The organism is Buchnera aphidicola (Thelaxes suberi), assembly GCF_964059005.1.
Classification (GTDB): Bacteria; Pseudomonadota; Gammaproteobacteria; order Enterobacterales; family Enterobacteriaceae; genus Buchnera_I; species Buchnera_I aphidicola_C.
Window position 1 is genome coordinate 446,226 of record NZ_OZ060389.1, and the last position, 57,671, is coordinate 503,896.

Sequence of the window (57,671 nt, forward strand, 5' to 3'; positions counted from 1 at the left end):
AAAAATGAAAAAAATAAAAATAAATAAATAAATAAAAAAATAAAAAAATAAGTTATTTATTAATCAATATTTTTATATTATAAAATTTTATAAAAATTATTAAAAATATATATAAGAATTATATATTAATAATTTTCTATTATAAATATATATATAAATATATTAATATATATTTTTTTGAAAAACGTTTTATCATAAAATGTTTATAACAATTATTCATTTACATATATATAACAATCACATAAAAAAATATATTTTACTATTAAAGAAAAATAATGAAATTGCTAAACATATTAAAATACCCCCATGTTGGATTAACATCCATAGCAAAACCAGTAGAAAAAATTAATTATGAAATAAAATTATTAATTAATAAAATGTTTTTAACTATGATTGCAAATAAAGGGATTGGATTGGCGGCAACTCAAGTAGGTATTTTATTACAAATAATAGTTATGATTGATTTAGAAAAAAAAAATAAAAAAATTGCTTTAATTAATCCTAGTATAATTAAAAAAACTAATGAAATTGTAATAACAAAGGAAGGTTGTTTATCAATTCCTCAACATTATGCTTATATAAAAAGATCAAAAAAAATCCTTGTAAAAGGATTAAACGAATCAGGAAATGAAATCCAAATACAAGCAGAAAATACACTTTCTGTATGTATACAACACGAAATCGATCATTTAAACGGATTATTATTTTTAGATCGATTATCTCCATTAAAAAAAAATATTTTGGAAAAGAAAATACACAAATTACAGAAAATTATAAATGAAAAAAAAAGAAATAGATAATTTAAAAAACCTAAAAATTATTTTTTCAGGTAATGGTGATTTTGCAGAAACACATTTAAAATATTTAATTGATTATCAATATAATATAGTTGCAATTATTACACAAAAAAAAATACAATCAAAAAGAGGCAAGAAAAAAAAAGAATCTTCCATTAGTATATTAGCTAAAAAAAACAAAATCATCTTATTAGAATTAAATCATTTTAATGATCCTGAACAATTAAAAACTATAGAAACATTAAAAGCTAACATCATGGTAGTCGTTTCATATGGAGTAATATTTCCAGACTCTTTTTTAAATATGTTTCATTTAGGATGTATAAATGTTCATGCTTCAATATTACCTAGGTGGAGAGGTCCATCTCCAATTCAATCTGCTATTTTAGCAGGAGATGAAACAACAGGAGTAACAACAATATACATGAAAAAAAAAGTTGATGCAGGACCAATCATTAATACATTATCATGCCCTATTGAACAAAAAGATAATTATGATACATTATACAAAAAATTATCGCTATTAGGAGCACAATGTTTACTTCAAACTATAAAAAAAATAATTCAAAACAAAGTATACATTACTGAACAAAATCCAAAAAAAATCACGTATTCTCAAAAAATTTTGAAACAAAACGGAAAAATTAATTGGTCTTATGAAGCTCAATACATTGAACGCATGATACGCGCTTTTTATAATTGGCCAATTCCTTTTTTTATATATAAAAACCGTATTATTAAAATACGATTAGCAAAAGTTGAACTAAATTTATCAAATAAAAAACCTAAAATAGGAGAAATAATTGAAATCACAAAAAATGGAATTAAAGTCCAAACCATAAAAAATATTTTAAATATACAATTAATTCAATTTTCTGGAAAAAAAACTATTACAATTTTAGATTTTTTAAATGCAAATAAACATTTTTTTGTAGAAGGAGAGATTCTGCATTAATTGTTAAATATAATATATTATTAAACTTTTTATAAACTATAAAAATGAAAGATTGTGAAATATTATTATTTCATAATCTATCATTTTTATAGTTTTAAAAAAAATAATTTTATTTAAAAAATATATTTAATATTAAAATAACTATTAAAAAATTAATTAAATTTATACAAATAAAATATTTAATTTTTTTTTGTAATATGCTTATTTTCATTACATCTGTCAACTAATTGAATGTATGCTAGCATAGCATTATCTCCTTTTCTAAACCCACATTTTAAAATACGCGTATAACCACCTAAACGTTGCAAGAAAAAAGGACCAATCTCTTTAAACAATTTATAAACTATATCTTTATTACGTATTTTAGAAAAAACAATACGTCTATTTGATACCGTATCTTGTTTAGATCGTGTAATAAGTGGCTCGATAATACCACGCAATTCTTTTGCTTTAGATACAGTTGTTTTAATCATCTCATATCGAACTAAAGAACAAACCATATTCCGAAACATTAACTTGACATGATCGCTTTTTTTATTAAATTTACGCCCGGACTTTCGATGACGCATATATGCAATTCCTTATTTATTAAAAAATAAAACTCTTATTTATATACTTTTTTATTTTTCATTATCTTTTTGATAATTTGGAGGCCAATTATCTAACCTCATTCCTAATGATAAATTTCTAGAAGCTAATACATCTTTAATTTCAGTTAAAGATTTTTTCCCTAAATTAGGAGTTTTTAATAATTCTACTTCTGTTTTTTGAACTAAATCACCAATATATTGAATAGTTTCAGCTTTTAAACAATTCGCTGAACGCACAGTTAATTCTAAATCATCCACAGGTCTTAATAAAATTGGCTCAAATTCAGGTTTTTCCTCTTTTATTTCAGGAATATGCACATTACGCAAATCAACAAATGATTCTAATTGCTCTGATAAAATTGTTGCAGCCATTCTAATAGCTTCTTCTGGATCAATCGTTCCATTTGTTTCCATTTCTAAAATTAACTTATCTAAATCTGTTCGTTGTTCTACTCTTGCAGCTTCAACTTGATATGATATACGATTTATAGGGCTATAACATGCATCTAATAATAACCTTCCAACTGATCTATTAGAAAATTCTAATTTTTGAGTTCGCGAAGAAGCTGCAACATACCCCCTTCCTCTCTCTATTTTAATTCGCATATCTATTTTAGCAGTATGACATGTTAAGTTGCAAATAACATGTTCCGGTTGTATAATTTCAACATCTGGATTATGTACAATATCTGCAGCAGTAACTATACCAATACCAGATTTACACAAAGTTACTATAGATTCGTTTTTATCATGCATTTTTATGGATAAACTTTTTAAGTTTAATAATATTTCAATAATATCTTCTCTCACACCTTCTTTAGAACTATATTCGTGCAACACTCCTTCAATTTCTACTTCAGTAACCGCGCATCCTGGAATTGAAGATAACAAAATACGCCTCAATGCATTACCTAGAGTATATCCAAAACCTCTTTCTAAAGGCTCTAATGTAACTTTAGCATGAAAAGGTGTAATTTGATTAATATCTACCAACCTCGGTTTTAAAAGATTGAAAAAAAAATTACTCATTAATATCTCTCTAAAAAACGTTTTATTTGGAGTACAACTCGACGATTAAATGTTCATTTATTTCTGAAGAAAAATCGGAACGTTCAGGCACTCTTTTTAAAGTTCCTTGCATTTTAACTTTATCTACATTTAACCATTCAACTTTTTCTCTTTGCTCTGATAACTCTAAAGCAGCTTTAATACGATGCTGATGCTTGCAATTATCAACTACATTTATATAATCTTGTATATTAACTTTATATGACGCTATATTTACAATTTTTTCATTTACTAAAATAGATTTATGACTAATTAACTGACGAGCTTCTAATCGTGTACTACCAAACCCCATTCTATATACAATGTTATCTAAACGACATTCAAGTAATAATAATAAATTTTCTCCAGTATTTCCTTTTATTCGAGCAGCTTTTTTATAATAATTATGAAATTGTCTTTCTAATATTCCATATAACCTACGTACTTTTTGCTTTTCACGTAATTGTATTCCATAGTCAGATAAACGAACTTTTCGTGAACCATGTTGTCCTGGTAATTTTTCAAATTTACATTTTGTATCGATGGACCTGAATCCTGATTTTAAAAATAAATCTGTTCCTTCTCTACGGCAAAGCTTTAACTTAGGGCCTAAATATTTCGCCATGTTATAGATTCTCTAATAGAATTAATTGTTATAAAATATATTTTTATACTCTTCTTTTTTTTGATGGTCTACATCCGTTATGAGGTATAGGCGTGACATCTGTAATACTAGTAATGCGAAACCCAGCAGTGTTTAAAGCTCTAATAGTAGATTCTCTTCCCGGACCTGGACCTTTTACCATTACTTCTAAATTTTTGATACCATAATCTTTCACATTCATAGCACATCGTTCAGCAGCAACTTGAGCTGCAAACGGAGTAGATTTTCTAGAACCTCGAAATCCTGAACCTCCAGAAGTAGCCCAACCTAATACATTCCCCTGCCGATCAGTAATTGTAACAATAGTATTATTAAAAGAAGCATGTATATGAACTATACCATCTAAAATTTGTTTTTTGATACGTTTTTTAGTACGAATTAATGGTTTTATCATAAAATTATATTAACCTTTTATGTTTTATTTTGTTAAAATTACTTTTTCATGACTTTTCTTGGACCTTTACAAGTGCGAGCATTAGTTTTTGTTCTTTGTCCTCGTACTGGTAGATTTTTTCTATGTCTTACACCTCTATAACAACCTAAATCCATTAATCGTTTTATACTTAATGTTTTTTGTCTTCTTAAATCCCCCTCTACTACTATTTTACTAATAATATTACGCAATTTTTCTAACTGTACTTCTGTTAATTCTTTAATTTTAATATTTTCAGAAATCCCTGATTCTAAACAAATTTGTTTGGATCTAGATTTCCCGATACCATACACAGCAGAAAGCGCGATGTTAGCATGCTTGTTATCAGAAATGTTAATTCCTGCAATACGAGCCATAATATTTTCCTATAAAGACATATATTTCATTAATAATTAATAAAGAAATAAAAAAAATTTATTTGTTTTAAATACTAAAATTTATCCTTGCTTCTGTTTATGCTTAGGTTCATGAGTGCAAATTACTCTTACAACATTTTTTCGTTTAACAATTTTACAATTCCTGCATAATTTTTTAATGGAAGCTTTTACTTTCATTATACACACCATTTTTATTACAATTAGTTAAAATTTAAATGAGATTTTTTCATAATCGAAGAATACTGTGTCGATAAAATTAAAGATTGAATTTGGGCAATAAATTCTATTATTACAACTACAACTATTAATAAGGATGTTCCGCCAAAATAAAATGGTACATCAAATACAGCTCTTAATATTTCAGGTAATAAACAAATAAAAGTAATATAAGCTGAACCAATTACAGTTAATCTTTTAGCAATTTTATTAATGTAACTAGCAGTTTTTTCTCCTGGACGAATACCAGGAATAAAAGAACCTGTTTTTTTTAAATTCTCTGCAGTCTCACGAGGATTAAAAATAATATCTGTATAAAAAAAACAAAAGAATATTATTGCCATAGCATATACAAACATATACAAACCATGATTAGGAGAAAAATATTTAGTAATTATAGTTAACCAATTCCAATGCTGAATTTTACTTAACCATACTATTAAAGTAGAAGGAAAAATAACAAAACTAGAAGCAAAAATAGCAGGCATAACTCCTGAAATATTAATTTTTAAAGGTAAAAATGTTTCTTGTGGTGTATAGATATGACGACCCTGCTGTCTTCTAATATATTGTATTGTAATATTACGCTGACTTTTTTCTATAAAAACAACAAAATAAATAACAAAAAAAATTAGCAAAAAAATAAATAACAGAGATAAACCATGCAATTCACCAAGTCTTAATTTATTAAGAGTATTTTCTAAAGATGTCGGAAAACTAGAAATAATACCTGTAAAAATAATTAAAGAAATACCATTTCCTATACCTCTATCAGTTATTAATTCTCCTAACCACATTAAAAACATAGTTCCTGCTGTTAAACTTAATACAGCAGTACAATAAAAATAAATATCTAAATTCATAATTAACACTCTAATCTCTGGAATATTAGGTAATCCAATTGATAAACCAATAGATTGTAATAATGCTAGTGCTAAAGTAATATATCGAATATATCGATTAATTTTATTTTTACCTATTAATCCTGATTTTTTCATTTCCGCAAAATAATTATTTATTAATGTCAATAATTGCACTATAATAGAAGCAGAAATATATGGCATAACCCCTAAAGCAAAGATAGAAGCTCTGCTTAATGCTCCACCAGAAAACATATTAAATACTTCTATTATAGCGCCTTTTTGTTTTCCTAATAAATCAGACAAAAGTGTAGTATCAATTCCTGGTATAGGAATAAATGAACCAATTCTAAAAACTAATAAAGCACAAATCACAAAAAAAATTCTATGTATTAATTGATTAAAATTTTTTTTATTACTATTACAATGTAAACGCGAATACTTATTCATAATTTAATAATTATTTCCTTACTTAATAGTACCACCCGCTTCTGTTATATCAGTAAAAGCACCTTTTGTTACTTTAATATTTTCTACCGTTATAGGAATATTAATTGTTCCAAAACGAATAATTTTTGCTGAAATTACATTTTTTTTTATTAAATTATTTTTTTTTAAAGTATCTAAATTAATTATTCCTGTAGATAATTTATTTAAATCAGATAATCGTACTTCTGCAACATATTTTTTTTTCATAGAGGTAAATCCAAACTTTGGTAATCGTCGATATAAAGGCATTTGACCTCCTTCAAACCCTCTTTTAATTACGCTTCCCGATCTAGATTTTTGTCCTTTATGACCTCTACCGGATGTTTTTCCCCAACCGCTACCAATACCTCTTCCTATTCTTTTACGCTTTTTTTTTGAACCTAGTTTAGGTGAAATAGTATTTAAATGCATATTAATTAGATGATCTCCTCTACTTTTACCATGTAAGAAATTTTGTTAATCATTCCTATAATAGATTGATTTTTTTCTCGTATTACATGATGACCTATATAACGTAAACCTAATCCATGTAATGTTCTTCTATGTTTAATAACTCTTCCAATAGCACTTTTTTTTTGTATTATCTTTAATAATTTCATTTTTTATTCCAATATTTCAAAAATTTTTTTATTTCTTTTAGAAGCAATCATTTGAGGAGACTTCATCTTTTCTAAACCATATATAGTTGCTCTCACTACATTAATAGGATTAGTCGATCCATAAGTTTTTGTTAGAACATTATGGATACCTGCTACTTCTAGAACAGATCGCATTGCACCCCCTGCAATAATTCCAGTTCCTTCTGATGCCGGCTTCATAAAAATACTCGAACTAATGTAAGAACTTTTAATAGTATGAAATAATGTTTTATTTTTTAAAGGCACTTGGATCATATTTTTGCGAGCTTTTTCCATAGCTTTTTGTATAGCAGCTGGTACTTCTCTAGCTTTACCATAACCATAACCAACTTTACCTTTTCCATTTCCTACAACAGTTAGAGCAGTAAAAGAAAATACCCTCCCTCCTTTTACTGTTTTAGAAACACGATTAACTGTAATAAGTTTTTCTTGTAATTCATTAGTATTTGTTAATGATTTATCAAAATTAGCCATTAGTTTTTTACTACCCTTAAATTTTAAAATAATAATCCAGCATTACGCGCTGAATCTGCTAAAGATTTTATCCTACCATGGTATTTAAATCCAGATCTATCAAATGCAATTTTTTTAATTCCTTTTGCAATAGCTCTTTTAGCTAATATATTACCAATATATGCGGCAGCTATTTTATTGCCTGTATATTTTAAACTAATCGCAATTCTTTTTTCTAAAGTAGAAGCGGTAACTATTACCATATCAGAATTTGATGAAATAATTTGCGCATAAATATGTCTAGATGTACGATGCACTACAAGTCTTAAAATTTTTAATTGCTTAAATTTATTTCTAGACTTAGAAGCTCGCCGAATACGCATAGCATATTTCTTATTTTTAATTATCCTCATTTTACTTCTTTTTTGCCTCTTTAATTCGAATAATTTCATTTTCGTACCGAATACCTTTACCTTTATATAACTCAGGTATTCTAAATTTTCTTAAATTAGCAGCTACTTGACCAATTAAACATTTATCAATACCTTTTACTATAATTTCTGTTTGAATAGGTATTTCAATTATAATATCATTAGGAACTAAATATTTTATTATATGAGAATAACCTAAAGATAAATGAATCTCACGATTTAATAATATCGCTTTATATCCTACTCCAAATAATATTAATTTTTTTTGATATCCATTAGTTACTCCTTCTATCATAGAAAAAAGTAAAGAACGAGTTGTACCAGCTTGAGACCAAGCAATATTATCAGCATTTTTTTGGATACAAAATTTTAAATATCTATTAGAATCAAAAATAACCTTTACAGATTTATGTATATCATAGTTTAATGTTCCCTTATTCCCAATAATAGTAATACGCTGTTTATTTAAGACTACGTCAACATTTAAAGGGACTTTAATAGGAAGTTTAGCAATACGTGACATTTTTTTCTCCAAATACTACGAAACATAACAAATAATCTCGCCCCCAATTCCCATTTTTCTTGCTTTACGGTCCGTCATTATACCTTTAGAAGTAGATATTATAACAATACCTAATCCTTCCATAATTTTAGGAATATTATTTTTTTTTTCATAAATTCTTAAACCCGGCTTGCTTACTCTTTTAATTAAATCAACTACAGGTTTACCATTAAAATATTTTAAAAATATTTTTAATAATTTTATATTACCATTCTGGATTTCAAAATTATTAATATATCCTTCTTCTTTTAGTACTTCAGATATAGATAATTTTAATTTTGAACAAGGCATAGATACTGCAATTTTATTTGCATTCTGTGCATTTCTAATTCTTGTTAACATATCAGAGATTGGATCTTGCATACTCATTATTTTCTTTCCTTTACATCATTATAAACATATTACCAACTGGATTTTTTTAAACCAGGAACTTCTCCTCTCATAGCAGCTTCTCTAAGCTTAATTCTGCTTAAACCAAATTTTCTTAAAAAAGCATGAGGTCGCCCTGTTTGTATACAACGATTTCTTTGTCTTGAAGGAGAAGAATCACGTGGAAACTTCTGTAATTTCAACATAGCATTCCATCGTTCTTCTTCGGAAGAATGTTGACTAATAATAATAGATTTCAATACTATCCTTTTTTTTAAAAATTTTCGAGCTAATTTTTTTCTTTTTACTTCTCTAGCTATCATGGATTGTTTGGCCATATACCTTTCCTATTTATAATCTTTTAAAAGGAAAATTAAAAAACTTTAACAACGCATATGCTTCAGCATTAGAAAGCGCTGTAGTAGTTATTGTAATATTTAAACCGCGAATACGATCAATTTTATCATAATTAATTTCTGGAAAAATAATTTGTTCTTTAATTCCAATATTATAATTCCCTCTTCCATCAAAAGATTTGTTAGAAAAACCTCTAAAATCACGAATACGTGGAATAGCAATAAAAATCAATTTTTTAAAAAAATCCCACTTTCTTTGCCCTCTTAAAGTTACTTTACATCCTAACGGATAACCTTTTCTAATTTTAAAAGCAGCAATAGATTTTTTCGCACGAGTAATGATAGGTTTTTGTCCCGATATTAATTGCAGATCAGAAATTGCATATTCTAAAATTTTTTTTTCAGAAAATGCGTTACCAATCCCCATATTTAAAGTAATTTTACTAATTTTAGGAACTTGCATAATAGAAGTATATTTAAAATCTTTAATTAGTTTAGATACAATGATTTCGTTATAATATTTATGTATATTGTCCATTTCATATAATTTCCTAATTATTTAATAATTGCATTATTGGATTTAAAAAACCGAACTTTTTTACCATTAATGAATTTAAAACCAACCCGATCTGCTTTATTAATTGTATCATTGAATAATGCAATATTAGAAATATCTATAGGTGATTCTATTTGTATTATTCCTCCAGTTTGATTTTTTTCAGGTACAGATTTTTTATGTTTATAAACAATATTAATACCTTCAATAACTACTTTATTATTATTTAATACAGATAAAACTTTTCCTATCTTACCTTTATCTTTCCCAGTTAATACTACTACTTTATCATTTTTACGTATTTTAGAAGCCATTTTTTCTCCTAAAGCACTTCTGGTGCTAACGAAATAATTTTCATGAATTTTTCATTTCTTAATTCTCTGGTAATAGGACCAAAAATACGAGTACCAACCGGTTGTTCTGTAGAATTATTCAATAAAACGCAAGAATTACTATCAAAACGAATAACAGAACCATCTGATCGTCTAATACCTTTTTTTGTTCGAACAATTACTGCTTTTAATACTTCTCCTTTTTTTACTTTACCTCTCGGTATAGCTTCTTTAATTGCTACTTTAATAACATCTCCAATCTTTGCATATCTACGACGTGAGCCACCTAATACTTTAATACACATTGCAATTTTAGCCCCTGAATTATCAGCAACGCTTAACAAAGTTTGTTCTTGAATCATAAGTTGATTCCTAATAATCAATGTATTTATATATTTAGATTAAGAAAAATATATTCAACAATTAAGGAAACAATATCCTTAATATAATATCTAAATATTATTTTTTTTAATAATTCTTACTAATTTCCACGATTTTGTTTTCGAAATTGGACGACATTCTTTTATTTCAATTAAATCACCATTATCACATTGATTATATTCATCATGAATGTGCAATTTAGTTGTTTTTTTTATAAATTTTTTGTATATTGGATGTTTTATAATCCTTTCAACAAATACTACCGCTGATTTTTGCATTTTATTACTGGATACTATTCCTTTTAATGTTTTTATTTTATTCATTATGATGTTGTTTCCTATATTCTGCAATAACCGTGTATACTCGAGCAATATTTTTTCTGACTATTTTTAATAAATGAGTTTTTTTTAATTTTCCAGACGAATGTTGCAATTTTAAATTAAATTGTTCTCGTAAATAACTGGATAACTTTGTATTTAATTCAATAATATTTTTTTTGTTTGATTGGACGATATTCATTTTAATACATCTCTTTATGCACAAAAATAGTTTTTATAGGCAATTTAGCAGAAGCTAGTTTAAAAGCTTCTCTTGCAAGAAGTTCAGATATTCCATCAATTTCATATAATACTTTCCCTGGTTGTATTAACGCAACCCAATATTCTACATTCCCTTTTCCTTTACCCATACGCACCTCTAAAGGTTTTTGAGTAATAGGTTTATCAGGAAAAATTCTAATCCAAATTTTTCCTTGACGTTTGATATATCTTGTAATTGTTCTTCGAGCAGACTCAATTTGACGAGCTGTTAAACGACCTCGCGTAACGGCTTTTAAACCAAAAGAACCAAAAACTACAGAACTATTAGTAATTATGCCTCTATTTCTCCCTTTATGCATTTTTCTAAATTTAGTACGTTTTGGCTGCAACATAACTATGTTATTCCTTTTTTACTTGTATTTTTTTTTAGTATATTTACTTTTTGAAGAAGGTTTATTTTTATCAAGATTATAAATCTCTTGCATACCTCCTAATATTTCACCTTTAAAAATCCAGACTTTAACACCTAAAATTCCATACGTAGTCTTAGCTTCAGAAGAACTATACTCTATATCTGCTCGTAGCGTGTGTAAAGGTATTCTTCCTTCTTTATACCATTCTCTACGAGCAATTTCAGCTCCCCCTAATCGCCCACTTACTTCAACTTTAATGCCTTGTGCTCCCTGCCTCATTGCGCTTTGAACCGCTCTTTTCATTGCTCTACGAAACATTACACGTCTTTCTAACTGTGATGTAATATTATCTGCCACTAATTGTGCATCTAATTCTGGCTTTTTTATTTCAAAAATATTAACTTGAGTAGGTAAGTTAGTTATTTGACTTATTTTTAATCGTAATTTTTCAACGTCTTCGCCTTTTTTTCCAATTACAATACCAGGCCTCGCTGTATAAATTGTAACTTTAATACTTTTAGATGGACGTTCTATATGAATTTTAGATATAGAAGCTTTTATCAATTTTTTTTTTAAAAATTGACGTACTTGATAATCACTATGCAAATTATTTGCAAAATCTTGGCTATTAGAAAACCAAATTGAATTCCATGCTTTTATTATACCTAATCGCATTCCATTAGGATGTACTTTTTGACCCATTATACATATACCTTCTATTTTTTAGTATTTGCTTTGGTTAAATTAGATAATATTAATGTAACATGACTTGTTCTTTTTAAAATACGGTCAGCCTTTCCTTTAGCTCGAGGCATCATTCTTTTTATAGAAGGACCTTCATCAACAAAAATTGCAGAAATAAATAAATTATCTACATCCATTCCATAATTATGGTCTGCATTTGCAATTGCAGAATTAAGTACTTTTTTAACTATTAATGATGCTTTTTTTTTAGTAAAATTCAAAATATTTAATGCTACAACAACTGTTTTACCTCTGATTAAATCACAAACTAACCGAACTTTCTGTGCTGAAGAACGAATTTGTTTGCATCGCGATAATACTTTCATATTAATACCTTCTTTACATTCTATTTAAATATTTATAAAACAATCAATTTAGCGTTTTTTTATTTTTTTATCCGCAGTATGACCTCTATATGTTCTTGTTAAAGAAAATTCCCCTAATTTATGACCAACCATTTCTTCAGTAATAAAAACAGGAATATGTTGACGACCATTATGTACCGAAATTGTTAATCCAATCATATTAGGAAATATAGTAGATCTTCGAGACCAAGTACGAATTGGTTTCTTATCTTTTTTTTGAATAGATTTTTCTATTTTTTTAAACAATTTATGATCAATAAAAGGTCCTTTTTTAAGAGAACGAGCCATGTAATATACTCCTATTTAAAATTATTTTTTACGTCTACGAATAATAAACTGATTAGTTCTTTTATTGTTTCTAGTTTTTTTACCTTTTGTTTGAACGCCCCAAGGAGTTACAGGGTGTTTACCAAAATTTCTTCCTTCTCCACCACCATGTGGATGATCGACAGGATTCATAGCAGTACCTCGTACTGTTGGTCTTATTCCTCTCCATCGGGAAGATCCAGCTTTACCATATACTTGTAACATATGTTCTGTATTACCTACTTCACCTATAGTTGCTCGGCATGAAGCTAAAATTCTTCTCATTTCTCCTGAACGCAATCTTAAAGAAACATATTTATGTTCTCTTGCTATTAATTGCGCATAGCTTCCAGCAGAACGAGCTAATTGCCCACCCTTACCTGGTTTCATTTCTATGTTGTGAATAACTGATCCGATAGGAATTTTTTTCATTGGTAACGTATTACCAATTTTTATCTCAGAATTTTCTCCTGATATAACTGTATCTCCTACTTTTATATTTTTTGGAGCTAAAATATAATTTTTTAACCCATCTTTATATACAATTAAAGCGATATTTGCAGAGCGGTTAGGATCATATTCTACCCGATATATTTTAGCAGGAATATTATCTTTATTTCTTTTAAAATCAATTATACGATATGCTTGTTTGTGGCCTTGACCAATATGACGTGTAGTAATTCTACCTCTATTGTTTCTCCCTCCAGTTCGTTTTTTTTTTAATGTTAGAGCTTTAATTGGATTTCCTTTATATAAATCTTTATTATAAATTTTAACTAAATGTCTCCTACCCGGAGATGTTGGTTTGCATTTAATAATCGACATGATATATTTATCCTTTTACTACTGGCTATTTATCACTTATAAAATCTAATTTTTGACCTGGATGAAGAGTAATAAACGCTTTTTTCCATTTTTTAAGCGTATAATTTTTACCTTTATGTTTCTTATTTTTACCTTTTACTATCAGCGTGTTAACCTTTTTTACCTGTACTAATAATATTTTTTCTACAGCTTCTTTAACTTCTAGTTTGTTAGCATCTCGCAACACTTTCAGTATAACTGTGTTTGTTTTTTCTAAAAATATAGAGGATTTTTCTGAAATTTTTGGAGAACATAAAATTTTTAGTATTCTTGATTCTGGAATCATAATAAAGTTTCCTCTATTTTTTTAATAGCATTAACTGTCATAATAACAGTATTAAAAGCTATCAAACTCACTGGATTTATTCGGAAAACTTCTTTGACATCACATTTATATAAATTTCTAGATGCTAAATTTAAATTATTATCAATCTTATCTGTAATAATTAATACTTCCTGAAGTTGCATATCTTTTAATTTTTTAACTAATAATTTTGTTTTTGGTTTATCTAATGAAAAATTATTAAAAATTAATAACCTTTTTTGGCGAATTAATTCAGAAAAAATACTTTTCATAGATTCTTGATACATTTTTTTATTAACTTTACAAGTATAATTCTTAGGTTTTGCTGCAAAAGTTACACCTCCTGAACGCCAAATAGGACTTCTAATTGACCCTGCTCTTGCCCTTCCTGTTCCTTTTTGTCTCCAAGGTTTTTTACCCGATCCAGAAACTTCAGCTCTACTTTTATTTGATCGACTACCTGTTCTAGATCCATTAGAATATGCAACAACCACTTGATGAACTAAAGATTCATTAAAATTACGCCGAAAGACAGTATCAGATACTGTTATTTTATCATTTGTATCCTTTAAAAATAACTCTATCATATTTAAATTACTCCTATCACAACTTGATGGCTGGTTTAATAACGAGATTACTATTAATCGATCCAGGCACTCCACCTTTAACTAAAAGTATTTTTTCATCCACATCTATATGTATAATTTTAATATTTTGTATAGTCACTCGATGGTTACCTAAATGACCAGCCATTTTTTTTCCTTTAAAAACTCTACCAGGTGTTTGATTTTGACCAATAGAACCAGGAGCTCGATGAGATAGAGAATTACCGTGTGTAGCATCTTGTGTTCTAAAATTCCATCTTTTTACTGTTCCTGCAAATCCTTTACCTTTAGCAATACCTGTAATATCTACTTTTTTAACATTATTAAAAACATTAATTTTTATTTTTTTTCCTACATTATAATCTTGAACATTGATTATACGAAATTCCCATAAACCAATCCCTGGATGAACTCCAGCTTTCTTAAAATGACCAAAATCCGGTTTATTAACTTTATGTATTTTTTTTACGCCAGTTGTTATTTGAATCGCATATCTATTGTTTGTAATATCGTGCTTAATTTGTGTAACATAATGATCATTAATTTTAATTACACTTACTGGAATAGATATGCCTTCTTCATTGAAAATACGAGTCATACCTACTTTTTTTCCAACTAAACCTATCATAATATTTAACCTTTATTATTACTAACATAGAAAAAATTATCCTAAACTAATTTGCACATCTACTCCTGCAGCTAAATCCAACCTCATCAATGCGTCAACAGTTTTTTCAGTAGGTTCTACTATATCAATTAATCTTTTATGTGTACGAATTTCATATTGATCACGAGCATCTTTGTTCACATGAGGAGAAATTAAAATAGTAAAACGTTCTTTACGAGTAGGAAGAGGTATCGGCCCTCTTACTTGAGCGCCTGTTCTCTTAGCCGTTTCTACTATTTCAGTAGTAGATAAATCTATTAATCTATGATCAAAAGCTTTAAGTCGTATACGTATTCTTTGATTTTGCATAAACTAAGTACTCCAAATTATTTATACAAATAAAAATTACAAAAAAATGTATAATAATATACAAATATTTTGTAAAATAATTTATTATAAAACTCTTAAATTAAGAGCATTGTTATTCATAATAATAAAATTTAATAATACATTTTTTACTTTACCTTATTTTTAATACATAACAACATTTATATAAAATCAAGAAAAGAGAATTATTGTACCCTTTCCTTGATATTAATAGTTAATAAAAATTTATTTTATTATAGTTTTTATTAAAAATAAACATGAAATATTTTTTAATCAATAATTTTAGAAACAACTCCCGCACCAACAGTCCTACCACCCTCTCTTATTGCAAACCGTAATCCTTCCTCCATGGCAATAGGATTAATTAAAGTAACAACCATTTCAATATTATCTCCAGGCATTACCATTTCAACAGTTTCTGGAAATTCAATAGAACCGGTAACATCAGTAGTTCGAAAATAAAATTGAGGGCGATAACCTTTAAAAAACGGAGTATGACGTCCTCCTTCTTCTTTCGACAAAACATATACTTTAGATTCAAACTTAGTATGCGGATGAATACTTCCTGGTTTTGATAAAACCTGACCTCTTTCTATTTCGTCTCGTTTAGTTCCACGTAATAATACACCTACATTTTCTCCAGCTCTACCTTCGTCTAATAATTTCCTAAACATTTCAACTCCAGTACAAGTTGTTTTTACTGTAGGTTTAATACCAACAATCTCTACTTCTTCACCTACTTTTATAATACCTCTTTCAACACGACCAGTAACTACCGTTCCTCTTCCAGAAATAGAAAATACATCTTCTATTGGTAATAGAAATGGACGATTAATAGCTCTTTTAGGTTCGGGAATATAAGCATCCAAAAAATTTGCTAAATCAATAATTTTTTCTTCCCAATGAGGATCACCTTCTAAAGCTTTTAACGCAGAACCTCGAACAATCGGGGTATCTTCACCAGGAAAATCATATTGTGTTAATAAATCTCTTACTTCCATTTCAACTAATTCTAATAATTCTTCATCATCAACCATATCGCATTTATTTAAAAAAACAACAATATATGGAACGCCTACTTGTCTACCTAATAATATATGTTCACGTGTTTGAGGCATTGGTCCATCTGTAGCAGCAACAACTAAAATAGCACCATCCATTTGAGCCGCTCCGGTAATCATATTTTTTATATAATCAGCATGTCCTGGACAATCAACATGAGCATAATGACGTTTATCTGTATCATATTCGACATGAGATGTATTAATAGTAATCCCACGAGCTTTTTCTTCAGGTGCGTTATCTATTTGATCAAAGGCACGAGCAGATCCACCATATTTTTTTGATAAAACAGTAGTAATTGCCGCTGTTAAAGTAGTCTTGCCATGGTCAACATGCCCAATTGTACCAACATTAATATGCGGTTTAGATCGTTTAAAAATTTCTTTTGACACAATAATACTCCTTTATTTATTACTTTAAAATCACTTAATACTATTTATATATGTAATTAAAATTAATGCTATTTATTTTATTTTTCTATAATTGATGCAGATATATTTTCTGGAGCGTCTTGATATTTTAAAAATTCCATAGAATAAGAAGCCCTCCCTTGTGTTTGAGATCGTAAATCAGTAGAATACCCAAACATTTCAGATAAAGGAACTTTAGCTTTAATAAGTCGAATGTTAATAGATTCTTGCATTCCTTCAATAATACCTCTACGTCGACTTAAATCACCAATAACTTCTCCCATATATTCTTCAGGAGTTTCTACCTCTACTTGCATAATCGGTTCAAGTAAAACCGGATTAGCTTGCTTAAATGCAGATTTAAACGCAGATGAAGCTGCTAATTTAAATGCAATTTCAGAAGAATCTACATCGTGATAAGATCCAAAATGTAATCTTACACCTATATTTACAACAGGATAACCAGCTAAAGGTCCTGACTTTAATTGTTCTTGAATACCTTTGTCAATTGCAGAAATATATTCTCCTGGAATCACACCCCCTTTTATTTCATTAACAAAAGTATAAGATTGATTATCTTCGTTATTTAACGGAAATAAATCAATAACAACATGTCCATACTGACCACGACCACCAGATTGCTTGATATATTTTCCTTCAATATCATTGATTCTCTTTCTAATAGTTTCACGATATGCAACTTGAGGAGTTCCAATATTAGCATCTATGTTGAATTCTCTTTTCATCCGATCAACAATAATTTCTAAATGTAATTCACCCATTCCAGAAATAATTGTTTGATTTGACTCTTGATCTATATGTACCTTAAATGAAGGATCTTCTTTGGCTAATCGAGCTAATGAGACTCCCATTTTTTCCTGATCAGATTTTGTTTTAGGCTCTACAGAAATTGCTATAACAGGGTCTGGAAATTCCATTTTTTCTAAAATAATAGGATTTTGTAAATCACATAATGTATCCCCTGTAGTTACATCTTTTAATCCAATAGCTGCAGCAATATCTCCTGCTCTTACTTCTTTTACTTCTTCACGTTTATTTGCATGCATTTGTACAATTCGACCTAGCCGTTCTTTTTGTAATTTTACTGAATTTAATATTATATCTCCTGAGCGAACAATACCAGAATAAACCCTAAAAAAAGTTAAATTACCAACAAATGGATCATTAGCAATTTTAAACGCTAAAGCTGAAAAAGGTTCAGAATCATTTGCAGTTCGTATTTGTTTTTTTTTAATCTGATTATTTTCTTGCGCTCCATATATAGGAGGAACATCATTAGGAGCTGGTAAATATTCAATAATTGCATCTAATAAAGCTTGAACTCCTTTATTTTTAAAAGCTGATCCGCATGTAACTAAAAGTATCTCGTTATTTAATACTTTTTTTCTTAATGAAGTTATTATTTCTTCATGAGAAATAAATTCCTCTAATAAATATTTTTCCATCAAATTTTCATCAGAATCAGCAATACATTCTAAAATTTTATTTCTCCATAATTGAGCGGTATCTTTTAAATCATCAGGAATAATTTCATAACTAAATGTTAAACCTTGATCATCATTCCATCGTATTGCTTTCATTTTAATTAAATCAACAATACCTTGAAAACTTTCTTCTTTACCTATTGGAATCTGTATTGGTATTGCTGATACATTTAAACACTGTTCAATTTGACTAACTACTTTAAAAAAATCAGCTCCCATTCGATCCATTTTATTAATAAAAGCAATTCTTGGAATATGATATTTTTGTGCCTGTCTCCACACTGTTTCAGATTGCGGTTGTACTCCTCCCACTGCACAATATACCATTACTACACCATCTAAAACTCGTAATGATCGTTCTACCTCTATTGTAAAATCGACATGACCTGGAGTATCAATAATATTTATCCTATGAGGAAGATATTGCTTTGCCATCCCAGACCAAAAAGTAGTCGTCGCAGCAGAAGTAATCGTAATACCTCGTTCCTGTTCCTGTTCCATCCAATCCATTGTAGCTGCACCATCGTGCACTTCCCCAATTTTATGATTAATTCCAGTATAAAACAAAATACGCTCTGTAGTAGTGGTTTTTCCAGCATCAATATGAGCGCTAATACCAATATTTCTATATTGCATAATAGGCGTTGAACGAACCATATTTTTCTCTATTTTTTTATCGATTTATAGTAAATAACTTTTTTATTTTTCATATATTAAATTGATAAAATTAATTTTTTAATAACTAAAATCACCATCGATAATGCGCAAATGCTTTATTAGCTTCGGCCATTTTATGGATTTCTTCTCTCTTTTTTACAGCTAATCCTTTATTTTCTGATGCATCTTGTAATTCATAATACAACCGCAAAGACATAGAATTATCATTTCTTTTTCTTGCAGCATCAATAATCCATCGCATTGCTAATGTATTTCTTCGAACTAGTCGTACTTCTACTGGAACTTGATATGTTGAACCTCCTACTCTTCTAGATTTTACTTCTACTGTAGGACGAACATTTTCTAAAGCAGATTCAAATACTTCTAATGCTGGTTTGTTTAATTTTTTTGATAAAGAATCTAAAGCTGAATACACGATATCTTCAGCTACAGTTTTTTTTCCGTCTATCATTAATATATTTATAAACTTAGACAACAATTCTGATACAAACTTTGGATCAGGAACGATTTTTCTTGATCCAATTGCTCGACGTCTAGACATATTACTTCCCTATAGAATTATCTTTTTACAACTATATTTATATACATTGTTAATAATATTTAAGATTTAACTTTCTTTACTCCATACTTAGAACGAGATTTTTTTCTATCTTTTACTCCTGCACAATCTAAAGAACCTCGCACTACATGATATCTAACACCTGGTAAATCTTTCACGCGGCCCCCTCTTATTAAAATTACAGAATGCTCTTGTAGATTATGACCCTCTCCTCCAATATATGCTGTTACTTCAAAACCATTTGTTAGACGTACTCGACATACTTTTCTAAGAGCAGAATTGGGTTTTTTAGGAGTTGTTGTATAAACTCGAGTACATACCCCTCGTTTTTGTGGTGATTTACTTAAAGCTGGAACATTATTTTTTAATATTTTTTTCTTTCTTGGTTTTCTTACTAATTGATTTACTGTAGACATAAAATTATTCCAACAAATTTTATATATTGCAAAAATATATGGGTTTAGTTTTTATTAAAATTATATTTTTTTATATATTTACCATTTAATTTGATTTTTATGTTTTACTGTTAAATATACAAATTTTGAATAATTAATAATACGAAAAACAGGATTAACCTTAGATAATAACCCTCTAGCTAATAAATCCTCTTTAAGTACAAATAAAGAACACGGAGCAGATTGAAATTCATGACAAAATACATTATTAGCTAAACTAATAAAAACTCCATTTTGTAATGCAATAAAATCATCTAATGGTTCTAACATCTGATTTATTAATAAAACATTGGTTTCAAAAGGTGATTGCATTAACATATGTAACATTGAATTTACTACTTTTTTAAAATTTTAAAATAAAATTACACTTTTTAATTTTTTCTGAAATTTTACTAATATTAAAAATATTTACAGGAACTATAAAATCATTGTTAGAAAACAATCCTCTTTTTTGTAATGACTCAATAGAAATATAAAAATTAATTAATTTATACATTTTAAATATTTTAAAAGAAAGAGATGAATTATGACAATTAATATAATTAGGATTTTGATGATTTAATATTTGAAATATTCCATCTTCAAGAAAAAATAAACTTATTTTTTTTTCTAAAGAAGCTAGAACTAATGCAATATTTAAACCTTCATAACCTATATTATTTTCATATGGAGCTGAAGAAAAAATAATAGCAAAAGATTTATACTGCTTAAATGAAGATGTATTCATTATTTTTATATTTTTAAATAAAAAAGAAATTAAAATTGTATTATTCTATCACATTTATAAGTCAATAATAACCATTCAGTATAACCAATTAAATTACAAGAAGGATACATATTCATATAATTTAAATACTTTGTACTTTTTACCTCATTTTTTGATACAATACCTCGTTCTATACTTGTTTTTGAGCATACATAAATAGGAAAATTATAATTTATAGACAATTTATTCCATTCTAAACCTAAATTAATTTGATCGTATGACGTTGTAATCATATTATTAGCATGTAATACAGCATCAAAATAAAAAAATACATTATTTAATTTATGACCTAATTTTAGTAAAGAACAAGCAAATAAAAATGCACTATTAGAATTTTCTTTATTTAAAAAAAAATCACTAACCATGATTACAAACTGCATATATTTAACCCAAAATTAAATAATTATTTTCTTAAAGTCAATCTAATTATATTTTATATATTATAATTATATCACATAGTATGTTTTATACTAAAATACTTTAATAATACATATTATTTATCTAAAAAATTAATTTCAAATTAAATATATTCTATAAATAGAGATTTATTTTTATCTCATTTTTGTATTAAAAATATATTATTTTTCTTTTAATAAAATATTTTTTATGCTATTAACAATACGATAATTCTTTTAATGATTGATCAAAACGTTCTAACCCCATGGAAATATCTTTATAACTAATATTTAAAGGAGGAGCAATTCGAAGCACATTTTTACCTGCATGTAATAAAATTAAACCGTTTTTTTGAGTTGTCTCTATGACATCTTTTATACTAAAATTACAATCTTGATTTAACTCTATTCCTAATAATAAACCTTTTCCGCGTATCGTTTTCAAAAAATTATATTTTGAATTAATTTTTTTTATTTTTTTTATAAAAAATAAACTTTTTCTTCTAATAGATTTTAGAAAACTATCTTGATTTACTATATCTAATACTGCATTGGCAATCGAACAAGCTAAAGGATTACCTCCATAAGTTGTTCCATGCAATCCTGGATGTAATGAAACAGCAATTTCTTTTGTAGTTAATACTGCACTTATAGGAAATCCTCCTCCTAATGATTTTGCTAAAGTCATAATATCCGGACAGACATTATATTGTTCATATGCAAATAAAGTTCCAGTTCTGCCAATTCCTGTTTGTACTTCATCAAAAATTAATAAAACATTATGAATATTACATAATTCGCGTAATTTTCTAATAAAAAATAGCTCTGCTGGTATAATACCACCCTCTCCTTGTATTAATTCGACAATTACTGCACAAGTTTTTGAATTAATTACATGTTCAATTTCAATAATATTATTAAATGCAATGTGATTAATTCCTCCAAATATAATGTTAGAATTAAATACAGAAGAATATCTTGATTGACCTCCTACTGATACTGTAAATAATGTCCTTCCGTGAAAAGAGTTATAAAAAGAAACGATATTATTTTTTTTTTTATTATATTTAATTGCAGCATAATATAAAGCAATTTTTAAAGCAGCTTCATTAGCTTCAGCTCCAGAATTAGCAAAAAAAACATAATCAGCAAAACTAGATTGTACTAATTTTTTTGCTAAATCTAAAGATGGTATATTTGTAAAAATATTACTAATATGCCACAAATATTTACTTTGTTTTTTTAAAACTCTGTTTAATAAATAGTGAGAGTGACCTAATGGCAAAACAGCGATACCTCCAGAAAAATCAACATACTGTTTTCCATTTTGATCCCATAAATAACAACCCTTACCTTTTATTGGAATAATAGATCGAGGTTGATAAAATGGAATCATATATTTATAAAACATTGATAAGTCTTTTTTTAAATCAGACATACACCTTTACTCTCCGCAAAGTTATGTTAAGAAAAGTAGTTTTTATTTTTTGATATACATAAAAAAAATAAAAAAAATTATATTCATATTTTAATATGTTGATAGTAAAAATATTTTTATTATAAAACTTTTATATTATGTAAATAATTTTTAACTATTTATTGAATAATTAATTTTGTATTTTTATATATATTTTATACAAAATATATATAATACAATTAAATAATTATGTATTTCATATTAAAAAATAATTTTTGTTATAATTATTAGGAATAACAATTCAATGATTAAAAACGATGTTATAAAAATTACGTTAATTGGTTTTTTATCATATTTTTTAACTGGTTCTTTAATAGTAGTTACTGGAACTATAATAGGAGATATTGCACAATATTTTAAAAAATCTATACCCCAAATGAGCTTTACTTTTACATATTTAAATATTGGGATACTTATTTCTATGTTAATAGAAATTTTTTTGATAAATAAAATATCTATTAAAAAACAATTAATTTTTGGTTTTATTTTAACAATATTAGCAATATGTGGCTTAATTAGCTCCCATCAAATCATAACATTTGCAATAAGTATATTCATATTTGGAATTATTAGTGGAATGACAATGTCAATTGGAACCTATTTAATTACTAATTTATATACAGGATCTGAAAGAGGTAGAAAACTACTTTTAACCGATTCTTGTTTTAGTTTGGCAGGTATTATTATTCCAATTTATGCATCAAAAGCTATATCTAATCACCTACATTGGTATATGATTTATATTTTTATAAGTATTATTTATTGTATTATTATGCTACTAACAATTAATACTGATTTTAATAAAATTTTTGTAACTAAACATCATCCAATAAAAAATTTAAATATTACAAATTATCCAAGTATTTGGTTAAATATAAGTATTTTATCTTGTACTGTTTTTTTATATATTTTAGGTCAATTATCTTTTATATCTTGGGTTCCTGAATATTTAATACATAAATTTAATTTATCAATTATACAATCAGGAAAAATAATTAGTATATTTTGGATGTTTTATATGATTGGAATGTGGTTTTTTAGTTTTATACTAAAATTTTTTGAATTACAAAAAATTTTAGTAATTTTAAGCGGTTTATCTACATTATTTATGTATCTTTTTATTCAAACAAATACCATTTTTTTATTATATCTGTATATATCATTTCTAGGATTTGTATCTAGCGCAATATATTCTATTTCTATAACAATAGCTTCGTTACAAACAAAATATCCTTCTTCAAAATTAATTAACTTAATTTTAATAGCAGGAACACTTGGATCACTATTTACTTTTATAATAACAAAACCATTAATTATAACATATGGAATTAAAACAGCTTTAATTGCTAGTAATATTTTGTATTGTTTAGTTTTTTTATGTAATATTTTTCTCAACATTATAAATAATTGTTCGAAAACAAAAACAATTGTTAAATAAAAAATTAATGCATCCATATATAAAATTATTAAAAATAAAAATAATAATTGATTAATTCAATTTTAAATAAAAATATATTTCTTGTAAGGTGGAAATAGCAATCTTTTTTGCTTTATTAGCCCCAGTACGAGCAATATTAAATAATAAATGTTCGTTTTTTCGCCATTTTAAATAATTTTTTTGCAATAAATTTAACTTATTAAAAATAGATAAGATAACAAAAGACTTGAATTCTTGATATGTTTTTCCAGAAAAACAAGATACTAATGATGATATAGAACTATTATTTATAGCAGAAACTATTTCTAATAAATTAGAAATACCAGGTTTTTTTTCAAAATTATAATATATTTTAGGAGGATAATCTGAATCTGTTATTGCTTTATTAATTTTTCTAGAAATATCTTCCAATGAATCAAATAAAAAAATTGTACTATCTTCTTTTTTATCTGATTTAGACATCTTTACTAAAGGATCTGATAATGACATAATTTTAGATCCTAATGTTGATATATATGCTTGAGGAACAACTAAAATTTCTTTTTTAAAAATAAAATTTATTCTTTTTGCTATATTTCTTGTTAACTCTAAATGTTGTGTTTGATCAACACCCATAGGAACTAAATCTGTTTTATATAATAAAATATCAGATGCCATTAATATAGGATAATTTAACAAACCTGTATTAATATTATTACGATTAGAACATGTTTTAGATTTTTGTTTAAATTGATTCATACGAAGTAATTCTCCATAATAAGTATGACAATTTAATATCCAATAAAATTGACAATGTTCAAGAACATCTGATTGCAAAAAAATAATACTTTTTTTTGGATCAATACCAATAGCTAAATATAAAGCTAAAGTATCTAAAATATTTTCTAATAAATTAACTGATTTATTTTGTAATCCAGTTATAGCATGTAAATCAGCAATGCAATAAATACATTGATTAGCTATTTGCATTTTTTCCCAATGTTGCATCGTTCCAATATAATTAGCTAAAGTTAACCGACCAGACGGTTGTATAGCACTAAAAACAATTTTTTTTTTTTTAATGTCATTTTATTCTCAATTAAAATTTATTTATTCATAAAAAAATTTTTATTAATACATGTAAATATAAAATAAACAGAAAAAATTTATATTTATTTGTAATATAACTGATTCAACTGATTTTTAAAAATATTAATTGTCTTATCGTAATCATTACTATTAAAAATAGCTGATCCTATTACAAAAATATTAGCTCCAGCAAGTGCAACATCTGTTATATTAGTTAATTTTATACCTCCATCTACTTGCAATAATATCTTTTTATTTTCTTTACACAAACGCTTATGCGTAGCTCTAATCTTCTTCAAAGAAGAAGTAATAAAATTTTGACCGCCCAAACCTGGATTTACTGTCATTAATAAAACTAAATCAATTTGATGCATAACACAATCTAAATAACATAGAGGAGTTGAAGGATTTAATGCTATTCCAGACTTACATCCATTTTGTTTTATTAAAGTAATAAATTTATCTAAATGTACCGTAGATTCAACATGAATCGTTATATAATCAGCGCCAGCACGAATGAAATTTAATATTAATTCTTCATCAGGAATAGTCATTAAATGTACATCAATCGGAGCTGTAACTCCATATTTACGTAAAGATGATAACACTAAAGGACCTATAGTTAAATTAGGTACATAATGATTATCCATGACGTCAAAATGAATCATATCTGCTCCATATTTTAATACTTTTTTAACTTCTTTACCTAATTGCGCAAAATCTGCAGACAAAATTGATGGAGCAATTAAAAATTTATTCATATATTTACCATTAATCAAATAAATAAAAACTAATTAAAAATTTTTAATTACTATAATAAATAAAAAATTTAAAAAAAAATTTAAAAAATATAAATATAAATAATTAAAATTTTATTTAATATAAATAAAAAAATGAAATAAGATTAAAAACATATTTCAATAAAATTAACTAGCATTACTAATAGCTCGTAAAATAATTTTATTTTCTATATCACTATATATTTCAACATGTCCTATTTTTTTAGGTAAAATTAAACGAATTTTACCATTGTTTATTGATTTTTTATCTTTTATCATATAAGGAATATATTCATCAGGGTTCATATTTTTAGGAGCTATTGTAGGTAATCCTATTTTTTTTAATAAATAAATAATTCTTTGAACATCTACTGTATTTATTATATTTAATATTTCTGCAGTACGAGCTGCCATTACTATGCCAATAGAAATCGCTTCTCCATGCAAATATTTCCCATAACCTATATAAGATTCAATTGCATGCCCAAAAGTATGCCCTAAATTTAATATCGTTCTTAAATAAGATTCTCGTTCATCTTTAATTACTACATTAACCTTAAATTCACAACATTTTTTTATACAATAAAGAATATCTTCTTTCTTTAAATTTAATAATTCGTAATATTTTTTTTCTAACCAATTAAAAAATAATTCATCAAATATAATTCCATATTTAACTACTTCAGCCATTCCAGAAACTAATTGTTTTCTAGATAGAGTATTAAGAAAATTTGTATCAATAATAACAGCATCTGGGTGCCAAAATACACCTAACATATTTTTTCCTAAAGTATGATTAACACCCGTTTTTCCTCCTATAGAAGCATCTACTTGAGCAAGTAATGTAGTTGGTATCTGAATATAACTAACACCTCTTTGATATATTGAAGCCACAAAACCAGTTATATCTCCTATTACTCCACCTCCAAATGCAATTAATATAATGTCTCTATTACAATTTTTTTTTAATAAAAAAGTAATACACTTTTCTATTGTTTCAATATTTTTATATTCTTCACCATCTGGTATAACAAATTCATAAAATTGGATTGATAATACCTTGAAAGCATCGATAATATATTGTTTCCATAAAGTAGAAATTGTATGATTTGTTACTAACACTATTGCGCTTTTATTAATACAAACAGACCGTAAAATATTACTTTTTTGTAGTATAGAATTGCCTATAAAAATAGGATACTGATGAGTTTTTAATTTTAAATTTAATTCATACATAATATTTATTATTTCCTTTTAAATAATTAAAAAATATAAAAATATACAAATATCTAATTAAGTTTATTAACCATTGTAATAATTTTATGAGTAATATGTTTAGGACTTAATAAATCTGTACTTAAAATTATTTCTGCTATTTCTTTATAAAGAAAATTACGTTGTTTGGATAATTTTTGTAAAATACATTTAACCGGATAATTAGTGTTTAATAATGGTCTATTTTTATCTTTTTGTGTACGTATAATTTGATTATCAATATTTACAGTTAAATACACTACTATACCTCTAGAAGAAATTATTTTACGGTTATATGGTGATAATATTGCACCACCCCCTGTTGCTAAAACAATTTTATTTTTTTTGGTTAATTCATTAATTACTTTTTCTTCTCTTTTACGAAATTGTAGTTCTCCTTCAATATCAAAAACCCAATTTATATCAGCGCCTGTTTTTTTTTCAATTTCTTTATCAGAATCATAAAAAACCATATCTAATTGATTAGATAAATAGCGACCTATGGTACTTTTTCCAGCACCCATAGGACCTATTAAAAAAATATTTTTTTTTTTCATTTTTTTTGATGAATTAATTTTAATTTAAAATATTAATGATTAAGTAACAAGTACAATACTTTACCAAAATTTTATTACAAAACAAAATGTATGTATAACAAAAAATTTTTAAATTAATAAATTTATTCGTTTACATATCTTATAAAAAAATGATATTGTTATTAATAATAAAATTTTTTATTAACTAATTTTGTTTTTATATAAAAAAGTTAAGGTGAGGTGTCTGAGAGGATTAAAGAGCACGCCTGGAAAGCGTGTATACGTAAATAAAAACGTATCAAGGGTTCGAATCCCTTTCTCACCATCATAATTAATGTTATTAATTAAAATAATTTTTTGTTAAATATTATAAACGTAAAGCAATTTGAATAATTTTTTCAAAAGAAGAAATTCTTTCTAATGTATTTAACTTTTCTCCGGTTTTAAGATGATCAGAAACAATACACATTGATAGAGCTTGAATATTATGTTCAGAAGCTAAAAAATATATTCCAGCTGTCTCCATATCTATACCTAAAATATTATGACGCTTCATGATATCTATAACTTTATTATCATTAGCATAAAACAAATCAGTAGTAAAAAAAGCTCCAATTCTTATAGAAAAATTAAATTTTTTAGCTATTCTATATGATTGTTTTAATAAACTAAAATCTGCAACAGCAGAAAAATCAAAATTATTAAATCTAATACGATTCATATAAGAATCAGTACATGCGGACATTCCAATTAAAATATCTTTAATATTAATATTTTTTAATACAGTGCCACATGTGCCTAATCTAATAATTTTTTTTACATGATAATGAGATATTAGTTCTTGTACATAGATTGAAACAGAAGGCATGCCCATACCATGACTTAAAATAGAAACACGTTCTTTTTTAAAGAAACCAGTATATCCAAACATGTTACGAACAGTATTTATTTTTTTTGCGTTAGTTAAATAATTTTTTGCTATAAATTTTATTCGTATAGGATCACCACATACAATAACCTTTTCAGATATCTCTTTTTTTTTTGCATTAATATGAAGCGAAACCATAAAAATTATCTCTTTAAGTATATTAATAAAATTACTGATTTTCATCATTATAAAAAAGTTAAAACAAATAATAATTTAAAACATTGAATGACCATAATACATACTACTTAATTCAAAATAACGCGCTATTGTTTGACTAATATCTGCAAATGTTTTTCTATATCCTAAAAATTGTACAGGTAAATTTTTTTTATAAATTAATATAGGAACATGTTCTCTAGTGTGATCAGTACCTTTCCAAGATGGGTCGCATCCATGATCTGCTGTTATTATTAACAAATCATTATCTTGTATAATACTTAGTATTTGTAATAAATAACGATCAAATAACTCTAAACCTATTGCATAACCCTGAATATCACGTCGATGTCCCCATAAAGAATCAAAATCAACAAAATTCGTTATTATCATAGAATTATTTTTAGCATATTTGATACACCGTATTGTTGTTTCAGCTAAATTTTTTAATCCATATGCTTTAATTTCATGAGTAATACCTGAACCACCATAAATATCAGATATTTTACCTATTCCAGTAATTGTTCCTTTTTTTTCATTGACTAGTTTGTTCATAACAGTTGTACCATTAGGTACAATAGAAAAATCTTTTCTATTATTTGTTCTAGTAAAATTAGATTTACTTTGTCCAGAAAAAGGACGCGCTATTACTCTAGATATTTTATATTTATCTTTATCTAATAATTTTCTAATTATATCACATAAAGAATACAATTTTTCTAAACTAAATACATCTTCATGACAAGCAACTTGAAAAACAGAATCAATCGAAGTATAAAAAATAGGATAACCAGAATTAATATGTTGTAACCCTAATTCAACCAGTATATCTGTCCCTGAAGCATGACAATTTCCTAAATACCCTTTAATATTACTTAATTGCATTATTTTATCTAATAAATCTTGAGGAAAACTATTTTTTTTATGAACGAAATAATCCCAATTAAATAAAATAGGTATTCCTGCTATTTCCCAATGCCCAGAACTAGTATCCTTTCCTGAAGATATTTCTTTTGCATATCCATAACTACCTAATAAAGATGATCCATTATCTTCTAATCCCGCAGGAAAAGCATTATGTAATTTAAAATACGCATGACCTAAACCTAAAGACATTAAATTGGGAATACGTAAGCTATTTTTTCTATATCCTTGTTTTTTTTGTTTATAACAAAAATTAGCAATACTACCAAATGTATTAGAACCAATATCACCAAAATAAATAGCATCTTCTGTTGATCCAATCCCAAAAGAGTCTAATACCAAAATAAACGCACGATTCATATGCTTTTCACTAAATTAATTTAGAATAAAAAATGAAATAAATAAATCATTAAAAAAACTAATTTCAATACAATTATAAACATAATTAATTTTATTAAACATCATATTTAATAACTTTGATATTCCTTTATTTTTGAAAAAAAAATATCTTTATTTTTCGAAATAATCACTTTTAAATTAATCATATTAGGTGCAAAATAAACTAAAGATTTTTCACGATCTAAACCTATAAGATGTTTATTATGTAAAATAAACGTATTTAATGAATTAATATTTTTCGATGATATCCATCGAGTTGTAAAAATATTTACTTCTTTGTAAAATAATTCTAATTTATATTCCAATTTTAATCTTTCTAGTACAACATCAAACTGTAAAGGACCTATCGCTCCAATAATCAAATTATTATTAACTAATGGAGTAAATACTTGAATAGCTCCTTCTTCTGATATTTGAAATAATCCTTTTAATAACCTTTTTTGATGCATAGGATTTATTAAATGTACACTTTTAAAAATTTCAGAAGAAAAACTAGGAATACCTACAAAATTTAAATTTTCTCCTGCAGTAAAAGTATCACCAATTTTCACAGTTCCATGGTTATAAATTCCAATAATGTCTCCCGGATAAGCTACATCTAATAAAATACGATTATTAGCTAAAAAAGATACTGCATTCGTAACTATTATTTTTTTTTGTGTTCTCACTTGAAAAATTTTAATTCCTTTAAAATATTTCCCTGAAACAATCCTTAAAAATGCAATTCTATCTCTATGCTTTAAATTCATATTAGCTTGTATTTTGAAAACAAAACCTGAAAATTTATTTTCATCAGGATAAACTTTTCTAACATTAGATAAACGAGATTGGGGAAAAGGAGCGTATTTTACTAAAAAATCCAGAATAAAATTTATTCCAAAATTATCTAAAGCTGAACCAAATAAAATTGGAGTTATATTACAAGTTAAAAAGTCTGATCTTTTAAAAGTAATAAAATTATTTTTAATAACATTAACAAAATTTTTTATTTTTAAATACGTCATATTGGAAAAATTATTTTTGGAACTAAAATCTTTTATATTCAAATTATTAAACAAATCATTGTTACATATATCTTTTTTTTTACTATTATTTGAGTATAAAAGTATTTTTTTATCTATAACATTATATAACCCTAATAAATTATTATTATATTCAATCGGATAATTTATAGGACTGCTTAACATATTTAATTCTAATTCAATTTCATTTAATAAAATATTTAAATCCTTATAATTACGATCTATTTTGTTAATAAAAGTAATAATAGGAATTTTTTGTATTTTTGCTACCTGTATTAACTTTCGCGTACGTTCTTCTATTCCCTTTGCAGCATCAATTACCATTAAACAACAATCAACAGCAGTTAAAATTCTATACGTATCTTCTGAAAAATCAGCATGTCCAGGAGTATCTAATAAATTAATTAATCTATCTCGATACAAAAACCTTATTACAGAAGTTGTAACAGATATACCTCTTTTTTTTTCTATTTCCATCCAATCTGACTGAGTATATGCTGTATTTTTTTTAGGTTTAATCTTTCCAAAAGATCTAATTGTTTTACTTAAATATAACATTTTTTCAGTAATAGTAGTTTTTCCTGCATCAGGATGTGAAATAATCGCAAAAGTACATCTCCTTTTTATTTCTTCTGATAAAATATTCTGATCATTATATAGTGCATTATTCATTATATTATTCTTAATTAAATTGTATTTTTTATGGAAAATAAAATATATATTATATATACTATATATTTTCTATAATGCATATCTCATTAACATATATTTAATAATTAAGCATAAGAATGCGAACCATATCGATGTTTTGTAATATCTTTTACTCCTTTAATTTGTGGAAATAATGTAAGTATTTTTTTTTCAATTCCTTCTTTTAACGTCATAGATATCATTGAACAACCATTACAACCACCACTGAACGCAACTAAGATATAATAATCATCCGTAACTTCTACTAAATCTATTTTTCCATTATGCATTGATAGTTCTGGATTAATATAAGAATTAAGGTATTCACAAATTCTTTTTTCTAAATCAGAAAATCTTTTTGGTTTTATTTTTTTCTTTGCAAAAGGAGCGTTTAATATTAATTTATACTCTAAAATAGAATTTTTTGAGACATCAATCGTTGCATCTTGCAAATATGGTTGATCAGTTTTTTTTAAAACACAAATAAAATCTTTATAATTTAAAATTATATCTTTTTCTTTATCTATTTCTTCTAATAAACAATATGCAATACCACATTCTGCATACATAGTTCCTGGATACATTATAAAAATACGAAAATTTGTATCTTTTGTTTTATTTATTAATAATTTGCTAAAATATTTTTTTGCTTCACTAGATATCTTTATCATAATTCGTTTATATAAAAGTTATTAAATTTATTATCATAATTGAGGTTTCTATTAAAATAATTAAAAATTTACGAAATAAATAAGTAATTGTTTTTATTTAAATAAATGTTATTCTAAATAATAATAAAAAAATTAAATATAAAAAAATGTTTTTTTTATCAATCATGAAATGATGTTAACAAACTAATATTATTGTAGCATTATTCATATACTAATTATAATAAAAAATTATGTATGCAAAAATTATATGTAAAAAAAATTGGAACTGGTAGAGTTAATTTAATATTAATACACGGATGGGGTTATAATTCTAATATATGGTTTAAAATTAATCAGATTTTAAATAAAAATTTTTTAATACACTTAGTAGATTTGCCTGGATATGGAAATAATAATAATATTCAATCAGCAAATATATATGATACTATTGATATACTATATTATAATTTACCAACAAATGCTATTTGGGTAGGATGGTCTATTGGTGGATTAATTATTTCGAAATTAGCTATAATTTATCCTAATTGTATTGCTGGAATAATTAATATAACATCTTCTCCGTGTTTTATTAAAAAACCACAATGGCCTGGAATAACTATAAAAAAATTAAATGATTTATATCAAAACATGCAAAAAAATTATTTTAATTCAATAAATAATTTTTTAAAATTACAAATTAAAGACAATTTATATTTAAAAAAATATGAAAAAAAAACGTTAAACAAAATAATTTATAAACATTTTCCTCCTTCGTATATAACTATAAAAAATAATATGAAAATTATACAAGAAACTGATATTCGGGAAGATATTAATAAAATTAAAATTCCGATAATGTATATTTTTGGTGATATCGATCCTATTATTCCAAATAATATCAAGAACATATTAATAACAAAATTTAATAAAAAATCTTTTATTATTAAAAATTGTGGACATATGCCATTTCTATCTCATTACCATATACTATGTAAATATATATTATTTTTTAAAAAAAATATATTTTTATTTAAATAAATAAAAATATAAATTTGTAAAACCCTATTTCGGGCTTTACAAAAATTTTTATTAATTCAATAAACCTTATTAAAAAGGAATCTCTTCATCAAAATCAATATCATCAATATGATTATTTTTTTCATGAGATTGATTAGAAAAGCGATCATTTTTATTTTGCAAAATATTATTTTTTATAGATTTGTTCGATTTTTGATATGAAGTAGAAATATTCTTTTTATTTATTCCGGCGTGAGAAACATTAGATCCACTAATATTACGACTGCCTAACATTTGCATTGTACCACCTATGTTTACTACTATTTCAGTAGTATAACGATCTATTCCATTTTGATCTTGCCATTTTCTAGTTTGTAATGAACCTTCTATATATACTTGAGCACCTTTTTTTAAATACTCTCCAGCTACTTCAGCTAATTTTCCAAATAAAACTATTTTATGCCATTCTGTTTTTTCCTTCATTTCTCCTGTATTTTTGTCTTTCCATATATCAGATGTTGCTAAACTAATATTCGTTACAGCACTTCCATTTGGCATATATCGTACCTCAGGATCCTGACCTAAATGACCTATTAAAATAGCTTTATTCACACCTCTGCTAGCCATAATTTTTTCCTTAACGTCAAACATTTTTAAAATATTTTTTAAAATACATATTATATAAAAATACAATTTTTTATTTGTAAAAATAATTAATATTCTATAAAAATATTTTTATATGAAAAAAAATATATATTAAAATATAATCTTAAATTAAATCTAACGTTCTATAAAAAAATATTTTTATAATACAATAATATTATTCACTGAGTACTTTTTTCTAATTTTAATAATATTAGAATATCTTAATTATATAAATAAGAAACGTTATCTGAAAGATGATATGATAAATATATCATTATATATATAAAACATATAAATAATTCTATTTCATAACTGTTACTAAACAAATAATGAAAAAACTAAACTATCGATTTTGTGTGGCTCCAATGCTACATTATACAGATGAATCCTGTCGTTTTTTTTATAGACTATTAACAAAAAAAACAATTTTATTTACTGAAATGATTGTATCTAAAAAATTATTATATTCTAAAAAAACGATATTAAGATTAGAAGAAAAAAATTATAATACTGTTGTACAAATAGCAGGAAATAATAGAAAAGAACTTTCACTATCTAGCAAAATACTGACATCAATAGGGTATGAAAATATTAATTTAAATCTAGGATGTCCTTCTATATCAGCTCAAAAAGGTTTATTTGGAGCATGTTTAATGAATTATATACCAATAGTAATCGATGCAATTAATGCTATTGAAGACACTATTCAAAAACCTATTAGTATTAAAATCCGAATTGGAACTAATCATTATCATAATTATAATTTTTTGCATAATTTTATATCTAATATATTAAATAAAACCAACTGTAAAACATTTTTTATACATGCAAGAAAAGCAGTTCTAAATAATTTATCTCCTAAAAAAAATCTAAAAATTCCCCCTATACAGTATGAATATGTCTATCAAATAAAAAAAGATTTTCCTACTTCAACTGTAATAATTAATGGAGAAATAAATTCAATAGAAGAATCAATTTATCATTTAAAAAAAACAGATGGCGTTATGATTGGAAGAAAAATTTACCAAAACCCACTTTTATTATCAGAAATTGATCAAAAAATATTTGGATTTAAAAGAAAAAAATATAGCCTGCAATCAATAATAAATCAATATGTGATAAACCAAACAAAAAAAAACATTTCTGTAACAAAAATTTTACGCCCAATATTAGGAATTTTTTATAATTCAGCAAAATCTAATTTATGGAAAAAATTATTAAATAAATGTATTAATGAAAAAAAAATTCATTTAGATATGTTAAATTCTGTATTTTTATAATATAAAAATATTAATGCGAGATTTATTTTATATGTCTCAATATGTATTAAAAAATTTTTATGTTATACAAATAGAACAAAAAAATATCTTTATATAATTAATTTATAGAATTAATAAATATTTATTAATAATCCCATAATTTATTTTTAAAAAATATATATTGACATATAAATAAGAAATCTATTCTTTTAAATATATTTTCTTAATTTTTAATTTTATATTTCAATTTTGGAATATCATAAAAAAAATGAAAAATAAAACAATATTGAATAAAATATACGATAACCAAATTCATAAATTAAAATTACCTCCTCATTCTATAGAAGCTGAACAATCTGTATTAGGAGGATTAATGTTAGATAATGAACAATGGGGTATTGTTTCAGAACGCATAGTTTCAGATGATTTTTTTAATAAATCTCATCAAATAATATTTCAAGAAATGCAATACTTAATAGATTTAGGACATCCTATTGATTTAATTACATTAGCAGAATCTTTAGAACAAAAAGGAAAATTAGAAACTATCGGTAGGTTTTCTTATTTAGCTGAATTATCTAAAAATACGCCTAGTACTGAAAACATATCTGCTTATGCTGATATAGTAAAAGAACGCGCAATAGTTAGAGAAATGATTTTAGTTGCAAATAAAATTGCTGATGCCGGATACGATCCTAAAGGAAGAAATAGCGAAGAATTATTAGATTATGCAGAATCAAGCGTTTTTAAAATAGCTGAAAAAAGATTTAATCTTAATTCTGGTCCTAAAAATATTTCACAAATTTTAGAAAATACTATAGCTAAAGTTGAAAAACTTTTTAATTCTCCTATAAACGAAGTGACAGGAATTAATACAGGATACCAAGATTTAAATAGAAAAACATCTGGATTACAACCATCTGAATTTATTATAATTGCTGCTCGACCTTCAATGGGAAAAACTACTTTTGCTATGAATTTATGCGAAAATATTGCAATGACTTACGAAAAACCTGTTTTAATATTTAGCTTAGAAATGCCAGGAGAACAAATTATGATACGAATGCTAGCTTCTTTATCTAGAGTAAATCAATCTAATATTCGTACTGGCAAACTACAAGATGAAGATTGGTCCCGTATTTCAAGTACAATAAATATTTTATTAAAAAAGAAGAATGTTTATATTGATGATTCATCTGCGTTAACACCAAGCGAAGTAAGATCAAGAGCAAGACGTATTTATCGTGAACATAATGGTTTGAGTTTAATAATGATTGATTATTTACAACTAATGCGAGTTCCTTCTTTTTCTGAAAATAGAACTTTAGAAATAGCAGAGATATCACGTACGTTAAAATCGTTAGCAAAAGAACTACAAGTACCTGTAATTGCTCTTTCTCAACTTAATCGTTCTTTAGAACAAAGATCAGATAAAAGGCCTTTAAATTCTGATTTAAGAGAATCTGGATCTTTAGAACAAGACGCAGATTTAATAATGTTTATTTATCGCGATGAAGTGTATAATGAAGAAACAGATCTTAAAGGAATTGCTGAAATTATTATCGGTAAACAAAGAAATGGCCCAGTAGGAACAATTAAACTTACTTTTAATGGACATTGGTCACGATTTGATAATTACGCAGAACCAAACTATTAATAAATTTTAAATAAATATATTAATTTTAAACTAAAATAATTAATTTCATACAAAATATACATAGTAAAGTAATAAAAATATTTATTTGCTATTAAATAATTCTGATTATATTAAATATTTTATATTTTATTAAAAACATATAAAATATATAAAATATTATATATATATCTAACACGCAGCAATCAAATCAAAAAATTTTTTAAATATTAATCAATAATAAAAAAAATTCATATTAATATAAATATATACATAAAAATAAAATGAATATAAAAATCGGTATAATAATGGATCCAATAGAATCAATTAATATAAAAAAAGATTCTACTTTTACAATGTTATTAGAAGCACAACGAAGAGATTATAAAATTTATTATATAAACATAAAAAATTTATACTGGGAAGAAGGAGAAGCTTATGGTCAGTCAAAAATTATAAAAATACAAAATGAACAACATTTATCATGGTTTTCTTATCATGAAAAAAAAACAATAAAATTATCTATATTAGATGTTATCTTAATGAGAAAAGATCCTCCAGTAGATCTAGAATTTATATACGCTACATATATTCTTGAATTTGCAGAAAAAAAAGGGGTATTAGTCATTAATAAACCTAAAAGTTTACGTCATTATAATGAAAAAATTTTTACATGTAATTTTAATACAATAATACCTGAAACATTAATTACAAAAAAAATAAAAAATATTTATAATTTTATAAGTCAACATAATGATATAATTATTAAACCATTAAATGAAATGGGTGGTTCATCAGTCTTTAAAATTAGTAAGTATGATGTAAATACTAATGTAATATTAGAAAATATGACAAAAAAAGAAACAAAATATTGTATGATTCAAAAATTTATACCAGATATCAAATATGGAGATAAAAGAATTTTAGTGATTAATGGAAACCCTATTCCTTTATGTTTAGCTAGAATTCCACAAAAAGGACAAATAAGAGGAAATTTAGCAATAGGAGGGGTGGGGAAAGTTCAAAAATTAACTGATCATGATTTAAATATAATTAAAAAATTATCTCCTATTTTAAAAGAAAAAGGATTGTTTTTTGTTGGAATAGATATTATTGGTAAATATTTAACTGAAATTAATATTACTAGCCCTACGTGCATACAAGAAATTCAAAAAGAATATAATAAATCTATCAATGAAATATTTTTTGATTTTATTGAGTCAAAATTAAACAAATAATTATGTTTGATGAAATTAAAGTTAATCAATTTATTATCATATGTAATTAAATTCCTTTTTATTTTTCAATATCAAATTAAAAAATAATATTTCGAAAAAATTATGTTTTTAATTGATATAAATAAAAATATAATAAAACTATTTTACGATCTTAATCGTATATATTTTCATCATATTTGTAAAAACTATATAAATAATTATAATAATAAAATAAATAGTAATTTTATTATCAAAATGTTTTTATTAGTTAAATTTATATTTTTATTAATTAAAAATAATTAACATTAATAATTTTTATTATTATAAATAATAAAAAATTAGAAAAAATTATAATTTTATATAAAATTATTTATCTAAAATAACTATTTTTTTAATATAAAAATTTTATTAAAATATTAACTATAATTTATTTTATTGCATTAAATTAATCAAAATATTATAAAAAATATTTTTTATAACAAAAACAAAATCGTTAAATCACTCGTTAATTAAAACTATAATTAATAATATTTTTGTTATTTATTACTATAAAAAATAAAAAATAAAATAAAAACATCAAATATATAAGAAATTAATGTCAATAGTACACATGCACAAATATTCTTAAAAAATTATAAATATGCAAATAATAATGGCTTTTGACTTTGGTACAAAAAAAATTGGCATCGCAGTAGGACAAACAATAACAAGAACAGCAAGTTATTTAAAATCAATTCCAGCTAAACAAGGATTTCCTGAATGGAAATTAATTCACAAGGTAATTATTGAATGGCAACCTAGTAGCATTATCGTTGGATTACCTTTAAATTATAACGGAGATGTACAACATATCACTAAAAAAACAAAAAAATTTGCTATAATAATGCAAAAAAAATTTAATATTCCAACTTTTTTACATGATGAAAGACTGACTACTAAATCTGCTAAATCCTATTTGTTTCATATAGGAGGTTTTAAAAATTTAAAAAAAAAAAAAATAGATGGATTATCTGCAGTATTAATTTTAGAAAGTTGGTTTTCACAGTAATTAATTAACATCATTACATAACAAAAAAAGATAAAAAATTAATATATGAACAATATCTATTTTAATTTAAATCAATTACAAAAAACAATCATGTATTATGCTTTAAAATATAAAAAAAAATATACAGATATTAAAGTTATTGCAATTAGTAAAAAACGTAGTATAAATGAAATTATTCAAGCGTATTCTTTTGGTCAACGCGCATTTGGAGAAAATTATGTACAAGAAGCAATAAAAAAAATAAATAATATACAGTTAAAAATTGAATGGCATTTTGTTGGAAAAATACAAAGCAATAAAGTATCTATAATTGCAAAAAATTTTGCATGGTGTCATTCGATTACTAGTAAAAAACATGCTGAATTATTAAACAAATATCGACCTGAAATATTACCTCCTTTAAACGTATTAATACAAATTAATATAAATTGTGAAAAGAATAAAAATGGAATTTATCTATATAAATTAATGAATTTAGTAAATTTTATATATCAATTAAAAAAAATTAAATTAAGAGGTATTATGATATTTCCTAATCAACAAAAAGATATACAACAAAAAATAATCCTGTACAAAAAAATGTATATAATACTTATGAAACTAAAAAATAAATACAAATATACTGATACTCTCTCATTAGGAACATCTTATGATATCGAAGAAGCAATTGCATCAGGAAGTAATATGTTACGCATCGGACAAAAAATTTTTAATAAAAAAATTAATAATCATTAATTATAACAAATAAATCATTTGTGTATCTAATAATGCATTTCTATATGTTTTGACTTTATAAATTTGAAATTTATATTTAACATTAATTAAAATAGAATGGATAATAATATCTTATGCATTCCGTCAGTTTATATATTCATATTCCCTGGTGTATGAAAAAATGTCCTTATTGTGACTTTAATTCTTATACTGAAAAAAATAAAATTAATGAAAAAAAATATATTTTTTTATTAATGAATGACTTAGAACAAGATTTAAATTTAATTAATAATAAAGTAATAATTCAAAATATATTTATTGGAGGAGGAACTCCTAGTTTATTTCATATTAATTCTATCGATTTATTATTGAAAGAAATACATAAAAGAATAGAAATAGCTAATAATGCAGAAATAACCATAGAATCTAATCCTACAAGTATGGAAAATAAAAAAATACTACAATATAATAAAATAGGCATAAACCGTATTTCTTTAGGAATTCAAACTTTTAATAATACACTTTTAGAAAAAATAGGACGTAATTATACTATTAATAATATAGAAAAAATTTTAACATCAATTAATTTTTTTAAAAAAAAAATTAATTTTAATATCGATTTAATGTATAATCTTCCAGATCAATCTTATAAAGAAGCCATGAATGACATAAAAAAAGCTATTTCTTTTAATCCAACACACATTTCTTGGTATGAATTAACTATAGAACCAAAAACTGTTTTTTTTTATAAAAAATTAAATCTTCCTAATGAATATATATCCGAAAAAATATTTTTATCTGGAAAAAAATTATTAGAAAAAAATAATTATATACAATATGAAGTATCATCCTATTCAAAAATAGGATATGAATGTCAACATAACTTAAATTATTGGAATTTTGGAGATTATTTAGGAATAGGATGTGGAGCACATGGAAAGATTACACAAGAAAATAAAAAAGTTATCAGAACAATAAAATTTAATAATATAAAAGATTATGAACAAAAAATGTTTTTAAAAAAAAAATATATTGTACAAAAAAAAGAATTAGCATTAGAATTTTTTATGAATCAATGCAGGATAAAAAAAAATATATTAAAAGAAGATTTATATAATAAAACAGGAATAACACCACAAAATATACAAAAAAAAATAAATAAATGTATTACTAATAATTTAATTATAGAAGATAGTAATAGTTGGAAATTAACTAAAAAAGGTTATTTATTTATAAATTCAATATTAGAAAATTTTTTATGAAAAATAGCTTTTAATTAAATTTTTTTTACATAATTATAATATATATATTAAATATATATATACTATAAAAATATATTATTGATATAATATATATTATGAAAAATATAAATTAGTAGTATGTATAAAAACATTTTTATAAGCTATATATATTATATATTTACAATTAATAAAATATTTTAATATACAAAAAATAATTTATATACAATAAAATATAAAATAATTATTATTTTTTATTTACATATTTAATGATACTATATACAAAAATTTAAAAAAAAAAGATAAAATGTGTTAATAAAAAATAAGTCAAAAACCCCATTAAAATAAATTATTAAAAATATAGTTTTTTATTTTATTGTTGCAATATTATTACCAAAAGTAATATTAAAAAAAATTTTATGCTTAACAAATTTAATTCCTCGTGTTATATAAATATTTACTAAATTAATGATTTTATATTATTCAAATAACCTAATTTTATAGCATAATGAAAAAAATATTTTTAATGTATTAAAATTAGTAGTTTTATATTAAATCAATTTTAATTTTTAAATAAAAATATCTATAAAAAATAAATACATTATTAACGATGATTATACAAACTCCTATTGCTCAGTTAGTTATAAACTGGTTTCATTTTCATGGAAGAAAAAATTTACCTTGGAAAAAAAAAAATAATAACATTTATCATATTTGGATTTCTGAAATCATGTTACAACAAACACAAGTTAATACAGTCATTCCATTTTATAAAAAATTTATTATTCGATTCCCATCTATACAAACAATACAGCAAACTTCTTTAGATGAAGTTTTATATTATTGGAGTGGATTAGGATACTATCGTCGAGCAGTGAGTATTTATAATACTGCTCAAATAATATATTATAAATATAACAATTTATTTCCTGAAACAATAGAAAAACTAATAAAATTACCAGGTATAGGAAAAACTACTGCTGGAGCGATATTATCTTTTTCTAAAAATTTTTGTTTTGCAATACTAGATATAAATATTAAAAGAATACTAGTAAGATATTACTATTTAATAAATGCTAACACAAGCAAAAAATTTGAAAACTTTTTATGGAAAATAATTAATTCAATTCTTCCTTTACACCAAGCTAGTTATTTTAATCAAGGAATAATGGATTTAGGAGCAACAATATGCACACCTATTAAACCAAAATGTAATATTTGTCCATTAAAAAATCATTGTTTATATTGTAAAAAAGATATATATAAACAAGATTCATATCTCTTACTAAAAAAAAAAAAAATACGCATAATACAAAAAAAATTTTGGTGTTGTATCATACAATATCAGAACTATATTTTAATAGAAAAACAAATAAATACAACAATATGGAAAAATTTATTTTGTTTTCCTTTATTTAAAAAATACAATGATTTAAATAAATGGATATCAAATAATAATATTATAGTTAATAAAAAAATTCAATTCATTAATACAATACAGTGTAAATATACTCATTTTAATGTAAAAATTTTACCAATTATATATATATCAAATAATATTTGTAAAACAAAAAAAAATTTTATATGGTTTAATTATAAATATCCTATAAAATTAGGATTTCCAGTTTTTATATCAAAAATAATAAAAATAATACAATTAAAGGAAAAAAATAATGAATAATAGAATAATTTTTTGTAAATACTTTAAAAAAAAAAAAGAAGGGTTAGACTATGTTACTTATCCTGGAAAAATAGGATTACGTATATATAATGAAATATCTATGCAAGCTTGGAAACAATGGATAAAAAAACAAACTATTTTGATCAATGAAAAAAAATTAAATCTACAAAATATCGAAGATCGAAAAAAAATAGAAAAAAAAATGATAAATTATTTTTTTTATGATAAATAAAATAAAGATTAGTAAAAATTTTTTATTTTCTTTTTTAAATAAATAATAATTGCATTATAAATATTCTTTTTATTTAAAAAATATGCATTTGATTGCATTATATTGTTTAAATTATTTTTATATTGTCTAATATATGAAAAATTAAAGTGATTTTTACAATAATTTAACCATTTTCTTTTTTCATTCTCTGATAAAAAAGAAAAAAAATTACGAGCTTTCATGCGAAAAAATAATTGTTTTACTCTTTCTTCTTGAAATTGAAATGTGTTTTTACAAAAATAATAAGGTTTAATGCAATGAATTAATTGCATAATTTTTTTATCGTTCTCTTTAAAAAAATCACTATATAATAGTAAATCTACATTTTTTTCTAAATATAATTTTCTTTTAAAAAAACATATTTTACTTAATTCTTTAAATACATAAGTATATTTATTTAATTTATTAAAATATTTAATGTAACTATCTATATTAACATTTAAATTATACATATCCTTTTTATGCAATACATTAATTGGAGCAAGGATAGGACATTTATTAATATAAATAAAAATTAAACCTTTTAGGAATAAATTTTTTACAATTATTTGATTATTTTTTTTTTGATGATAAAATTCCTGTAAAAAATCATTAATATCATATTTTAAATCAAAACCAATAATAATATTAGAATTAAAATGATATTGTCTCATTAATCTTATAATACTATAATTTTCACGGTTACTTCCAAAAATACTAGAAAAATAAAAAATTGGTAGATTACTGTATTTATGAAAAAAATCTATTATATTATGTTTTAATCTAAGTTTAAAAAAAAAATTAAATAATTTTGGTTGTACAGTTTTAATTAATTTTGCTACAGACATTGTAGCATAAACATCAGATAAAGCATCATGAACTACATCATGCTTAATATTATTTTCTTTTGCGATATCTTGTAATTTAAAACTAATTAATCCCGTTTTTTTTTTAGGCCATATAATACCTTTAGGTCTTAAAATATAACACGCTCTTAAAAGATTAATTAAATCCCATCTAGAATTATTGTGTTTATAACTCCATTCATATGGATCTAATAAATTTCTATAAAAAATATTTCTAGTTAATTCATCATCAAAATTAATATTGTTAAATCCAATAACACAAGTATTTTTTTTCATAAATTTCTGATTTATGATCTTTGCAAAATAAAATTCTTTTATTCCTTTTTGATCTGCTATTTGAGGGGTAATATTCGTAATAAATATGGATTCAGGGTTGGGTAAATAATCTAACGGAAGTGAACAATAAACAATAGTGGGTTTTGATAGTATCTTAAAATTATAATCAGTTCTAATACATGCAAATTGTGATGGTTTATCTAAACTAATATTTGTTCCAAAAGTTTCATAATCATAAAACAAAAAATTTTTATTTTGCATAAGGATGTTTTTATAATTTCAATAAATTTCATGTGTAAATTTATTTTATTCTCCCCCGACTGGACTCGAACCAGTGACATACGGATTAACAGTCCGTTGTTCTACCAACTGAACTACAGAGGAAATGTAAAATAATTATACTATTTTAAATTTCAAATGTCAAAAATTTTCAAAAAATATATGATTAAATATATATAAAAATACGTTTGTAATAAAATTAAAATAATTGGTAGATTATCTAGAAAAATTGTTTTATAATTAAATTAGTTATTAAACTATAACATAGGCCCCTTAGCTCAGTGGTTAGAGCAAGCGACTCATAATCGCTAGGTCGCTGGTTCAAATCCAGCAGGGGCCAATATAAATTTTATTAAAACTTTTGTTATATATATGTATTGATTAAAATAAAATATTTTTTTAATCATTACCTGTATGCCCAAAACCCGAAAAACCTCTTTTTGTGTTTTTTTCAAAATCTGATACAAAATTAAAATTAGGCCTAATTATAGGAATAAATAATAATTGTGCTATTCGCATTCCAGGATAGATTAAAAAATCCTTTTTTTTATCTCTATTCCATATAGACAATAATAATTCACCTTGATAATCTGAATCAATAATACCAACTGAATTACCTAATACAACGCCATATTTATGACCTAAACCCGATCTCGGAAATATCATCCCAGTGATTAACATATCATTAATATGTATTGCTATTCCAGAAGAAAGTAAAATTGTTTTATTAGCATTTAAAATAATGTTTTTATTACAACAAGCTCTCAAATCAATACCTGAAGATCCTAACGTGCTATATTTTGGAAAAGAAAAAATAGTTCCAATTCTATTATCAATAATTTTGATATTAATATTCTGGTTCATATTTATTTATAAATAAGTATTTTTAATAAAAGATGTAATTTATTGATTATATACCTGAAAAAACTCTTTACTGTCTGCACGATGAAGCAATAATTCCAGAATCAATTAAAAAAGAGTTATTATTTTTTAACTTATAATTTATTAAATTGCTAGAAAGAGTATAAATATAACCACCAGATCCTAATAAAATAGCATGACCGGCAGATATATCCCATGTATAAATAGGATGACATCGTACATATAATTGTGCTTTTCCTTCAGCGATATAACAAAATTTTAAAGACGATCCCATTTTTAATTTTTTATATGGTTTTTTTTCTAATTTATTAATAAAATTATTAGTTGTTTGATTAGTGTGTGATCGGCTAGTTAATATTTTTTGAGGATATTTATTTTTAACCACAATTTTTTTCTTTATACCATTACTTTCTATTTTCCACGATTCATTAAACAATGCAAAATATACAATATTAAAACATGGAACGTAAATTACTCCTAATATTGGATATCCATCTTTTATTAAAGATATATTAATAGTAAATTCAGGAATATTATTAATAAATTCTTTAGTGCCATCTAAAGGATCAATTAACCAATATTTTTTTTTTTTATATGAAGGAAAATTGCTAAGATTAAATCTCGATTCTTCTGATATTATAACAGTTTCAGGATCTATATGACGTAATCCTTTTATAATAACATCATGCGATATTTTATCAGCAATAGTTACTGGAGAGATATCGTTTTTATAACGAATTATCATATGACGTAATAAAAAATTTTTATTATTAAAATATTTCATCACAGATATTCCAGCCAATTTTGATAATGCAATTATTTTATTAATCATATATGCCTTTAAAAAACATTATTTTTATAATTTGTAATATTATAGTTAATACTTTATTTATTTGCTTATGCAATTATTTAATAAAATTAATTGTATTATTTACATCAAAATTTAATATTTCAATTTCTTACTTGTTAAGAAACAATTTTTATTATTATATCTGATCGCACCTTTACATGAGGACAAAACAACACAGTATGTTCCCCAATAGTTTTAAGACTTCCATTCAAAAGTCTAAAATCATTCTTATTAACTGCAATACCTAAACGATTAATTGCATCCGAAATATCTCTAATTCCTATCGATCCAAATAATTTACCTTCTTCACCTGATTTAGAATAAATAATAATTGGCTGTAAAGCTAATATTTTTTTTGCTGTTTTTTGATATATTAAAATTTTATTATAAATTTCCTTTTCTTTTTGTTTTTTTTGATTTTCAAAAATGTATAAATTTTCTTTTGTTGCAATAATAGCTTTACCAAAAGGAATTAAAAAATTACGAGCATAACCTGCATTTACTTTTACTTGATCTCCTTCTGATCCAAGTTTATATACTTTAGAAAGTAAAATAACTTTCATGTATAAATTACTCCTTTTTTGTATGTAAATTTATTATATAAAGATGTCATTTTATTTATGATGATCAGTATAAGGTAATAAAGCTAAAAATCGAGATCTTTTAATAGCTCTAGATAACTGTCTTTGATACTTAGATTTAGTTCCTGTTATTCTGCTTGGAACCATTTTACCACTTTCAGTAATATAATTTTTTAAAATACTAATGTCTTTATAATCAATTTCTTTAATACTTTCCGCAGTAAAACGACAAAATTTTCTTCTTCTAAAATAACGAATCATAATTTTTTACTATTACCTCAATAATATTAATAATGTATATACGAATCGTAAAAATAATATAAAAATATATAAAAAATTATTATCGATTATTTTTACTGTCTTCTTTATTTTTTAACATTGGAGAAGGCTCTGTAATTGCTTTTTTAGTTGAAATAATTAAACTACGAATTATAATATCATTAAAACGAAATTTTTGTTCTAATTCAATTATTTTTTTAGCAGATATTTCAATATTCATAAGTATATAATGCGACTTATATAATTTTTTTATAGCATATGCTAGTTGTCTTTTTCCCCAGTCTTCAATTCGATGTACAATACCCGATTCATCTTTTACTATTTTGACATAAGATTCAGTTAATTCTGATACTTTTTCACTATAATCTGGATGAATCATTATTACAATTTCATAATGACGCATTTTATTACCCCTTGTTTAATCTAATTTATTTGATAATTAAAAAAATAATATTTATGTAATAAATTATTATTAAAATAATTACTTATTTAATTTGTTAGAAACATAATTTTTTATCAATAAAAATAAATTTTTATTGATAAAAAAATATATTCGAAAAAAAACTGAATATATATTTGAAATTTAATTCATTAATTAATAAAATTATGAATAATTAATTAGTTAGATTAACATTTAAACTTTTTATTTTATACGACTAAATACATTTAATTAAATATAAAAATATTTTAATTAACAATGTGTATTACATAAACAAAACATAAAAAATTCATGTAACTTATTTATTTACAATAATTAATTAATTAACAAAAATAATTTTTATTTATAAAAATAAAAACTGCAAAAAAATATTTTTTATCTAAAAATTAAAAGGATTCATTCGCAAAATAGTATCATTTCGATCAGGGCCTGTTGAAATAACATGAATAGGAATACCTGTTAAATCTTCAATAACACGTATATATTCTCTAGCTTCAAAAGGAAGATCATTAAATTTTTTTATACCTAGTGTTTTTTTCTTCCATCCATTAACTATTCTATAAATAGGAATAATCCTATTCCATTCTTTTATAGAACATGGAGTATCTAAAACTACATTATTATTAATTTTATTTTTATAACCTATACAAATTTTAATTTCAGATAATTCATCTAATACATCTAATTTTGTTAAACATAATCCTGTGATAGAATTTACTATTATGGATTTTTTTAACATCATAATGTCTAACCAACCTGTTCTTCTTCTTCTTCCAGTCGTCGATCCAATTTCTTTTCCTTTCTTAAAAAAATAATCATTTTCGTCATGAAATAATTCTGTAGGAAACGGACCAAATCCAACACGTGTAGAATATGCTTTTACTACTCCTAATACATATCCTAAATAATGAGGACCTATTCCAGTTCCGGCAAATATTCCACCAGAAGTTGTATTCGAAGAAGTAACATATGGATACATTCCTTGATCAATATCTAAAAAACTACCTTGAGCACCTTCAAATATTATTTTTTTATTTAATTTAATACCTTGTATAATCATGTTAGAAACATCTGAAGATAAAAGTAATAATTCATCTTTAAATGAAATAAGATCTTGTAATACCTTTTTATAAGGTATTGAATCCGTGTAATAGTAATGAACTAATTGATGATTATAATAATCTGATAACTCTTTTAAAGAATCTCTTAAGTTACTTTCATCTTCTAAGTCTGCAATACGTATACTGCGACGCGCTACTCTATCTTCATACACAGGTCCAATACCTTTTCCTGTTGTACCAATTAAATTTTTTCCTCTTTTTGTCTCTCTTGCTATATCTAAAGCTATATGATATGGCAAAATTATAGAACATCCTTTTGAAATAAATAATCTATTTTCTAAATTAATGTTAGATTTTTTTAATTTACTTATCTCCGAAAATAAATCTTTAGGTGAAATAACTACACCATTACCAATAATGCATATTTTATTAGAATGCAAAATTCCTGAAGGAATTAAATGTAATATTGTTTTTTTTTGATGTATAAAAATAGTGTGACCAGCATTATTACCTCCCTGATACCTAACAATAAAATCAGCGTATTCAGTTAAATAATCTACTATTTTCCCTTTACCTTCATCACCCCATTGAGTACCAATAATTGCAACAGTTAATTTCATAAAAATAAATATCCTGTTAATTTAAAAAAAATAAAGATTACTACATTATATCTAATGCATCATAATTATAAAAAATAGTTTTAATTTTTTTATTATATAATTTTTATAATATATTTTATGTATAAAACTATCAAAGTGTAAAGGAAATTAAAAAATATAAAAAAGTAAAAAATTAATAAAAACGTTTCTTATAACATATATTATTTTATTTTTTCTTTTTCATTTTCTTGGTTTCTTTTAATATGTTTTACAGTTGATACATCTTGTAATGATCTATCTATTGAAATTTGATTTATATTATCTTTTTGATCTTGTTTAAATAAAGTAACGTTGGTAATTTGTATATTAACAATACGAATACCAAATAAATTTTTCATTATTTTATTAAACTCAATACTAGTTGTTGCAGTATCTTCTGTAGATGCGTCTTGATCTTGTGGAGTAGCATTGCTATCGATTTGATTAAAATTAGTATCTATTTCTTGTGGCGATTTCGCAGTAAACATAAACTTTAATCCATGAAATAAATCATTTTTCGATACATGAATTAATTCATCAAAACTATCATGCGACATTAAATCATGTATTTGTTTATTTATTCTAGATACTAATAAAGATTCTAATTTCTGAGGATTATTTCCTCTCACAATACTTAAATAACGATTAATATCAACAATATCCCATTTTATAAAATAATTAATTAATATTTTTTTATGATCAGAAGTATAAAATTGATTTGATTTTGTTATAGTTAAACGCGGACGTACATCTATTTTAATTAAATTATCTAAAAAAGGAACTCTATAATGCATTCCTGGTTTATAAACAATAATATTTTCAGGATACTTATTATCATTTATTTTTTTTTCATATCCAACCACTATTCCTCGATATCCTGAAGGGATAATAAAAAATGATTTAGAAAATATAATACTTAATAAAACAATACATAAAATAATTATGCGACACATGTTTTGATAAATTCCTTTAATTTATATCAAAATTAAGCGATATTATTAAAATTGAATTGTGCAATTATTTTTAATATACAAAATTTTTTTTGAACTAACTATTTAATAAAAAAATTTTGTATATTTATTTGCACATTTTTATTATAAATTGAATATTAAAAATTAAAAGATAAATATTTAAATATTTATTAAATAATTAAAATATTTTACAAATACAATTTTATAATTTAATATTATCAATTATATCAATAATTGATAATATTAAATTATAATATTTTAAAATAAAAATAAATCAAATTAAAAAATTATTTTCTTTAATCAATTCTTATAAATTTTATTATCATTTTAATAACAATTTTTTCAAAAAATAAAAAATAATTTATTTAAGTTAAAACTCATATTTATTAACATGATAAATAAAATTTATTTTTTTATGTAAATAAGTATATCGATACAAATTCAATATCTTGTATATATTAAATATAATTGATGATTATTAATCATCATAAAATTTAAACATTAACCATATCAAAAATATTATAAAAATTAATAAAAAAATTTGTTTTGTTTTATTTTGATGAATAAATAAAATACGATTATTAAAATCAAATATAGCACTATTTCTTAAATAGTTTATTATTTCTTTTATAATATTATTATTTTTATCATTATGGTTATTAGAAAAATTTTTATTCATATCATTATTATGTGGTGCATTCCAAACCATATCTATACCCCATATATATTAAATCCATATTTTTTAATATATTAATTTTATTTTAAGATTTTAAATCTTTAAAATCATATTATTTTTTAAAACTATAAAAAAAGTATCTATCGCTAATTTTTTATTATCAGAATTTAAAAAACAAACATCTTTCCATTTCTTTATCCATGTTAACTGTTTTTTGTATAACTGACATGTTGCATAAATTGCTTGATTTTTCATTTCTAAATAGCTTATTTTTTTGTTTAAATAATTCCACATTTGCCGATAACCTACAGATCGAATCGAAGGGCAATTAATATTTAAATCGCCTCTATTAAAAAGATGAATTACTTCTTCTTCAAAACCCATTTTAAGCATATTTTCAAATCTATTTTTTATTTTTTTATGAACTTCAATTCGATCTGAAGAAATCATTGCAAATTGTATAATTTCATAATGAATTCTATTTTTTTTTTTTAACTTTAAATTACTTACCAATTGACCTGTATTGAAATATATATTTAAAGCTCTAGCAATTCTTTTTATATCGTTTTTATGTATTAATAACGCAGTTTTAGGATCTATTTTTTTTAATAAATTATAAAAATTTTTTATTTTTTCTTTATTGTGTACACAACTAAAAATTTTTGTTTTAAAATATGCACTTTCAGGAGGTGTACAGTATAAACCATGTAATAAAACATAATAATACAACATAGTTCCACCTACTAAAAAAGGTATTCTATTTAAAGCAATACTATTATTGATTTCTCTAATAGCATCATTTTGAAATTCAAATACTGAATAACTTTCTATAGGATCTTTAATATTAATTAACTTATGAGGAATCTTATTTAATATTTTACAACTAGGCTTTGCTGTTCCTATATTCATATTTTTATAAATTAAAACAGAATCAACACTAATAATATCAATAGGAAGATATTTACTTAATAAAATAGCAAAATCAGTTTTTCCTGTTGTTGTTGCTCCCATTAAAAATATTACTATAGGTTTTTTTAAACCAATCATTTTTTAAAACATCTCAAATAAAGTTTATATGCAAAAAATAAAACATTTGTTTATTCGTAATAAAAATAAATTATTTATATAAAAAACTAAATTTATGTATTTTTTTATAATAAATATATTGTACAATATATTTAATTTAATATAGACCAATTTTGTTTTTTATGTTTAATTCTAACAATAGAAACATTTTTATTCCAATAAAAATATACATACATTTTTAACGTATTAAAAGACATATAGATACAAAATATATTTTAAACATGATATTTTTTTATATTTTTAAAAAAAACATATGATTTTATAATTTTTTTAATAATTACATTATTTATATTAGAACCAAGTATTTGAAGCAAAGTATCAACTATTCCTTTTTCTTTTATCAAAGCTTGTAATTTTATTGCTTCTAAATCGTTAGTATTATCATAAATTAAAGCAGCTGCTATTCCGTGAATTAAATTATCATTTGGCAAATTAAATTGAAAAGTATTCATTAAAGGAGTAATTAATCTTTCATTTTCTTTTAATTTTTGAATAGGATTTCTTCCAATTCTTAATAAAGAATCCATAATATTTCTATTATTAAATCGTTTTATAATATTATTAATATAATTTTTTTGTTCATTTTCTGTATAATAGTAATATTTTTTTTGCAAAAAATTACTACTTTCTTTCATTGCTCCTATAACAATTTTTTTAATTTTTATATCATTAATAGAATCATATGTATTAGTATATCCATAAACTAATCCTAAATATGATAAAATTGCGTGACCAGTATTTAATGTATAAAATTTTCTATCGATAAAAAACATTAAATTTTCGGTAACGACTACACCGTTAATATTATTATATGGTCCTTTATACTGAGTAATATCTATAATCCATTCATAAAATTCCTCAACATCTACATCTAGATTTATATTTTTTCGTATAAAATCAATTTTTTTATTATAAAACGGAACTATTCTATCAATACTAGAATCTACAAAACCAATTTTTTGGTGAATAAAATCATAACATGATGTCGGCAAATTTTTCATAACAAATGTTTTCAACACACTTGATCCACGAATAACGTTTTCACATACGATGATATTTAAATAATTATTTTTATTTTTATAATATCTTTTTAAAATTCCTTCAGAAATATAATAAGCTACTGCTTGTAAATTTAATACTCCTACAGAAGTAGTAATTAAATTAGTATCTATAATATGTTCTTCTAAAACTGTAGATGTAACATTAATACACTTAACATTTTTAATATATTCATAATAAAAATTATTACTACTGATAATTTTTATTCGATATTTTTTATATAAATTTATTAATTGAATTACATTATCATTGATATCTGCTAAAAATACATTATAACCTGAATTTTTTAATATAGGAAAAATTAAACCTCTTCCAATATTACCAGCTCCAAAATGCAATGCCTTCATCAAACCCTCTTTATATAAACTTATTATTAAATTTTGTGAAAATAAAATAAAAAATTTTTACATAATACACTTAATTATAAAAATACTTTTATTACATCTTGTTTATTTTGAGTAATTATTAATTTTTGAATAATATCAGGTTTGTCTAAAGCATTAGTAATCCTACTTACTATATGCAAGTGTTCATTATTATTGGCAGCTATACCTATTATTAATTTAGCAATATCATTTTTTTCATCACCAAAACAAATTCCATTCGGAATTTGTAAAAAAATAACCGCAGTTTTTTTTACAAAATTTTTACCTTCTAATGTTCCATGAGGAATAGCAATAAATTCACCTAAAAAAGTAGAAGCTAAATTTTCTCTTTGAATCATAGATAAAATATAATTTTTATCTATGTAACCTAATTTATATAAAATTAAACCTATAAATTTTATTGCCATTATTTTTTTTTTGATTTTTTGATTTAAAAAAATATGTTTCTCAGATAAAGTAAACTTTTTTTTATCGCTATGAATAGCAACGAAACTTTCATCTTGTATTTTTTTTAACATGTACTCTTTTTTATTTAAAAACAATTTTTTTATAATTTTTCTATATATAGATACATCAAGAAAATTATTAATAGAATAATGTTGAGCATCAGGTGATTGCATTACTGCGCGATGTGTTAAAAATTTATGTGTAATAATTACTGTTGTACGATCATTAGGTAATAAATTAATTGCAGAATTACATACTTGTACATTAAATATTCTGTGTTTATTTAATTCTTTATGAAATATATTTGATCCTAATGCACTTGAACCTAAACCTGCATCACATGCTATAATCACTTTTTTTATAACATTATTTTTTAAGCAGACATTATTATTTAATAAATTATCCTGATCTGTAAATTTATTGTTTATTAACCATTTTCGTATTATTTTTATTAATAAACAAGAATCAAAAAATTTTTTTTGTCTAATCAATACTAAAGAAAAAATAAAAGAAACTAAAAAAGATATAAAAATAAATAATAAATTATTTACATAACAACCTTTTGGTGTTGTTGCTAATATAGTAAAAATAGAACCAGGAGAAATAACTGATAATCCTCCTCCTTTTAAAATAATTAAAGTATAAATTCCTGACATACTTCCAAATATTAAAGAAAAAAATAACTGTGGTTTTTTTAAAATATAAGAAAAATATACTTCGTGTACACCTCCTAAACAATGTGCAGCAAAATTACTCCATGATAATTTTCTTATAGTAGTATTTTTACTACCAAATAAAGCATAAGCCATTAAAACTCCAGCTCCAGGACCAGGATTCGATTCTATTAAAAAAAAAATAGATTTTTTAAAATAAAAAACTTCTTGAATACCTAATGGAGTAAAAATACCATGATTAATAACATTATTTAAAAAAAATACTTTAGCCGGTTCTATTAGAATAGCAATTAACGGTAAACAGTTTAATGTTATAACTTTTTTTATAAAAATATTTAATATGTAAGTAATATGTGTAAAAAAAGGTCGTATAAAATACGCCGATAAACCTAATAAAATAATACTTAATATACTATTTCCGATAGTATCGGATAACATTTCAAAACCTTGTTTAGTAGAATTTTTTATTATTTTATTTAATGCTTTTGTTAACCATCCTGATATTGAGCCAATAAACATTGCGGCTGATAACATTGGTATAGTAGTATTATATATAATACCTAATACTGCTATACTTCCAACAATACCTCCTTTTTTACCAAAAAACAGTGAACCTGCAGTATATGCAATTAAAACTGGAATAACATATACTATAACTGAATTAACAAAATCCATCACATATATATTAGGAAACCACCCTAAAGGAGAAAAAAATACACTTAATATTCCACATACCATAAAAATAGTAATATTAGGTGTAATTATATTACTTAAAAAATAACCTATTTTTTGAATATTAATTTTTTCATACATTAATATTTCCTTTTTTAAATAAAAAGTAAGTCTATTACTCATAACACTAACAAAAAATTATTTGTTTTTATATAAATTTATTAAATAATTAGTAGAAGTATCGTATTTATTTGTTATTGAATCTTTTTTTAATTCGCAATAAACATCGCTAGCAAGATTTTTGCCTAATTCGACACCCCACTGATCGAAACTAAAAATATTTAAAATAACCCCTTGTACAAAAATCTTATGTTCATACAACGATATTAACGATCCCAAAGAAAATGGATCAACTTTTTTAAGAATAATAGAGGTACTCGGATTATTACCTTTAAATTGTTTAAAACGAGATAAAAAAATATTTTTTTTATTCATATCTATATCTAATAACTTAATATTTTTAATATTACTATCTTGGTCGTTACCAAAAGCTAAAGCTCGAGTTTGAGCAATAAAATGCGACATTAATCGTTCATGATGATTTAATAAATCATGATCAGGAAACATAGGAATAATAAAATCACACGGTACTAGTGTATTGCCCTGATGCAACATTTGGAAAAAAGCATGTTGCCCGTTTGTTCCTGGAGCCCCCCAAATAATAGAACTAGTTGTCCAATTCACTTCTTTCCCTAAACGATTCACAGATTTTCCATTTGATTCCATAGTTGCTTGTTGTAAATAAGCAGGAAAATTATGCATGTTTTGATTATAAGGAAATATACCTTCTGTTTCTGTTTTAAAAAAATTCATATACCAAATATTAATCAAAGCCAAAATAACCGGAATATTTTCATGAAATTCGCGATTTAAAAAATGCATATCCATTTCATATGCGCCTCGTAATAATTCTACGAAATTATTAAAACCAATCGATAAAACAATAGATAATCCGGCAGATGACCATAATGAATACCTACCTCCTACCCAATCCCAAAATTGAAAAATATTTTTTTTAGAAATACCAAATAGTTTTGCTTGATTAATGTTTTCAGAAACTGCAATAAAATGACACGATACACTTGCTTTATCTTTTTTATACGAAGATTTAAAAAACCATTCACGAGCAGATTGAGCATTCAACATTGTTTCTTCTGTAGTAAATGTTTTTGAAACAATTATAAACAAAGATGTTTCATAATTAATTTTATCTAAAACATTTATTATGTGATTTCCATCTAAATTCGAAACAAAATGTAACTTTAAATGATTTTTATACATTCTTAAAGATTCTGTTACCATCTTTGGACCTAAATCAGACCCTCCAATACCAATATTAATAATATCAGTAATTCTTTTACCAGTACAACCTTTCCACTTACCTGAAATAACTAAATCAGAAAAATTTTTTATCCGCATTAGTTCAGAATCAATTAAATCAGCAATATTAACACCATTTATAAATAAAGGTTTATTACTTCTATTACGTAAAGCTGTATGTAATACTGCTCTATTTTCAGTAACATTAATTTTTTTTCCTTTAAACATTAATTCAATTGCGTCATGTAAATGGGTTTCTTTAGATAATTTTAGTAAATATTTTATTGTCTGATTATTTATACGATGCTTAGAAAAATCACAAAAAATTTTATTATGAAAATTAAGAAACATATTTTTTTGCCGATCTGTATCTTTAAAGAATAAGTCTCGAATATGAATATCTTTAATTTCATTAAAATGTGATTGTAATTTTTTCCATGCAGATGTATTAATAGGATTGATATTTTTCATAACATGTATACTCATTTTTTTATTTCTTTAATGTTAAATTTTTTAAAAAATAAATCATTACATTATTAGTTTAATTAATAGACTAAAATTTTTTATAAATTACATAAATTTATTAACAATAATTAAATTTATATTTAATATTTTAAATTAATATTTTAAACTAAAAAAAGTAATTTTTACTAAAAAACATTTTTTATTTATATGA

General features: G+C 23.9%; 70 protein-coding genes and 3 tRNA genes. 14 read left to right on the forward strand and 59 right to left on the reverse strand.

Going from position 1 to position 57,671, the window contains the following annotated elements; all coding sequences use genetic code 11:
• The first annotated feature begins 275 nt into the window (after positions 1 to 275).
• Complete coding sequence (def, locus tag AB4W61_RS02025; RefSeq protein ID WP_367678855.1) at positions 276 to 800, forward strand: peptide deformylase; 525 nt, start codon at positions 276 to 278, stop codon at positions 798 to 800.
• Positions 778 to 1,752, forward strand: a complete 975-nt coding sequence (fmt, locus tag AB4W61_RS02030) for a methionyl-tRNA formyltransferase (protein ID WP_367678856.1) — start codon at positions 778 to 780, stop codon at positions 1,750 to 1,752. The genes def and fmt overlap by 23 nt, the downstream gene beginning before the upstream one ends.
• Positions 1,753 to 1,931: 179 nt before the next feature.
• Here fmt and rplQ read toward each other — a convergent pair whose 3' ends face one another.
• The 36 genes from rplQ to AB4W61_RS02210 form a co-directional block, all read right to left on the reverse strand.
• The gene (rplQ, locus tag AB4W61_RS02035) at positions 1,932 to 2,321 is read right to left on the reverse strand and encodes a 50S ribosomal protein L17 (protein ID WP_367678857.1); all 390 of its coding nucleotides are present in this window, start codon (positions 2,319 to 2,321) and stop codon (positions 1,932 to 1,934) included.
• A 51-nt stretch (positions 2,322 to 2,372) separates the two neighbouring features.
• Positions 2,373 to 3,371 (reverse strand): DNA-directed RNA polymerase subunit alpha, encoded by a 999-nt coding sequence (gene rpoA / locus AB4W61_RS02040; protein WP_367678858.1) that lies wholly within the window; start codon positions 3,369 to 3,371, stop codon positions 2,373 to 2,375.
• A gap of 22 nt (positions 3,372 to 3,393) precedes the next feature.
• Positions 3,394 to 4,014: a 30S ribosomal protein S4 gene (rpsD, locus tag AB4W61_RS02045; RefSeq protein ID WP_367678859.1), complete on the reverse strand. Its 621-nt coding sequence runs from the start codon at positions 4,012 to 4,014 to the stop codon at positions 3,394 to 3,396.
• A 43-nt stretch (positions 4,015 to 4,057) separates the two neighbouring features.
• Positions 4,058 to 4,447: a 30S ribosomal protein S11 gene (rpsK, locus tag AB4W61_RS02050; protein ID WP_367678860.1), complete on the reverse strand. Its 390-nt coding sequence runs from the start codon at positions 4,445 to 4,447 to the stop codon at positions 4,058 to 4,060.
• Positions 4,448 to 4,485: 38 nt separating this feature from the next.
• Positions 4,486 to 4,842, reverse strand: coding sequence for a 30S ribosomal protein S13 (gene rpsM, locus AB4W61_RS02055; RefSeq protein WP_367678861.1), 357 nt, complete (start codon positions 4,840 to 4,842; stop codon positions 4,486 to 4,488).
• Positions 4,843 to 4,923: 81 nt separating this feature from the next.
• Positions 4,924 to 5,040 (reverse strand): 50S ribosomal protein L36, encoded by a 117-nt coding sequence (rpmJ, locus tag AB4W61_RS02060; protein WP_367678862.1) that lies wholly within the window; start codon positions 5,038 to 5,040, stop codon positions 4,924 to 4,926.
• 23 nt (positions 5,041 to 5,063) lie between these two features.
• The gene (secY, locus tag AB4W61_RS02065) at positions 5,064 to 6,389 is read right to left on the reverse strand and encodes a preprotein translocase subunit SecY (RefSeq protein ID WP_367678863.1); all 1,326 of its coding nucleotides are present in this window, start codon (positions 6,387 to 6,389) and stop codon (positions 5,064 to 5,066) included.
• Between the two features lie 18 nt (positions 6,390 to 6,407).
• Positions 6,408 to 6,839: a 50S ribosomal protein L15 gene (gene rplO / locus AB4W61_RS02070; RefSeq protein ID WP_367678864.1), complete on the reverse strand. Its 432-nt coding sequence runs from the start codon at positions 6,837 to 6,839 to the stop codon at positions 6,408 to 6,410.
• 5 nt (positions 6,840 to 6,844) lie between these two features.
• Positions 6,845 to 7,027 carry a 50S ribosomal protein L30 gene (rpmD, locus tag AB4W61_RS02075; RefSeq protein ID WP_367678865.1) on the reverse strand — a complete coding sequence of 61 codons (183 nt, stop codon included), beginning with the start codon at positions 7,025 to 7,027 and terminating at the stop codon, positions 6,845 to 6,847.
• Between the two features lie 3 nt (positions 7,028 to 7,030).
• Positions 7,031 to 7,540 (reverse strand): 30S ribosomal protein S5, encoded by a 510-nt coding sequence (gene rpsE, locus AB4W61_RS02080; RefSeq protein WP_367678866.1) that lies wholly within the window; start codon positions 7,538 to 7,540, stop codon positions 7,031 to 7,033.
• 23 nt (positions 7,541 to 7,563) lie between these two features.
• Entirely contained in the window at positions 7,564 to 7,932 is a 369-nt protein-coding gene (rplR, locus tag AB4W61_RS02085; RefSeq protein WP_367679165.1) for a 50S ribosomal protein L18, read from the reverse strand.
• 1 nt (position 7,933) lies between these two features.
• Positions 7,934 to 8,473 (reverse strand): 50S ribosomal protein L6, encoded by a 540-nt coding sequence (gene rplF, locus AB4W61_RS02090; RefSeq protein ID WP_367678867.1) that lies wholly within the window; start codon positions 8,471 to 8,473, stop codon positions 7,934 to 7,936.
• 15 nt (positions 8,474 to 8,488) lie between these two features.
• Complete coding sequence (gene rpsH, locus AB4W61_RS02095) at positions 8,489 to 8,881, reverse strand: 30S ribosomal protein S8 (protein WP_367678868.1); 393 nt, start codon at positions 8,879 to 8,881, stop codon at positions 8,489 to 8,491.
• A 32-nt stretch (positions 8,882 to 8,913) separates the two neighbouring features.
• Positions 8,914 to 9,219 carry a 30S ribosomal protein S14 gene (rpsN, locus tag AB4W61_RS02100; RefSeq protein WP_367678869.1) on the reverse strand — a complete coding sequence of 102 codons (306 nt, stop codon included), beginning with the start codon at positions 9,217 to 9,219 and terminating at the stop codon, positions 8,914 to 8,916.
• A gap of 13 nt (positions 9,220 to 9,232) precedes the next feature.
• The gene (gene rplE / locus AB4W61_RS02105; RefSeq protein WP_367678870.1) at positions 9,233 to 9,775 is read right to left on the reverse strand and encodes a 50S ribosomal protein L5; all 543 of its coding nucleotides are present in this window, start codon (positions 9,773 to 9,775) and stop codon (positions 9,233 to 9,235) included.
• A gap of 17 nt (positions 9,776 to 9,792) precedes the next feature.
• The gene (gene rplX, locus AB4W61_RS02110) at positions 9,793 to 10,107 is read right to left on the reverse strand and encodes a 50S ribosomal protein L24 (protein WP_367678871.1); all 315 of its coding nucleotides are present in this window, start codon (positions 10,105 to 10,107) and stop codon (positions 9,793 to 9,795) included.
• 8 nt (positions 10,108 to 10,115) lie between these two features.
• The gene (gene rplN, locus AB4W61_RS02115) at positions 10,116 to 10,487 is read right to left on the reverse strand and encodes a 50S ribosomal protein L14 (RefSeq protein ID WP_367678872.1); all 372 of its coding nucleotides are present in this window, start codon (positions 10,485 to 10,487) and stop codon (positions 10,116 to 10,118) included.
• A gap of 90 nt (positions 10,488 to 10,577) precedes the next feature.
• Entirely contained in the window at positions 10,578 to 10,832 is a 255-nt protein-coding gene (rpsQ, locus tag AB4W61_RS02120) for a 30S ribosomal protein S17 (protein ID WP_367679166.1), read from the reverse strand.
• On the reverse strand, positions 10,822 to 11,025 hold the full coding sequence (rpmC, locus tag AB4W61_RS02125; RefSeq protein ID WP_367678873.1) for a 50S ribosomal protein L29: 204 nt from the start codon (positions 11,023 to 11,025) through the stop codon (positions 10,822 to 10,824). Before rpmC ends, rpsQ begins: the two co-directional genes overlap by 11 nt.
• Position 11,026: 1 nt before the next feature.
• Positions 11,027 to 11,437, reverse strand: a complete 411-nt coding sequence (gene rplP / locus AB4W61_RS02130) for a 50S ribosomal protein L16 (RefSeq protein ID WP_367678874.1) — start codon at positions 11,435 to 11,437, stop codon at positions 11,027 to 11,029.
• 18 nt (positions 11,438 to 11,455) lie between these two features.
• Positions 11,456 to 12,160: a 30S ribosomal protein S3 gene (gene rpsC, locus AB4W61_RS02135; RefSeq protein ID WP_367678875.1), complete on the reverse strand. Its 705-nt coding sequence runs from the start codon at positions 12,158 to 12,160 to the stop codon at positions 11,456 to 11,458.
• 14 nt (positions 12,161 to 12,174) lie between these two features.
• Positions 12,175 to 12,528, reverse strand: a complete 354-nt coding sequence (gene rplV, locus AB4W61_RS02140; RefSeq protein ID WP_367678876.1) for a 50S ribosomal protein L22 — start codon at positions 12,526 to 12,528, stop codon at positions 12,175 to 12,177.
• A 48-nt stretch (positions 12,529 to 12,576) separates the two neighbouring features.
• Positions 12,577 to 12,855 (reverse strand): 30S ribosomal protein S19, encoded by a 279-nt coding sequence (gene rpsS, locus AB4W61_RS02145; RefSeq protein ID WP_367678877.1) that lies wholly within the window; start codon positions 12,853 to 12,855, stop codon positions 12,577 to 12,579.
• 21 nt (positions 12,856 to 12,876) lie between these two features.
• A complete protein-coding gene (gene rplB / locus AB4W61_RS02150) occupies positions 12,877 to 13,698 on the reverse strand; it encodes a 50S ribosomal protein L2 (protein WP_367678878.1) in 822 nt (273 codons plus the stop codon).
• A gap of 25 nt (positions 13,699 to 13,723) precedes the next feature.
• Complete coding sequence (gene rplW / locus AB4W61_RS02155) at positions 13,724 to 14,023, reverse strand: 50S ribosomal protein L23 (RefSeq protein ID WP_367678879.1); 300 nt, start codon at positions 14,021 to 14,023, stop codon at positions 13,724 to 13,726.
• Complete coding sequence (gene rplD / locus AB4W61_RS02160) at positions 14,020 to 14,625, reverse strand: 50S ribosomal protein L4 (protein WP_367679167.1); 606 nt, start codon at positions 14,623 to 14,625, stop codon at positions 14,020 to 14,022. Before rplD ends, rplW begins: the two co-directional genes overlap by 4 nt.
• Positions 14,626 to 14,644: 19 nt before the next feature.
• Positions 14,645 to 15,274, reverse strand: coding sequence for a 50S ribosomal protein L3 (gene rplC / locus AB4W61_RS02165; RefSeq protein WP_367678880.1), 630 nt, complete (start codon positions 15,272 to 15,274; stop codon positions 14,645 to 14,647).
• Between the two features lie 36 nt (positions 15,275 to 15,310).
• On the reverse strand, positions 15,311 to 15,622 hold the full coding sequence (rpsJ, locus tag AB4W61_RS02170) for a 30S ribosomal protein S10 (RefSeq protein WP_367678881.1): 312 nt from the start codon (positions 15,620 to 15,622) through the stop codon (positions 15,311 to 15,313).
• A gap of 287 nt (positions 15,623 to 15,909) precedes the next feature.
• The gene (gene tuf, locus AB4W61_RS02175; RefSeq protein WP_367678882.1) at positions 15,910 to 17,094 is read right to left on the reverse strand and encodes an elongation factor Tu; all 1,185 of its coding nucleotides are present in this window, start codon (positions 17,092 to 17,094) and stop codon (positions 15,910 to 15,912) included.
• Positions 17,095 to 17,171: 77 nt separating this feature from the next.
• Positions 17,172 to 19,274, reverse strand: coding sequence for an elongation factor G (gene fusA / locus AB4W61_RS02180; RefSeq protein ID WP_367678883.1), 2,103 nt, complete (start codon positions 19,272 to 19,274; stop codon positions 17,172 to 17,174).
• 91 nt (positions 19,275 to 19,365) lie between these two features.
• Positions 19,366 to 19,836, reverse strand: a complete 471-nt coding sequence (rpsG, locus tag AB4W61_RS02185) for a 30S ribosomal protein S7 (protein ID WP_367678884.1) — start codon at positions 19,834 to 19,836, stop codon at positions 19,366 to 19,368.
• A gap of 59 nt (positions 19,837 to 19,895) precedes the next feature.
• Entirely contained in the window at positions 19,896 to 20,270 is a 375-nt protein-coding gene (gene rpsL, locus AB4W61_RS02190) for a 30S ribosomal protein S12 (RefSeq protein WP_367678885.1), read from the reverse strand.
• Between the two features lie 78 nt (positions 20,271 to 20,348).
• On the reverse strand, positions 20,349 to 20,636 hold the full coding sequence (tusB, locus tag AB4W61_RS02195) for a sulfurtransferase complex subunit TusB (protein WP_367678886.1): 288 nt from the start codon (positions 20,634 to 20,636) through the stop codon (positions 20,349 to 20,351).
• Between the two features lie 16 nt (positions 20,637 to 20,652).
• Positions 20,653 to 21,036, reverse strand: a complete 384-nt coding sequence (tusC, locus tag AB4W61_RS02200; RefSeq protein ID WP_367678887.1) for a sulfurtransferase complex subunit TusC — start codon at positions 21,034 to 21,036, stop codon at positions 20,653 to 20,655.
• A 29-nt stretch (positions 21,037 to 21,065) separates the two neighbouring features.
• Positions 21,066 to 21,455, reverse strand: a complete 390-nt coding sequence (gene tusD / locus AB4W61_RS02205; protein ID WP_367678888.1) for a sulfurtransferase complex subunit TusD — start codon at positions 21,453 to 21,455, stop codon at positions 21,066 to 21,068.
• Positions 21,456 to 21,687: 232 nt separating this feature from the next.
• Positions 21,688 to 22,908, reverse strand: coding sequence for an acetylornithine/succinyldiaminopimelate transaminase (locus AB4W61_RS02210; protein ID WP_367678889.1), 1,221 nt, complete (start codon positions 22,906 to 22,908; stop codon positions 21,688 to 21,690).
• Positions 22,909 to 23,191: 283 nt separating this feature from the next.
• On the opposite strand from AB4W61_RS02210, the gene tsgA reads away from it, so the two are divergent.
• Positions 23,192 to 24,385 carry an MFS transporter TsgA gene (gene tsgA, locus AB4W61_RS02215; RefSeq protein ID WP_367678890.1) on the forward strand — a complete coding sequence of 398 codons (1,194 nt, stop codon included), beginning with the start codon at positions 23,192 to 23,194 and terminating at the stop codon, positions 24,383 to 24,385.
• A gap of 51 nt (positions 24,386 to 24,436) precedes the next feature.
• On the opposite strand, the gene trpS is transcribed toward tsgA, so the two are convergent.
• From trpS to aroK, 4 genes are all read right to left on the reverse strand, one after another.
• A complete protein-coding gene (trpS, locus tag AB4W61_RS02220) occupies positions 24,437 to 25,447 on the reverse strand; it encodes a tryptophan--tRNA ligase (RefSeq protein WP_367679168.1) in 1,011 nt (336 codons plus the stop codon).
• An 89-nt stretch (positions 25,448 to 25,536) separates the two neighbouring features.
• Positions 25,537 to 26,214: a ribulose-phosphate 3-epimerase gene (gene rpe / locus AB4W61_RS02225; protein WP_367678891.1), complete on the reverse strand. Its 678-nt coding sequence runs from the start codon at positions 26,212 to 26,214 to the stop codon at positions 25,537 to 25,539.
• Between the two features lie 165 nt (positions 26,215 to 26,379).
• Positions 26,380 to 27,468: a 3-dehydroquinate synthase gene (gene aroB / locus AB4W61_RS02230; protein WP_367678892.1), complete on the reverse strand. Its 1,089-nt coding sequence runs from the start codon at positions 27,466 to 27,468 to the stop codon at positions 26,380 to 26,382.
• A gap of 53 nt (positions 27,469 to 27,521) precedes the next feature.
• A complete protein-coding gene (gene aroK / locus AB4W61_RS02235; protein WP_367678893.1) occupies positions 27,522 to 28,043 on the reverse strand; it encodes a shikimate kinase AroK in 522 nt (173 codons plus the stop codon).
• A 213-nt stretch (positions 28,044 to 28,256) separates the two neighbouring features.
• Here aroK and AB4W61_RS02240 point away from each other — a divergent pair.
• Positions 28,257 to 28,347, forward strand: a tRNA-Ser gene (locus AB4W61_RS02240).
• 42 nt (positions 28,348 to 28,389) lie between these two features.
• On the opposite strand, the gene deoD is transcribed toward AB4W61_RS02240, so the two are convergent.
• From deoD to AB4W61_RS02260, 4 genes are all read right to left on the reverse strand, one after another.
• Positions 28,390 to 29,088, reverse strand: a complete 699-nt coding sequence (gene deoD, locus AB4W61_RS02245) for a purine-nucleoside phosphorylase (protein WP_367678894.1) — start codon at positions 29,086 to 29,088, stop codon at positions 28,390 to 28,392.
• 75 nt (positions 29,089 to 29,163) lie between these two features.
• A complete protein-coding gene (locus tag AB4W61_RS02250) occupies positions 29,164 to 30,390 on the reverse strand; it encodes a phosphopentomutase (RefSeq protein ID WP_367678895.1) in 1,227 nt (408 codons plus the stop codon).
• A gap of 107 nt (positions 30,391 to 30,497) precedes the next feature.
• The gene (locus tag AB4W61_RS02255) at positions 30,498 to 32,123 is read right to left on the reverse strand and encodes a peptide chain release factor 3 (protein WP_367678896.1); all 1,626 of its coding nucleotides are present in this window, start codon (positions 32,121 to 32,123) and stop codon (positions 30,498 to 30,500) included.
• 104 nt (positions 32,124 to 32,227) lie between these two features.
• A complete protein-coding gene (locus tag AB4W61_RS02260; RefSeq protein ID WP_367678897.1) occupies positions 32,228 to 32,812 on the reverse strand; it encodes a NifU family protein in 585 nt (194 codons plus the stop codon).
• A 234-nt stretch (positions 32,813 to 33,046) separates the two neighbouring features.
• On the opposite strand from AB4W61_RS02260, the gene AB4W61_RS02265 reads away from it, so the two are divergent.
• Positions 33,047 to 33,829, forward strand: coding sequence for an alpha/beta fold hydrolase (locus AB4W61_RS02265; protein WP_367678898.1), 783 nt, complete (start codon positions 33,047 to 33,049; stop codon positions 33,827 to 33,829).
• 69 nt (positions 33,830 to 33,898) lie between these two features.
• On the opposite strand, the gene AB4W61_RS02270 is transcribed toward AB4W61_RS02265, so the two are convergent.
• A complete protein-coding gene (locus tag AB4W61_RS02270) occupies positions 33,899 to 34,435 on the reverse strand; it encodes a single-stranded DNA-binding protein (RefSeq protein ID WP_367678899.1) in 537 nt (178 codons plus the stop codon).
• 347 nt (positions 34,436 to 34,782) lie between these two features.
• Here AB4W61_RS02270 and dusA point away from each other — a divergent pair, with 347 nt between their 5' ends.
• The 8 genes from dusA (at position 34,783) to AB4W61_RS02310 (ending at position 43,475) form a co-directional block, all read left to right on the forward strand.
• On the forward strand, positions 34,783 to 35,733 hold the full coding sequence (gene dusA / locus AB4W61_RS02275; RefSeq protein ID WP_367678900.1) for a tRNA dihydrouridine(20/20a) synthase DusA: 951 nt from the start codon (positions 34,783 to 34,785) through the stop codon (positions 35,731 to 35,733).
• A 247-nt stretch (positions 35,734 to 35,980) separates the two neighbouring features.
• Positions 35,981 to 37,369: a replicative DNA helicase gene (dnaB, locus tag AB4W61_RS02280; protein ID WP_367678901.1), complete on the forward strand. Its 1,389-nt coding sequence runs from the start codon at positions 35,981 to 35,983 to the stop codon at positions 37,367 to 37,369.
• Between the two features lie 260 nt (positions 37,370 to 37,629).
• The gene (gene gshB / locus AB4W61_RS02285; protein WP_367678902.1) at positions 37,630 to 38,583 is read left to right on the forward strand and encodes a glutathione synthase; all 954 of its coding nucleotides are present in this window, start codon (positions 37,630 to 37,632) and stop codon (positions 38,581 to 38,583) included.
• Between the two features lie 619 nt (positions 38,584 to 39,202).
• The gene (gene ruvX, locus AB4W61_RS02290) at positions 39,203 to 39,610 is read left to right on the forward strand and encodes a Holliday junction resolvase RuvX (RefSeq protein ID WP_367678903.1); all 408 of its coding nucleotides are present in this window, start codon (positions 39,203 to 39,205) and stop codon (positions 39,608 to 39,610) included.
• Positions 39,611 to 39,655: 45 nt separating this feature from the next.
• Positions 39,656 to 40,345, forward strand: coding sequence for a YggS family pyridoxal phosphate-dependent enzyme (locus AB4W61_RS02295; RefSeq protein WP_367678904.1), 690 nt, complete (start codon positions 39,656 to 39,658; stop codon positions 40,343 to 40,345).
• Between the two features lie 113 nt (positions 40,346 to 40,458).
• Complete coding sequence (gene hemW, locus AB4W61_RS02300) at positions 40,459 to 41,586, forward strand: radical SAM family heme chaperone HemW (protein ID WP_367678905.1); 1,128 nt, start codon at positions 40,459 to 40,461, stop codon at positions 41,584 to 41,586.
• Positions 41,587 to 42,172: 586 nt separating this feature from the next.
• Positions 42,173 to 43,243, forward strand: coding sequence for an A/G-specific adenine glycosylase (locus AB4W61_RS02305; RefSeq protein ID WP_367678906.1), 1,071 nt, complete (start codon positions 42,173 to 42,175; stop codon positions 43,241 to 43,243).
• On the forward strand, positions 43,236 to 43,475 hold the full coding sequence (locus tag AB4W61_RS02310; protein WP_367678907.1) for an oxidative damage protection protein: 240 nt from the start codon (positions 43,236 to 43,238) through the stop codon (positions 43,473 to 43,475). The genes AB4W61_RS02305 and AB4W61_RS02310 overlap by 8 nt, the downstream gene beginning before the upstream one ends.
• A gap of 8 nt (positions 43,476 to 43,483) precedes the next feature.
• Here AB4W61_RS02310 and sbcB read toward each other — a convergent pair whose 3' ends face one another.
• Positions 43,484 to 44,896, reverse strand: a complete 1,413-nt coding sequence (gene sbcB / locus AB4W61_RS02315; protein ID WP_367678908.1) for an exodeoxyribonuclease I — start codon at positions 44,894 to 44,896, stop codon at positions 43,484 to 43,486.
• A gap of 50 nt (positions 44,897 to 44,946) precedes the next feature.
• A tRNA-Asn gene (locus AB4W61_RS02320) sits at positions 44,947 to 45,019 on the reverse strand.
• A 162-nt stretch (positions 45,020 to 45,181) separates the two neighbouring features.
• Between AB4W61_RS02320 and AB4W61_RS02325 the strand changes: the two genes are divergently transcribed.
• A tRNA-Ile gene (locus tag AB4W61_RS02325) sits at positions 45,182 to 45,254 on the forward strand.
• A 59-nt stretch (positions 45,255 to 45,313) separates the two neighbouring features.
• On the opposite strand, the gene dut is transcribed toward AB4W61_RS02325, so the two are convergent.
• From dut to pgi, 12 genes are all read right to left on the reverse strand, one after another.
• Positions 45,314 to 45,778: a dUTP diphosphatase gene (gene dut / locus AB4W61_RS02330; protein WP_367678909.1), complete on the reverse strand. Its 465-nt coding sequence runs from the start codon at positions 45,776 to 45,778 to the stop codon at positions 45,314 to 45,316.
• A gap of 67 nt (positions 45,779 to 45,845) precedes the next feature.
• Positions 45,846 to 46,628, reverse strand: a complete 783-nt coding sequence (locus AB4W61_RS02335) for a 3'(2'),5'-bisphosphate nucleotidase CysQ (RefSeq protein WP_367678910.1) — start codon at positions 46,626 to 46,628, stop codon at positions 45,846 to 45,848.
• Between the two features lie 134 nt (positions 46,629 to 46,762).
• Positions 46,763 to 47,209 carry a 50S ribosomal protein L9 gene (gene rplI, locus AB4W61_RS02340; protein WP_367678911.1) on the reverse strand — a complete coding sequence of 149 codons (447 nt, stop codon included), beginning with the start codon at positions 47,207 to 47,209 and terminating at the stop codon, positions 46,763 to 46,765.
• A 51-nt stretch (positions 47,210 to 47,260) separates the two neighbouring features.
• Positions 47,261 to 47,488 (reverse strand): 30S ribosomal protein S18, encoded by a 228-nt coding sequence (rpsR, locus tag AB4W61_RS02345; RefSeq protein WP_367678912.1) that lies wholly within the window; start codon positions 47,486 to 47,488, stop codon positions 47,261 to 47,263.
• Between the two features lie 79 nt (positions 47,489 to 47,567).
• A complete protein-coding gene (rpsF, locus tag AB4W61_RS02350; protein WP_367678913.1) occupies positions 47,568 to 47,909 on the reverse strand; it encodes a 30S ribosomal protein S6 in 342 nt (113 codons plus the stop codon).
• Between the two features lie 415 nt (positions 47,910 to 48,324).
• On the reverse strand, positions 48,325 to 49,626 hold the full coding sequence (locus AB4W61_RS02355) for an adenylosuccinate synthase (protein ID WP_367678914.1): 1,302 nt from the start codon (positions 49,624 to 49,626) through the stop codon (positions 48,325 to 48,327).
• A 200-nt stretch (positions 49,627 to 49,826) separates the two neighbouring features.
• Positions 49,827 to 50,597: an SPFH domain-containing protein gene (locus AB4W61_RS02360; protein WP_367678915.1), complete on the reverse strand. Its 771-nt coding sequence runs from the start codon at positions 50,595 to 50,597 to the stop codon at positions 49,827 to 49,829.
• Between the two features lie 496 nt (positions 50,598 to 51,093).
• Complete coding sequence (locus AB4W61_RS02365; protein WP_367678916.1) at positions 51,094 to 51,324, reverse strand: hypothetical protein; 231 nt, start codon at positions 51,322 to 51,324, stop codon at positions 51,094 to 51,096.
• A gap of 60 nt (positions 51,325 to 51,384) precedes the next feature.
• On the reverse strand, positions 51,385 to 52,338 hold the full coding sequence (gene miaA, locus AB4W61_RS02370) for a tRNA (adenosine(37)-N6)-dimethylallyltransferase MiaA (RefSeq protein ID WP_367678917.1): 954 nt from the start codon (positions 52,336 to 52,338) through the stop codon (positions 51,385 to 51,387).
• A gap of 254 nt (positions 52,339 to 52,592) precedes the next feature.
• Complete coding sequence (locus AB4W61_RS02375) at positions 52,593 to 53,783, reverse strand: mannitol-1-phosphate 5-dehydrogenase (RefSeq protein ID WP_367678918.1); 1,191 nt, start codon at positions 53,781 to 53,783, stop codon at positions 52,593 to 52,595.
• Positions 53,784 to 53,857: 74 nt separating this feature from the next.
• Positions 53,858 to 55,756 (reverse strand): PTS mannitol transporter subunit IICBA, encoded by a 1,899-nt coding sequence (locus AB4W61_RS02380; RefSeq protein ID WP_367678919.1) that lies wholly within the window; start codon positions 55,754 to 55,756, stop codon positions 53,858 to 53,860.
• A 57-nt stretch (positions 55,757 to 55,813) separates the two neighbouring features.
• Positions 55,814 to 57,466, reverse strand: a complete 1,653-nt coding sequence (gene pgi, locus AB4W61_RS02385) for a glucose-6-phosphate isomerase (RefSeq protein WP_367678920.1) — start codon at positions 57,464 to 57,466, stop codon at positions 55,814 to 55,816.
• Between the last annotated feature and the right edge of the window lie 205 nt (positions 57,467 to 57,671).

Coding starts and splice junctions, on each gene's coding strand:
- dnaB (WP_367678901.1), top strand. CDS start 35,981: ATGAAAAATAAAACAATATTGAATAAAATATACGATAACCAAATTCAT.
- rpmD (WP_367678865.1), bottom strand. CDS start 7,027: ATGAAATTATTAAAGATAATACAAAAAAAAAGTGCTATTGGAAGAGTT.
- rpmJ (WP_367678862.1), bottom strand. CDS start 5,040: ATGAAAGTAAAAGCTTCCATTAAAAAATTATGCAGGAATTGTAAAATT.
- AB4W61_RS02265 (WP_367678898.1), top strand. CDS start 33,047: ATGCAAAAATTATATGTAAAAAAAATTGGAACTGGTAGAGTTAATTTA.
- tusD (WP_367678888.1), bottom strand. CDS start 21,455: ATGCAGTTTGTAATCATGGTTAGTGATTTTTTTTTAAATAAAGAAAAT.
- rplC (WP_367678880.1), bottom strand. CDS start 15,274: ATGATAGGTTTAGTTGGAAAAAAAGTAGGTATGACTCGTATTTTCAAT.
- AB4W61_RS02310 (WP_367678907.1), top strand. CDS start 43,236: ATGAATAATAGAATAATTTTTTGTAAATACTTTAAAAAAAAAAAAGAA.
- rpsS (WP_367678877.1), bottom strand. CDS start 12,855: ATGGCTCGTTCTCTTAAAAAAGGACCTTTTATTGATCATAAATTGTTT.
- secY (WP_367678863.1), bottom strand. CDS start 6,389: ATGAATAAGTATTCGCGTTTACATTGTAATAGTAATAAAAAAAATTTT.
- rplX (WP_367678871.1), bottom strand. CDS start 10,107: ATGGCTTCTAAAATACGTAAAAATGATAAAGTAGTAGTATTAACTGGG.
- rpsL (WP_367678885.1), bottom strand. CDS start 20,270: ATGTCTACAGTAAATCAATTAGTAAGAAAACCAAGAAAGAAAAAAATA.
- rpsD (WP_367678859.1), bottom strand. CDS start 4,014: ATGGCGAAATATTTAGGCCCTAAGTTAAAGCTTTGCCGTAGAGAAGGA.
- def (WP_367678855.1), top strand. CDS start 276: ATGAAATTGCTAAACATATTAAAATACCCCCATGTTGGATTAACATCC.
- dut (WP_367678909.1), bottom strand. CDS start 45,778: ATGAACCAGAATATTAATATCAAAATTATTGATAATAGAATTGGAACT.
- fusA (WP_367678883.1), bottom strand. CDS start 19,274: ATGGTTCGTTCAACGCCTATTATGCAATATAGAAATATTGGTATTAGC.
- rplR (WP_367679165.1), bottom strand. CDS start 7,932: ATGAGGATAATTAAAAATAAGAAATATGCTATGCGTATTCGGCGAGCT.
- tusC (WP_367678887.1), bottom strand. CDS start 21,036: ATGAATACATCTTCATTTAAGCAGTATAAATCTTTTGCTATTATTTTT.
- AB4W61_RS02375 (WP_367678918.1), bottom strand. CDS start 53,783: ATGAAGGCATTGCATTTTGGAGCTGGTAATATTGGAAGAGGTTTAATT.
- AB4W61_RS02270 (WP_367678899.1), bottom strand. CDS start 34,435: ATGGCTAGCAGAGGTGTGAATAAAGCTATTTTAATAGGTCATTTAGGT.
- AB4W61_RS02295 (WP_367678904.1), top strand. CDS start 39,656: ATGAACAATATCTATTTTAATTTAAATCAATTACAAAAAACAATCATG.
- rplN (WP_367678872.1), bottom strand. CDS start 10,487: ATGATTCAAGAACAAACTTTGTTAAGCGTTGCTGATAATTCAGGGGCT.
- miaA (WP_367678917.1), bottom strand. CDS start 52,338: ATGATTGGTTTAAAAAAACCTATAGTAATATTTTTAATGGGAGCAACA.
- rplI (WP_367678911.1), bottom strand. CDS start 47,209: ATGAAAGTTATTTTACTTTCTAAAGTATATAAACTTGGATCAGAAGGA.
- rpsK (WP_367678860.1), bottom strand. CDS start 4,447: ATGATAAAACCATTAATTCGTACTAAAAAACGTATCAAAAAACAAATT.
- rpsE (WP_367678866.1), bottom strand. CDS start 7,540: ATGGCTAATTTTGATAAATCATTAACAAATACTAATGAATTACAAGAA.
- AB4W61_RS02380 (WP_367678919.1), bottom strand. CDS start 55,756: ATGTATGAAAAAATTAATATTCAAAAAATAGGTTATTTTTTAAGTAAT.
- rplP (WP_367678874.1), bottom strand. CDS start 11,437: ATGTTGCAGCCAAAACGTACTAAATTTAGAAAAATGCATAAAGGGAGA.
- tusB (WP_367678886.1), bottom strand. CDS start 20,636: ATGTTACATATGTTAATGCAATCACCTTTTGAAACCAATGTTTTATTA.
- dusA (WP_367678900.1), top strand. CDS start 34,783: ATGAAAAAACTAAACTATCGATTTTGTGTGGCTCCAATGCTACATTAT.
- rpsN (WP_367678869.1), bottom strand. CDS start 9,219: ATGGCCAAACAATCCATGATAGCTAGAGAAGTAAAAAGAAAAAAATTA.
- sbcB (WP_367678908.1), bottom strand. CDS start 44,896: ATGCAAAATAAAAATTTTTTGTTTTATGATTATGAAACTTTTGGAACA.
- rplE (WP_367678870.1), bottom strand. CDS start 9,775: ATGGACAATATACATAAATATTATAACGAAATCATTGTATCTAAACTA.
- tsgA (WP_367678890.1), top strand. CDS start 23,192: ATGATTAAAAACGATGTTATAAAAATTACGTTAATTGGTTTTTTATCA.
- rplF (WP_367678867.1), bottom strand. CDS start 8,473: ATGTCACGTATTGCTAAACTTCCTATTAAAGTCCCTTTAAATGTTGAC.
- deoD (WP_367678894.1), bottom strand. CDS start 29,088: ATGGTTTCGCTTCATATTAATGCAAAAAAAAAAGAGATATCTGAAAAG.
- AB4W61_RS02305 (WP_367678906.1), top strand. CDS start 42,173: ATGATTATACAAACTCCTATTGCTCAGTTAGTTATAAACTGGTTTCAT.
- rplW (WP_367678879.1), bottom strand. CDS start 14,023: ATGATTCCAGAATCAAGAATACTAAAAATTTTATGTTCTCCAAAAATT.
- rplO (WP_367678864.1), bottom strand. CDS start 6,839: ATGCATTTAAATACTATTTCACCTAAACTAGGTTCAAAAAAAAAGCGT.
- rpsG (WP_367678884.1), bottom strand. CDS start 19,836: ATGTCTAGACGTCGAGCAATTGGATCAAGAAAAATCGTTCCTGATCCA.
- rpsJ (WP_367678881.1), bottom strand. CDS start 15,622: ATGCAAAATCAAAGAATACGTATACGACTTAAAGCTTTTGATCATAGA.
- rpsC (WP_367678875.1), bottom strand. CDS start 12,160: ATGGGTCAAAAAGTACATCCTAATGGAATGCGATTAGGTATAATAAAA.
- rplQ (WP_367678857.1), bottom strand. CDS start 2,321: ATGCGTCATCGAAAGTCCGGGCGTAAATTTAATAAAAAAAGCGATCAT.
- rplV (WP_367678876.1), bottom strand. CDS start 12,528: ATGAAAGTATTATCGCGATGCAAACAAATTCGTTCTTCAGCACAGAAA.
- AB4W61_RS02255 (WP_367678896.1), bottom strand. CDS start 32,123: ATGAATAATGCACTATATAATGATCAGAATATTTTATCAGAAGAAATA.
- rpsF (WP_367678913.1), bottom strand. CDS start 47,909: ATGCGTCATTATGAAATTGTAATAATGATTCATCCAGATTATAGTGAA.
- ruvX (WP_367678903.1), top strand. CDS start 39,203: ATGCAAATAATAATGGCTTTTGACTTTGGTACAAAAAAAATTGGCATC.
- AB4W61_RS02260 (WP_367678897.1), bottom strand. CDS start 32,812: ATGATAAAGATATCTAGTGAAGCAAAAAAATATTTTAGCAAATTATTA.
- rpoA (WP_367678858.1), bottom strand. CDS start 3,371: ATGAGTAATTTTTTTTTCAATCTTTTAAAACCGAGGTTGGTAGATATT.
- AB4W61_RS02360 (WP_367678915.1), bottom strand. CDS start 50,597: ATGTGTCGCATAATTATTTTATGTATTGTTTTATTAAGTATTATATTT.
- hemW (WP_367678905.1), top strand. CDS start 40,459: ATGCATTCCGTCAGTTTATATATTCATATTCCCTGGTGTATGAAAAAA.
- AB4W61_RS02335 (WP_367678910.1), bottom strand. CDS start 46,628: ATGATTAATAAAATAATTGCATTATCAAAATTGGCTGGAATATCTGTG.
- aroK (WP_367678893.1), bottom strand. CDS start 28,043: ATGAAAAAAAAAAATATTTTTTTAATAGGTCCTATGGGTGCTGGAAAA.
- rpsR (WP_367678912.1), bottom strand. CDS start 47,488: ATGATTCGTTATTTTAGAAGAAGAAAATTTTGTCGTTTTACTGCGGAA.
- fmt (WP_367678856.1), top strand. CDS start 778: ATGAAAAAAAAAGAAATAGATAATTTAAAAAACCTAAAAATTATTTTT.
- AB4W61_RS02355 (WP_367678914.1), bottom strand. CDS start 49,626: ATGAAATTAACTGTTGCAATTATTGGTACTCAATGGGGTGATGAAGGT.
- rpmC (WP_367678873.1), bottom strand. CDS start 11,025: ATGAATATCGTCCAATCAAACAAAAAAAATATTATTGAATTAAATACA.
- pgi (WP_367678920.1), bottom strand. CDS start 57,466: ATGAAAAATATCAATCCTATTAATACATCTGCATGGAAAAAATTACAA.
- rpsM (WP_367678861.1), bottom strand. CDS start 4,842: ATGGCTCGTATTGCAGGAATTAACATTTCTGATAACAAGCATGCTAAC.
- rpe (WP_367678891.1), bottom strand. CDS start 26,214: ATGAATAAATTTTTAATTGCTCCATCAATTTTGTCTGCAGATTTTGCG.
- AB4W61_RS02210 (WP_367678889.1), bottom strand. CDS start 22,908: ATGTCTGATTTAAAAAAAGACTTATCAATGTTTTATAAATATATGATT.
- rplB (WP_367678878.1), bottom strand. CDS start 13,698: ATGTCGATTATTAAATGCAAACCAACATCTCCGGGTAGGAGACATTTA.
- gshB (WP_367678902.1), top strand. CDS start 37,630: ATGAATATAAAAATCGGTATAATAATGGATCCAATAGAATCAATTAAT.
- AB4W61_RS02250 (WP_367678895.1), bottom strand. CDS start 30,390: ATGAATCGTGCGTTTATTTTGGTATTAGACTCTTTTGGGATTGGATCA.
- rpsH (WP_367678868.1), bottom strand. CDS start 8,881: ATGAGTATGCAAGATCCAATCTCTGATATGTTAACAAGAATTAGAAAT.
- AB4W61_RS02365 (WP_367678916.1), bottom strand. CDS start 51,324: ATGGTTTGGAATGCACCACATAATAATGATATGAATAAAAATTTTTCT.
- aroB (WP_367678892.1), bottom strand. CDS start 27,468: ATGTATGAATTAAATTTAAAATTAAAAACTCATCAGTATCCTATTTTT.